The organism is Glycomyces halotolerans (assembly GCF_054779575.1).
The window spans coordinates 1-49,395 of the sequence record NZ_BAAGXZ010000026.1 but is presented as its reverse complement, the minus strand read 5'-3'; the positions used below and the strand labels follow the sequence as shown (position 1 = coordinate 49,395).

Annotated in this window: 43 protein-coding genes and 2 pseudogenes; 29 read left to right on the top strand and 16 right to left on the bottom strand. The window is 67.8% G+C overall.

Translation table 11 applies throughout. From position 1 onward, the window contains the following. Together ACYVL2_RS17820 and eccE are read right to left on the bottom strand one after the other, a co-directional pair. A pseudogene (locus ACYVL2_RS17820) lies at positions 1–384 on the bottom strand (hypothetical protein); the annotation flags it as partial. Continuing rightward, positions 381–1,634 carry a type VII secretion protein EccE gene (gene eccE, locus ACYVL2_RS17815; protein WP_460545817.1) on the bottom strand — a complete coding sequence of 418 codons (1,254 nt, stop codon included), beginning with the start codon at positions 1,632–1,634 and terminating at the stop codon, positions 381–383. The pseudogene ACYVL2_RS17820 and the gene eccE, both read right to left, overlap by 4 nt. A gap of 128 nt (positions 1,635–1,762) precedes the next feature. Between eccE and ACYVL2_RS17810 the strand changes: the two genes are divergently transcribed. Further along, positions 1,763–3,100, top strand: a complete 1,338-nt coding sequence (locus ACYVL2_RS17810; protein ID WP_460545815.1) for a S8 family peptidase — start codon at positions 1,763–1,765, stop codon at positions 3,098–3,100. Positions 3,101–3,191: 91 nt separating this feature from the next. Here ACYVL2_RS17810 and ACYVL2_RS17805 read toward each other — a convergent pair whose 3' ends face one another. Both ACYVL2_RS17805 and ACYVL2_RS17800 read right to left on the bottom strand, forming a co-directional pair. Then, the gene (locus ACYVL2_RS17805; RefSeq protein ID WP_460545813.1) at positions 3,192–3,473 is read right to left on the bottom strand and encodes a WXG100 family type VII secretion target; all 282 of its coding nucleotides are present in this window, start codon (positions 3,471–3,473) and stop codon (positions 3,192–3,194) included. A gap of 36 nt (positions 3,474–3,509) precedes the next feature. Next, positions 3,510–3,815: a WXG100 family type VII secretion target gene (locus ACYVL2_RS17800; RefSeq protein WP_460545811.1), complete on the bottom strand. Its 306-nt coding sequence runs from the start codon at positions 3,813–3,815 to the stop codon at positions 3,510–3,512. 388 nt (positions 3,816–4,203) lie between these two features. Between ACYVL2_RS17800 and ACYVL2_RS17795 the strand changes: the two genes are divergently transcribed. The 5 genes and pseudogenes from ACYVL2_RS17795 (at position 4,204) to ACYVL2_RS17775 (ending at position 7,785) form a co-directional block, all read left to right on the top strand. Continuing rightward, positions 4,204–4,677, top strand: coding sequence for a hypothetical protein (locus tag ACYVL2_RS17795; protein WP_460545809.1), 474 nt, complete (start codon positions 4,204–4,206; stop codon positions 4,675–4,677). Between the two features lie 486 nt (positions 4,678–5,163). Next, the gene (locus ACYVL2_RS17790) at positions 5,164–5,745 is read left to right on the top strand and encodes a hypothetical protein (RefSeq protein WP_460545808.1); all 582 of its coding nucleotides are present in this window, start codon (positions 5,164–5,166) and stop codon (positions 5,743–5,745) included. A 42-nt stretch (positions 5,746–5,787) separates the two neighbouring features. Next, positions 5,788–7,026 (top strand): WXG100 family type VII secretion target, encoded by a 1,239-nt coding sequence (locus ACYVL2_RS17785; RefSeq protein ID WP_460545806.1) that lies wholly within the window; start codon positions 5,788–5,790, stop codon positions 7,024–7,026. A gap of 241 nt (positions 7,027–7,267) precedes the next feature. After that, positions 7,268–7,381: pseudogene (locus ACYVL2_RS17780) on the top strand (maleylpyruvate isomerase N-terminal domain-containing protein); the annotation flags it as partial. A gap of 167 nt (positions 7,382–7,548) precedes the next feature. Beyond that, entirely contained in the window at positions 7,549–7,785 is a 237-nt protein-coding gene (locus ACYVL2_RS17775) for a maleylpyruvate isomerase mycothiol-dependent enzyme family protein (protein WP_460545821.1), read from the top strand. A 104-nt stretch (positions 7,786–7,889) separates the two neighbouring features. Here ACYVL2_RS17775 and ACYVL2_RS17770 read toward each other — a convergent pair whose 3' ends face one another. Beyond that, positions 7,890–9,431 carry a S8 family serine peptidase gene (locus tag ACYVL2_RS17770; RefSeq protein WP_460545804.1) on the bottom strand — a complete coding sequence of 514 codons (1,542 nt, stop codon included), beginning with the start codon at positions 9,429–9,431 and terminating at the stop codon, positions 7,890–7,892. Between the two features lie 288 nt (positions 9,432–9,719). Further along, positions 9,720–11,195: an NF041680 family putative transposase gene (locus ACYVL2_RS17765; protein ID WP_460545802.1), complete on the bottom strand. Its 1,476-nt coding sequence runs from the start codon at positions 11,193–11,195 to the stop codon at positions 9,720–9,722. Positions 11,196–11,552: 357 nt separating this feature from the next. On the opposite strand from ACYVL2_RS17765, the gene ACYVL2_RS17760 reads away from it, so the two are divergent. From ACYVL2_RS17760 to ACYVL2_RS17745, 4 genes are read left to right on the top strand one after another with little or no spacing between them, the layout of a single operon-like run. After that, the gene (locus ACYVL2_RS17760) at positions 11,553–11,984 is read left to right on the top strand and encodes a hypothetical protein (protein ID WP_460545799.1); all 432 of its coding nucleotides are present in this window, start codon (positions 11,553–11,555) and stop codon (positions 11,982–11,984) included. 5 nt (positions 11,985–11,989) lie between these two features. After that, complete coding sequence (locus ACYVL2_RS17755) at positions 11,990–12,775, top strand: hypothetical protein (protein WP_460545796.1); 786 nt, start codon at positions 11,990–11,992, stop codon at positions 12,773–12,775. Further along, positions 12,765–13,124, top strand: a complete 360-nt coding sequence (locus ACYVL2_RS17750) for a hypothetical protein (protein WP_460545793.1) — start codon at positions 12,765–12,767, stop codon at positions 13,122–13,124. Before ACYVL2_RS17755 ends, ACYVL2_RS17750 begins: the two co-directional genes overlap by 11 nt. Before the next feature lie 10 nt (positions 13,125–13,134). Further along, complete coding sequence (locus ACYVL2_RS17745) at positions 13,135–13,890, top strand: hypothetical protein (RefSeq protein WP_460545790.1); 756 nt, start codon at positions 13,135–13,137, stop codon at positions 13,888–13,890. Between the two features lie 283 nt (positions 13,891–14,173). On the opposite strand, the gene ACYVL2_RS17740 is transcribed toward ACYVL2_RS17745, so the two are convergent. Continuing rightward, positions 14,174–15,625, bottom strand: coding sequence for an alpha/beta fold hydrolase (locus tag ACYVL2_RS17740; RefSeq protein ID WP_460545788.1), 1,452 nt, complete (start codon positions 15,623–15,625; stop codon positions 14,174–14,176). 111 nt (positions 15,626–15,736) lie between these two features. Between ACYVL2_RS17740 and ACYVL2_RS17735 the strand changes: the two genes are divergently transcribed. The 5 genes from ACYVL2_RS17735 (at position 15,737) to ACYVL2_RS17715 (ending at position 20,468) form a co-directional block, all read left to right on the top strand. After that, the gene (locus ACYVL2_RS17735; protein ID WP_460545785.1) at positions 15,737–16,387 is read left to right on the top strand and encodes a TetR family transcriptional regulator; all 651 of its coding nucleotides are present in this window, start codon (positions 15,737–15,739) and stop codon (positions 16,385–16,387) included. Positions 16,388–16,633: 246 nt separating this feature from the next. Continuing rightward, positions 16,634–17,008: a hypothetical protein gene (locus ACYVL2_RS17730; RefSeq protein WP_460545782.1), complete on the top strand. Its 375-nt coding sequence runs from the start codon at positions 16,634–16,636 to the stop codon at positions 17,006–17,008. A 12-nt stretch (positions 17,009–17,020) separates the two neighbouring features. Further along, positions 17,021–18,949: an alpha/beta hydrolase gene (locus tag ACYVL2_RS17725; RefSeq protein WP_460545779.1), complete on the top strand. Its 1,929-nt coding sequence runs from the start codon at positions 17,021–17,023 to the stop codon at positions 18,947–18,949. Positions 18,950–19,044: 95 nt separating this feature from the next. Continuing rightward, positions 19,045–19,623 (top strand): hypothetical protein, encoded by a 579-nt coding sequence (locus ACYVL2_RS17720; protein ID WP_460545776.1) that lies wholly within the window; start codon positions 19,045–19,047, stop codon positions 19,621–19,623. 161 nt (positions 19,624–19,784) lie between these two features. After that, a complete protein-coding gene (locus ACYVL2_RS17715; protein ID WP_460545773.1) occupies positions 19,785–20,468 on the top strand; it encodes a hypothetical protein in 684 nt (227 codons plus the stop codon). Between the two features lie 5 nt (positions 20,469–20,473). On the opposite strand, the gene ACYVL2_RS17710 is transcribed toward ACYVL2_RS17715, so the two are convergent. From ACYVL2_RS17710 to eccCa, 3 genes are all read right to left on the bottom strand, one after another. Further along, a complete protein-coding gene (locus ACYVL2_RS17710) occupies positions 20,474–21,322 on the bottom strand; it encodes a hypothetical protein (RefSeq protein ID WP_460545770.1) in 849 nt (282 codons plus the stop codon). 55 nt (positions 21,323–21,377) lie between these two features. After that, complete coding sequence (locus ACYVL2_RS17705) at positions 21,378–22,403, bottom strand: hypothetical protein (RefSeq protein WP_460545768.1); 1,026 nt, start codon at positions 22,401–22,403, stop codon at positions 21,378–21,380. A 61-nt stretch (positions 22,404–22,464) separates the two neighbouring features. After that, positions 22,465–26,499: a type VII secretion protein EccC gene (gene eccCa / locus ACYVL2_RS17700; protein WP_460545765.1), complete on the bottom strand. Its 4,035-nt coding sequence runs from the start codon at positions 26,497–26,499 to the stop codon at positions 22,465–22,467. Between the two features lie 182 nt (positions 26,500–26,681). On the opposite strand from eccCa, the gene eccD reads away from it, so the two are divergent. The 3 genes from eccD (at position 26,682) to ACYVL2_RS17685 (ending at position 30,575) form a co-directional block, all read left to right on the top strand. After that, positions 26,682–28,097, top strand: coding sequence for a ubiquitin family protein (gene eccD, locus ACYVL2_RS17695; RefSeq protein WP_460545762.1), 1,416 nt, complete (start codon positions 26,682–26,684; stop codon positions 28,095–28,097). Between the two features lie 40 nt (positions 28,098–28,137). Further along, the gene (gene eccB / locus ACYVL2_RS17690; RefSeq protein ID WP_460545759.1) at positions 28,138–29,685 is read left to right on the top strand and encodes a type VII secretion protein EccB; all 1,548 of its coding nucleotides are present in this window, start codon (positions 28,138–28,140) and stop codon (positions 29,683–29,685) included. An 80-nt stretch (positions 29,686–29,765) separates the two neighbouring features. Next, entirely contained in the window at positions 29,766–30,575 is an 810-nt protein-coding gene (locus ACYVL2_RS17685) for a nuclear transport factor 2 family protein (protein WP_460545756.1), read from the top strand. 135 nt (positions 30,576–30,710) lie between these two features. Here ACYVL2_RS17685 and ACYVL2_RS17680 read toward each other — a convergent pair whose 3' ends face one another. Then, positions 30,711–31,481 (bottom strand): GntR family transcriptional regulator, encoded by a 771-nt coding sequence (locus ACYVL2_RS17680; protein WP_460545753.1) that lies wholly within the window; start codon positions 31,479–31,481, stop codon positions 30,711–30,713. A gap of 235 nt (positions 31,482–31,716) precedes the next feature. On the opposite strand from ACYVL2_RS17680, the gene ACYVL2_RS17675 reads away from it, so the two are divergent. The 10 genes from ACYVL2_RS17675 to ACYVL2_RS17630 all read left to right on the top strand — a co-directional run bounded on the left by ACYVL2_RS17675 (position 31,717) and on the right by ACYVL2_RS17630 (position 42,573). Then, positions 31,717–32,640, top strand: coding sequence for a type 2 periplasmic-binding domain-containing protein (locus tag ACYVL2_RS17675; protein WP_460545750.1), 924 nt, complete (start codon positions 31,717–31,719; stop codon positions 32,638–32,640). A 14-nt stretch (positions 32,641–32,654) separates the two neighbouring features. Then, positions 32,655–33,419: an amino acid ABC transporter permease gene (gene ehuC / locus ACYVL2_RS17670; RefSeq protein WP_460545748.1), complete on the top strand. Its 765-nt coding sequence runs from the start codon at positions 32,655–32,657 to the stop codon at positions 33,417–33,419. Next, entirely contained in the window at positions 33,416–34,084 is a 669-nt protein-coding gene (locus ACYVL2_RS17665; RefSeq protein WP_460545747.1) for an amino acid ABC transporter permease, read from the top strand. The genes ehuC and ACYVL2_RS17665 overlap by 4 nt, the downstream gene beginning before the upstream one ends. Beyond that, positions 34,065–34,877 (top strand): amino acid ABC transporter ATP-binding protein, encoded by an 813-nt coding sequence (locus ACYVL2_RS17660; protein ID WP_460545745.1) that lies wholly within the window; start codon positions 34,065–34,067, stop codon positions 34,875–34,877. Before ACYVL2_RS17665 ends, ACYVL2_RS17660 begins: the two co-directional genes overlap by 20 nt. Positions 34,878–35,068: 191 nt before the next feature. Further along, positions 35,069–35,749 (top strand): potassium channel family protein, encoded by a 681-nt coding sequence (locus tag ACYVL2_RS17655; RefSeq protein ID WP_460545743.1) that lies wholly within the window; start codon positions 35,069–35,071, stop codon positions 35,747–35,749. Between the two features lie 2 nt (positions 35,750–35,751). Further along, on the top strand, positions 35,752–37,101 hold the full coding sequence (locus tag ACYVL2_RS17650) for a TrkH family potassium uptake protein (RefSeq protein ID WP_460545741.1): 1,350 nt from the start codon (positions 35,752–35,754) through the stop codon (positions 37,099–37,101). A 90-nt stretch (positions 37,102–37,191) separates the two neighbouring features. Beyond that, a complete protein-coding gene (locus ACYVL2_RS17645) occupies positions 37,192–39,594 on the top strand; it encodes an ATP-binding protein (RefSeq protein WP_460545739.1) in 2,403 nt (800 codons plus the stop codon). Positions 39,595–39,612: 18 nt separating this feature from the next. Beyond that, entirely contained in the window at positions 39,613–40,011 is a 399-nt protein-coding gene (locus tag ACYVL2_RS17640; RefSeq protein ID WP_460545737.1) for a roadblock/LC7 domain-containing protein, read from the top strand. A gap of 238 nt (positions 40,012–40,249) precedes the next feature. Further along, positions 40,250–41,926 carry an aa3-type cytochrome oxidase subunit I gene (gene ctaD, locus ACYVL2_RS17635; RefSeq protein WP_460545735.1) on the top strand — a complete coding sequence of 559 codons (1,677 nt, stop codon included), beginning with the start codon at positions 40,250–40,252 and terminating at the stop codon, positions 41,924–41,926. A gap of 92 nt (positions 41,927–42,018) precedes the next feature. After that, positions 42,019–42,573 (top strand): cysteine hydrolase family protein, encoded by a 555-nt coding sequence (locus ACYVL2_RS17630; RefSeq protein ID WP_460545733.1) that lies wholly within the window; start codon positions 42,019–42,021, stop codon positions 42,571–42,573. A 10-nt stretch (positions 42,574–42,583) separates the two neighbouring features. Here the strand turns inward: ACYVL2_RS17630 and ACYVL2_RS17625 are convergent, their stop codons facing one another. Further along, positions 42,584–43,351 carry an undecaprenyl diphosphate synthase family protein gene (locus ACYVL2_RS17625; protein ID WP_460545731.1) on the bottom strand — a complete coding sequence of 256 codons (768 nt, stop codon included), beginning with the start codon at positions 43,349–43,351 and terminating at the stop codon, positions 42,584–42,586. Between the two features lie 59 nt (positions 43,352–43,410). Next, positions 43,411–45,231: a phosphoenolpyruvate carboxykinase (GTP) gene (locus tag ACYVL2_RS17620; RefSeq protein ID WP_460545819.1), complete on the bottom strand. Its 1,821-nt coding sequence runs from the start codon at positions 45,229–45,231 to the stop codon at positions 43,411–43,413. Positions 45,232–45,662: 431 nt separating this feature from the next. On the opposite strand from ACYVL2_RS17620, the gene ACYVL2_RS17615 reads away from it, so the two are divergent. Beyond that, complete coding sequence (locus ACYVL2_RS17615; protein ID WP_460545730.1) at positions 45,663–45,788, top strand: hypothetical protein; 126 nt, start codon at positions 45,663–45,665, stop codon at positions 45,786–45,788. 14 nt (positions 45,789–45,802) lie between these two features. On the opposite strand, the gene ACYVL2_RS17610 is transcribed toward ACYVL2_RS17615, so the two are convergent. From ACYVL2_RS17610 to ACYVL2_RS17600, 3 genes are all read right to left on the bottom strand, one after another. Next, positions 45,803–46,357 (bottom strand): hypothetical protein, encoded by a 555-nt coding sequence (locus ACYVL2_RS17610; protein WP_460545728.1) that lies wholly within the window; start codon positions 46,355–46,357, stop codon positions 45,803–45,805. A gap of 70 nt (positions 46,358–46,427) precedes the next feature. Further along, positions 46,428–47,090, bottom strand: a complete 663-nt coding sequence (locus ACYVL2_RS17605) for a hypothetical protein (protein WP_460545726.1) — start codon at positions 47,088–47,090, stop codon at positions 46,428–46,430. 8 nt (positions 47,091–47,098) lie between these two features. Continuing rightward, the coding region (locus ACYVL2_RS17600; RefSeq protein ID WP_460545724.1) for an FtsK/SpoIIIE domain-containing protein at positions 47,099–49,395 on the bottom strand (2,297 nt) is incomplete at its 5' end.

The window sequence follows — 49,395 nt, the reverse complement described above, 5'->3', positions numbered from 1 at the left end:
GTGCTGCGGCTGCCTCGGCTGCGCCGCCTGCGTGGGCGGGGCCCCGCCGCGCGCCGGCGATTCCGGTGGCGGGGTCTGGCCCGCGCGCGCAGGTGAGGCCGCGCCGCCGTAGACGCCGGGAGTCGTGGGCTGAGAGGGCGGCTGCTGCGGTCCGGTCCGGGGGCCCTCGGACGGGCGGGGCGGCGAGGCCGGCGCGCCCGCGCTGGGGCGGGTGACCTTGACGGTGCCCTCGTCGTCTTCGACCGAGGGGCGCTCGGGCCGCTCGCTCTGCGGCTCTTCCTCGTCGTCGCTGTGGTGGCGGCCGCCGCGGTAGGCGCCGCCTTGATAGGTGCCGCCCTGGTAGTTGCCGCCGCCGTAGACGTTGCCGTTGCGCTGGTCGCTCATCGGGGACCTCCTCCGGTCGGGGCGGAAGCGTATGCGGCGGGCCCGTGTTCGCCGTCGAGTCGCTGCAGCCGGACGCCGAGCTGGTCGGCGACGTTGAGCATCTGGTTCTGGGCCGACTCCCATGAGGCCTGGTCGAGCGCCAGTCGCACGACCGCGTCGACCGCGAGCTGGCGGCCGGTGACGCGGCCGTCGGGGTTGACCTTGCCCGAAGCCCCAGCAGTGACCACAATGGAGACGGTCACGAACGCCGCCGGGACGCCCGACAGGGCGTCGACCGTGCGGTGCAGCGCGTTGGCGTCGCTGGGCCACTTGGTGACCCGGTAGGCGACATGCCGAAGGCCGTCGGCGTACCAATGGCTCCAGTCCTCGGCGGTGCGCTCACCGGGAACCGGCGCGAACGCCACACCGAGCGACTGCTGCACCGCCTCGCGGACGCCTTCGCCGTCGAGGATGCGGTTGGGGACGCCGACGTTGCCGAGCAGCTTGCTGACGCGCTGGGACGTCGAGGCCAGCGCCTTGTAGACGCCGTCGACCTCGCCGCCGCGCTCGGCCGTGGCCTCGCGGGCGTCGCGGGCGCCGAGCCTGACGGCCAGCCACGCCTTGTGGTGCACCACCGCCGGGTAGTCGCCGAGCAGTTCGCGGTACGAGCGGGCCGCGGCGCTGTCGTCGTAGGCCGCCAGACCGACCGGGGTGGTGTGGCCGACCAGCTGCACGGCCGTCACCGGCACCGACGTCTCGTCGAACAGCCGCTCCAGGCGCTCAAGGGGAATGGCCTTCGTGCCGTCGTCGGTCGAACCGATCTCGATGACCGAGAACCAGCCGCCGTTGTCGTGGCCGATGCCGACGTTCTCGTCGCGGTTCTCCACACCGGTGATGCCGAGGTCGGGAGCGATGCGGTGCAGAACCTCGGTGAGCTGCTCGGGATCGAGCGAACGCACCCGCCGACGCAGCCGCGAACGCAGCGGCACGGTCTGGTACCACCAGTAGTCGCCCTTGCGCCAGAACGCCAGCACCAGGATCAGGAGCGCCACCGCGCCGCCGGCCACCTGGACCGGAAGCGAGAACGCCAGGCAGGCCAAGGCGATCGTCAGCGCCACTTCGACGGCGATCAGTTGCGCGACGGTGAGCGGCCCCAGCCTCCCCGAGGAGCGCGTCGTGAACACGACGCTCTCGTCCGGGACCGGGCCGCCCTGCTGGTCCTGCACGGACGCGGTGCCGCGAGCTTGCTCTTGCCCCTGCAGCATCGTCATTGGCGACGTCTCCATCATGAAGGTGAGTGGTCGTACCTATCGTAAGCGGACAAGTCCACTGCACGGTGGCCACCCGAGCCGCGGTGCACGGGCCATTCGGCCTGGCGCCCCGACGTTAGACTGACCTTGTGCGATTCCTCCCGCGTTCTCCTCTCTATACAGCGGCCGCCGCGGTCGCCACCGCCGGCATACTGCTGCTGACGGCGACCCCCGCGTCGGCGCAGGCCGACCTGCGCGACTGGGCCACGGGAGCCGGCTCCGGACTCGACCAGATCCCATGCGAGCCGCCGGACACGCCCGGTGAGCCGATGCACGGGGCCCCATGGCACGTCGACGCCAGCGGACTCGAACTCGCGCACCAGTACAACCAAGGCCTCGACGGCGAAGGACAACCGGTGAAGGTCGCGGTCATCGACTCCGGAACCAACGCCGACCACCCGACGTTCAACGGCAACGTCCTCCCCGGAGGCGACCCCTACGACCCCGACTCCGACGCCCAATGCGACCTGGCCGGACACGGCACCCAGGTCGCCGCGATCATCGCCGGCGGCCACGACGACGTGGGCTTCATGGGAGTCGCCCCGAAAGCGCAGATCATCCCGTTCCGGGTCTACCCCATCGGCGATGAAGGCGGCAACGACCCCGAACGCAGCAGGCACATCGCCTCCACCATCAACGCCGCGGTCGCCGCCGGCGCGCAGGTCATCAACATCTCCATCGCGGTCATGCACACCGCGGAGCTCGAGGCCGCGGTCGACAACGCTTGGGAGAACAACGTCCTCATCGTCGCAGCGACCGGCAACGAATCACTGTGGATGGACAATGAGAACAACCGCCTCGAACCGAAGGACGAGGTGTACTACCCGGCCAACTACGAGAAGACCATCGCGGTCGGCGCCTACAACCGGATCGGCAACCTGTTCGGCCAGGAGAACTTCGGACCCAACCTCGACCTGATCGCCCCGGGAGTGGAGATCACCGTCCCCTCGCCCAGCGGCGAAGGCTACGTCCCCTCAGTCCAAGGCACCAGCTTCGCCGCACCCCACGTGGCAGGCGCGGCCGCACTGCTCATCGGCGAATTCGGGTCCACCGTGGCCACTCCCCAATGGATCACCGACCGGCTCATCGCCACCGCCACACCGCCGCCGGACAAGTGGAACCAATACCAAGGCCACGGGCTGCTCAACATCCCCAAAGCGCTGACGGCCTCATACGACCTCGGCGACGAGAAAACGGCCGCGCCGGTCGACGTCGAACCGCGCCAGCTCGAACCGCTGGCGATCAACCAGGACCCGCTGGCGACCGAGAAGACCATCGCCTGGTCGAGCCTCGGCGGCGCCATCGCACTGATCATCCTCGTCCTGGTGCTCAAAAAGGTCATCCCCCAGGGCCGCCGCCGGCGCTGGCGTCCCGGCACGCGCGACGCCGACCGGCTGCCGGTGAAAGCCGAAGGGGAATCGATCTAGCACTCCTGCCGACAGCAAGAAACCCGGGTGATCCGCGATCGACCCGGGTTTCTCTTTCTCGATGTGGAGAGGAAGTCTCGGTAGGTGGTGGTTACCCGAAACGCGCCGCGTTGGCCGCCTCGGTCTCCGCGTAGCGCTGCTTGGCGTTGTTCACCGCGTTGCCGACGCCCTGGAGGATCTCGTTGATCTTCTCGAACGCCTGGTCCCACTGCAGCTTGGACTCCTCGTAGGCCGCCTTGTCGGAGCCTTCCCAGTCCATGGCGTCGAGTTGGCTGCGGAGGTCGGCCAGCGTGCTCTCCATCTCTCCGGACTGGGAGAGGATCTGCGAGTGCGCCGCTTCGAGCTCCTCGTAGCTCATTGCGATACGAGTCATTATGGATTCACCTCTTTCCTAGAGAGTAGGGATGTCCTAGAGTTCACCGTCGTAGGCGCCGAAGTCCGCGCTGGACTCGGCGTCCTGCTCGGCGGTCGCAGCGGCGCTGGAGTCGAGCTGGTCGGCGATGTCCTGCAGGGCGTCGAGCAGCTTGGCCGCGTTGACGTCCCACTGCTCCATAACGCGCTGGAAAGCGGCCGCGCCAGAACCCGTCCAGGAAGCGGCGAGGTCATCGCAGAGCGCCTTCAAGGTGTCGAGGTTCCCGTCGACGGAAAGCTTCGCGTTAACAGTGTCGATGGCTGCCTGGCGGACTGTTTCTTCGTCCATTGCGACACCGGCCATCGTTCACCTCCTAGTGATTGAACCGGGGCTGAGGCGCTAGGGAATCTAGGCCGTCAGGGGTATCCCAGTGAGTTTTTTCGATCGATTCCGCAGTCACCATAACCCGTCCGTGCAAACTCACCGGGCTGGCGGTGCGCCTCTCAGTTTACAAGCGGTGACCCATCGGCTGTATCCCCGGATCGTGCCAAGCCACCGCACCTCGTGACAGACACACCCCATGCGCCCGTAGCGGTCCGTCTCCGACGAACCACCGCCCGTCGGCATCGGGCACGAGATCGACGGCGAGAAGGTCCTTGAGAATGTGCCGGACCCATGAGGCTTCCGATTCACGGGACAATCAGGCCATGCCCCCTCGGTTCGCCTGCGCTTTTCGCCCGCCCGGATCGCCATGAACGTCTGCTTCGGTCTCGTGGGAGCCGTCCTCGGGATCATCGTGACGGCCGGCGCACCGCCATTATTCCTGGCCGCGGTCGCGCTGCTCTTCGCCGCCGTCATAGTCGTGACGGCGTTACTCTTCCACACCGGAGCCCTCGCCTACGCCCGCGTGACACCGCAGAGGGCGACCTACCGCCTGGTCGCCGGTTTCATCCCGATCAACCTCTCGTTCGCGGTGCTTCTCCGACATGGCGACACCATCGTCGTCACCAACGACGGCCTGTTCATCTGGCGCTACCGGGGCGGCGGCTTGGAGCGGGTCGCCATCGACCCCGGTACAGCCGACCCCGATGACTGGGCGGAACTCCGAGCCCGGGTCGCCTCGATCTGGCCCCAGCCGCCCGCCCACTCCCCCCTCGGCGCCGACACCGCGCCCCGGGCCCGCGCCGATCTGGCATTCCCCTCGTTCAAGTTCTGGGGGCCCTGAATCCGGCACATCCAGGAGATATGACGTCGGCCACCTGCCACGCTCCTACTCGCTGGAGGCGGTGATCAGGTCGAGGGACGCTTGAACGGGAATCCGACGGACAGCGGTCCGGACTCGTCGGACCGCCGTCGACTTCCAGTCGGCGGCCGGCAGTTGGGATTGTGGTGCGCGCCTTGCGCACACCCAAAAGCGTCACACACCCTTCTGACGAAGATCAGGCATTGACGCGCCGGTCGCGCACGAACGTCTAGACCCAGGCTGAGCCTCTTGGCTCGCAGATGGATCACGACGTCCCAGCGCTCTCCACATCGGCCACGGCGCAATCTCCCCGATCCGTGCCAAACCGAGTAATCCCGTACTGACCGGCTTGCACCGGATCGCTATGCTGGACTCAGTACAAGGTGAGTGGCCGTGCCCATCGACTGCGAAGCTTCGGCCCGCACCCCCATCCCCTGACCGAACTTCCGTTCACCGAGGTGGTTACACATGGTCCAGTACCTCGCCGATGGCACGCAGTACGTGCAGAACAACGATGGCACCGTCACCGTCGGCACCGGCAGCGAATCCGTCACGATGACCACGGAAGCCTTCGACGAGTTCATCTCCAAGATGGAGAGCACGATCACCGATCTGGGCTACACCAAGAGCATGGTGACGAACCATGAAGTCGTGCGAATTCGAGGTGAACTCGACTTCATTCCCGATCCGGCCATGTTCCAGCGGGTCGACGCGCTCAACCTCAAACTCGGCACCTTCGACGACGCCAAGGAGCTCGCGGAGGTCTACCGCGAGAACTTCTACAAGGGCAAGGCGGACCAGATCGAGCGGATCTACCACGGCTACGACACGGGCAAGGTCGTGAGCGAGGAGATCGCCACCAGCTATGTCGACGAGGACGGCAACGTCGCAGCCGACATCACGACTGTGGACAGTGGCTTCGATACGAACGAGGGCATCGACGACAGTGATGTCCACGAAGCCGAAGAGGTAGCCGAGCAAGAGGCGGAAGAGTCGACGGACGATCCGGCCGACGAGCAGCCCGGCACCGACCCTTCCGAGAACGCATAAGCCCGGCTTACCTGGTCCAAGCCCCGAGGAGAAAGTCGCACGATGGCACAAGGCAAAGGCTTCGACTACTACCGCAACACTTATACGCACGAACAACTCTGGGACATGCTCTTCACCGACGCGGATCCCTGGAGCGTCGAGCAAGCCGGCTCGCTGTGGAGCACCGCCAAGGGCGGTCTCGAGCGCGCCCGCGAAGAGCTGGAGACTAACGTGCTCGACCTACGGAACGAGTGGACCGGAACGGCAGCTGCAGAATTCCAAGGCCGTATGTCGAAGGTGATCGAATACAGTATCGCGACTGAGGATGCGCTGGGAAACGCCGCTGATCGCCGTATCCCAAGTATCGCAACGGCACTGGAGACTGCACAGTCCAGCGCACGAGACGAAGACCTCTACCCGCGGCCCGAACACGAGGACTACCAGGTTTGGCTTGAAGAGGTCAAAGGAATGGAGTACGGCACTCCAGAGGAGGAGAAGGACCGCACCAAGCTGAAGCGGGAGCACGGACAGTATCTGTCCGACCGGCACGACTCGATGGCTCGTGTTATTGCGACACTGGGTGATGAGTACGCGGCGCAGCGAGAGGATCTCGAAGATCCTCCTCTGCCTCCGCCGAGTGGCATGCCTGGCAATAACTCCTACCAGCCGCCTACCGGCGGGGTCTTCGGCAACGACGGCCTTAATTCCGGCGGCAGCGCTCCGGGTGCTCCCGGCGGCGTCGCGGGTGGCGTTGCCGGGGGCGGTGCCATGAGCTATACCAGTGACGGCCTCAACGGAGCGGATCCGGACGACCTTGAACCGGTCGACGGCTGGACACCCGGCTCATACGACGATGTCGACTCCCCGATCCACGGCGGTCTGGCCGGCAGTACTGGATTGGTCACTACTCCATCGGGGAGCCTCGGCGGCTCGATGACGACCAGCGGTGTCGGCGGCTCCAGCCTTGCTAGTACCGGTGGTGGTCTGTTCGGGCCGGGCAAGACCGGCGGTGGTACAGGCTCGACGGCAGGCAGGGGCACTGGAACCGGAAACAACAGCCCCGCTCGAAGCGGTGCGAAGTCGGGCAGCAGCAGTACGCGGGGCAGCGGCTCGAATTCGTCCGGCCGCGGTGGAAATTCGGGCCGTGGCATGAGCAACCGGGGCACCGGACCGCGAGGCGGGACTCGCTCCGGTTACTACGACGATGACGAGGACGAAGAGACCACGCGCGAGACCTGGCTGAGGGAAGACGACGTCGACTGGGGTCGCAGCCGCGTCTCTGAGGACGAGATCGACGACTGACAGCCAGTCCCTTCAGCGAAAAACACGCGGGGCCGGGCGGCTAAGCCGCCCGGCCCCGCGTGTTTTTCGCTGAAGGGAGCATAACGGCCAGTTCTGGTGACCCTCTCTTCGTACCGATGAATCTGTGGTTCCTGTCCAGTCATAACTTTCAACGAACGAGACTGGAGGCCACAGCCCATGCCCTATCGCAGTACCACCAGACCGCGGCCGAATCGCCGTGCGCCGCTGTGGCGAATGATCCATGACGAGGGGGGCAGCGCTGGAGTCTGACCTGGCCAGACTCAGCGACAAGGAGTGGTCGACGCCGTCCCTGTGCGCCGGGTTGTCAGTTCGCGAGGTGCTGGCGCATCTTACTGCCGGCGCGAGTCTTGGCTGGGCACGGTGGATGGCCGGCGTGATCAAATGCCGGTTTGATTTCGATAAACAGGTGACGATGCGGCTGTCCGAGCAACTCGGGCATTCGGGTTCGGGAACGCTCGGCCGGTCTCGGCGAGCACGACCAAGGCAATTCCACCCAGGGCCATGCTCGGCGAGACGATCGTCCATGGTGAGGACATCCGCCGCCCTCTGGGGCTCGGGCACGCCTACCCCATCGAAATGCTCACCGAACTGGCCGAATACTACCGAAGCACCGACTTCGTCATCGTTGCGAAGAAACGCGTGGTCGATCTAAGACTGGTCGCCGAGGATGGGCCGTTCACTGTGACGAACTCGAAGGCGACGGCGTCCCAACGCTCCGCGAACGCTGCGACACCATGAGACACCGCAGAGCCAGCCGTTCCCGGGAATCAGGGCATGACTCGCTGACTGAGACCTAGCCGCTGCTGCAGACGGTCATCCTGCTCGGGCCCCGTTGCACAAGGCTAGCCTCGCGAATTCGGATCACTCGGCCCCGAAGGCGGGCTCGGCTCGTGCCCACTCGGAGGCGAACCATAGCTCTGCCGTCCTCCCGTGGGAGGTGGGCTGTAGGCCTCAGGGTTCAGCGAGGTGAACTGCTGCTGTGCCACCGGTGCTTGCTGGAAACCGTTCTGGGAAGGTCCTGGCTCTGGCACGAACGGACTCGCTGGTCCGGAGCCGCCAGGAGTCGCAAGTCTGCGTCCCCGGCCCCGAAGTACCAGCCAAACTGCGATGGCCGCCCCGACCAAGACTATTGCGGCAGTGACGACAATAATCGTGGATAGCCCCGAATCCGACTCTCCAGCAGCTGTACCCCCTGCTTCAGTTACCTCGGGTTCGTCGACAGCCCCGTCCGTGTCCCCACCTTCGGAGGAGGCTTCATCATCAGTGCCAGCACCGCTGGCACCGGCCTCTCCCATCGGGTAGCCAAGCGGATTCTCTTCGACGCTTTCTATCCCTTCCGCATGGACGGCCGCGTCGGCGTTGACCAAGCCGTACCCGACCGCACCTGATCGTGTGCCGTTGCCGTCACCGGCAGTCATGATGAGTCGCTGAATGATGTTGCTGGCGTCAAGATCCGGATGAGCCGATGCGATAAGAGCTGCCACCCCTCCAGTGATCCCGGACCCGAGCGACGTACCCCCACCGTTCTCCTCATACAAGTCAGGGTTCGCATCCAACCCGTTGCCATTGTCGGGGACTGGGTGCAGCATTTGGTCTGCTGGCGCGGCCACTACTACCTCTGGACCTTTAGTGCTGGTCGCGAGAAATCCGCCTTCTCGATTGGTTCCAGTTACAGCCACAACTCCCGGGATCGATGCGGGATACGCGACGTTGGCACCAGCTTCGTTGCCCGCAGCGGCCACTACCACCACGTCCTTATCGATCGCGTACTGAACCGCCTCAAGTATTTCGGCATCTGGCTCGACATCATGTACGCCCCACGCCGTCACGATGATATCGGCGCCATTGTCCGCAGCCCAACGAATTGCGTCATGATCCTGAACGGTATCTCCGCCGCCGAATTCGCCAATGTCCATGCCATTACTGCTGCGAACCGGAAGGACAGTCGCCTCGGGAGCTACGTACAGAACTCCAGCTGCGACGTGAGTCCCGTGCCCCTGCCTGTCATGCCAAGCATCTTCTTCGTCTGAGTTCAGCGTCGAATGCCCGCGCAGGACATCTTTGTCCTCAAAGAAAGGGTGCTCACCGATACCCGAGTCGACCACCGCGACGGTTGCGCCTTCACCCTTGGTGGTCTCCCACGCGCCTCGAGCCTGCACTTGGTCGATTGCCCAGGCGTTGGCCGATGTCAGTTCATCATCCTGAGCCAGAGCGACACTGGGGGCGGCGACTACGGCGCCGACCAGCGCCAGCGAACTGAGGCTCGTGACCAGCGCGGCGCGGAAGCGGCCGAGTTTCGTTCGGCTGCTTCGCCTCACACGGCTGAGGCGTTCACAACAGCAGGGACCGCCTATTCGAAGTACCTGGTAGAGAGGTGTTGCCATGCGTATGGCCCCTTCCGTACGTTCATAGCCGCGGAGCTGTCCGCTCTGTCCCACAAGATACCGGACCAGCCCCATCCCGGCGAGCCCCACATCAGCGCACGCCTTCAGTCTCTCAGTGCCCATCGAAGCGGTTCTTGCGGGCAGCGGCTACGACTCGGCTTCCTTCCGAGACTGCCTGCGCTCCAAGTCGCTCGAACCGGAACATCCCGCAGCGGGGCGGCAAGAAGATCATCGGCCTGGGCACGATCCGGTGGATGGTAGTGCAGTCGATTGCCTATCTCCACCAGTTCAAAGGCCAAGACCTCCGATCGCTAACTTGATTTTTAAGCTTTGCTTGCGGTTCAAGCGGTTTCGACGTTGTGCGAGGGTCTTGTCGCGTTTGGCTTTCTTGCCGGGGTCGCGGATCGGTGCCTTGTGGCTGTTGGGTCGGCCCGGAGGGCGTCCGGGTCCGGGCTTGCCGGCTTTCGGGACGCTGGTCAGGCGGGTCAGGTGCGCGTGGAGGTCCGGGAAAGCCCGGCGGACGCGGGCGGGGGTGAGCCGACCCGGTTTCGCCGGGGCTTCCCAGGGCAGGCGCAAGTCGGCGGCGAGTGACCTCGCGGCGGCCAGCTGGGTGAAGGCGGCGATCATCAGCCAGGTCCAGCGGTCGGCGGCTTCTGGATCGCGGACCTGGGGCACGGTCCAGCCCAGGGTCTGCTTGAGAAACCGGAAGGTGTGCTCGACGTCGAAGCGGCGCAGCCAGGCCGACCAGAGGCTGTCGAGGAGTTCGTCGTCGATGCTGCGGGCGTTCGTCCAGAGCCAGACCGGCTCGGGTGTGCCGGTGTGGGGCAGGCGTTCGGACTCGATGCGGATCACGGCCCCCTCGATGATCGGCAGCGTGTCGTCGTGCTCGATCCAGGCCGATCGCTGTTTCAGCCAGGGATGCAGGCCCTCCCACGCTTGCGCTTCGAACTTCCCGTAGCGGTCGGTGTCAGTGACGGTCTGGGCCTCGGGTGTTTCCCAGGTGGACGGGTCGGTCAGGCGGAACGCCGATCCGTGCCGCTGGGGCCGGCCGATGCCGGCATAGGGCGGTGCGGCCCGGTAGAGCACCCGGTCCGCACGCAACCTGCCGATCACGACCACCGGCAGGTTGCGCAGTTGATGAGCCAGGCGCGGGACGTCGTAGCCGGCGTCGACTACGATCGCGATCGGCGCATCGCCTGGGCGGTGCTGCCCGGCCGAGGCAAGTCGCTTCACGCATTCGCGCACTTGGACGGCCGTGATCTCAGCGGCGTCATCGTCAGGGTCGAGCCGCTGGGCGTCGAGGATTTGCGTCCATGAGGTCGAGCCTGGTTCGACGGCGGCGATGAACGAGTAGGCCCACCCGGGCACCATCTGGTCTTGTCCGCGGCCGTGTCCGGTCACATGGCAGTACAAGCGCCCTGGCGAGCAGTTCGCGTCCGGGCGCAGCCACGCGGTGACATCGACCGCGAGCACGATCCGCCCGCGCACCCGCTTGATCGGCCGCTCCGCCAGCAGGCACCGCAGTCGATCAGCGTCAACGCCTCCGCAGTTGAGGGCGTCATAAAGTCCGCCATGGCCGCGTCGGAACACTCCGGCCAGCGACAACACCGGCAGCGAGACCACCGGGCCGCCCGAGCACAGTAGGGCGTCGCCCAGTTCGAACAGCGCGTCGGCCCGAGCGGTCAGGCACCCGTAGAAGCCGACGCGGAACGCCGCCAGCGACCCCACGCCATCGGCGGGACCATCATCAGGAAGAATAGACAACCGAAGCCCTTGCTATTTGAGACTCTTTGTGTAGCAACAAGAATCATCAAGCAAGGGCTTCACTCGTGTCCACTCGGGGTCGCCTCACCAGCACACAAGCTTAAAAATCAAGTTAGCCCCGAGTTCTGACCAGACCCGGCCGGAACAAAATGTCCCGATCGGCTGCCTACGGGCTGGAAGAGCCACTGCGCGCCGTAGCTAGGCCAGAGCACGTGCGTCCGATATGCCTGCCTGCCAGGCGTTCACGTACTGCACCAGTTGCGCAATTACGATACGCTGCGTCATGACCAAGTCGCAGCGCCGCGTTCCGGTCATCCCCCACCAGCAGAACACCCCCGCCCGGAGAGGCATCCCTCTGTGAGCCCCCAGTACGACCCTGACGCCATACGAGATGTAGGCAAGTGGACTATCCCCACCCTGGCCACCGCATACGAGCGTTTCGAATCGCTCGTGGTCCAAGCCGGAGCCGAGCTCGACACCGGTGGCGTCTCCGAGGCCATGTCCAGAATCTTCACCAACTATCACCTGCTCTTGCGCAACGCGATCGCGGAGACCCAGGAGAACTACGCCGGACTGGGGCCGAAGCTGGTCGCGATCGCCGACGATGACGAGGTCAGCGACGACGAAGTGACCCGAGAACTCGAGAACCTCGGACAGGACGTGTCGTCGGACTGGTCCGAGCAAGGCTATGAACCGATGGGCCCGGGCGACGATACGGAGTCGCTGGAGGCGGCGCCGAGCGCCTATGACGCCGAGCTCGACGGCGAGCAGAAGAACGAGGAGGACTGACTCCCGTGGGATTCTGGAACGACCTCATCGAGGCCATCGACGACATACGTGGGCCTTATGACATCCATAGGGTCCCCACTCGCACTGAAATCGAAGCCTTCATCGACACGTTCGAACCTGCGGTCCGCCACGCGATGCTCAGGGAGGCCGCCAAGGAGCGGTACCCGGACTACGGGGACTTCATCGACATGTCGGCCGACGAGTGGGAGCGCGCGAAGGACTCAACCGGCGAGTACCGGGAATTGCCGAATGCCGATGGAGGGTTCGACCACGTGCGCATCGCGAAGTGGCACGATCAGTTGGAGCTCGTACTTCCTACAGCCGAGGGCTTGAACTACTTCGAGTTCTACAGCTGGAAGCGTCGCGGGCCTGATCCCGAGCTGGTTGTGGACGGCATCCTCGCAGACGGCGAGACGCAGACCGTCAACTTGATGAGCGACCTGCGGGACGCATGCGCTGAAGCCCTCGGTTCGGCAGACCTGAACCGCTTGCGCCACACCGCCGAACAGCATGCCGACCTTTACGTCGCGCTGGATGCCGCCGTCGACGAGCTCGCGGGAGCGATCGCAAAGGTCGAGGCGATGGCCGCCGACTGGGAAGGCGAAGACGCGGACCGGTTCAAGGAGCAGTACGCGAACGCGATCGGTCCGGCTCTCGACCGACACTCGGCGATCGCCTTGAACCTGCGCAGGGCCGCCGATTCGGATCTTGGCATCCAGGTGGGCCTGACACCTCGCGATCGCCGAGTCGCTCAACCGGGGCAAGGAACGGATCAAGCAGTTGTCCATTAAGAAGGTCTTCGACGGCGACGGAGTCGATGTGCTCACCGTGGCCGGCCTTACGGTCGGCGCCGTGAGCCTGGTCTACGGTGGCACGGGCGTCGCGATCACCGGCCTTCTCGTCGGCGCGGCGGCGGCCGCAGGTGCAGATTTGACGATTAACCCGGAATATGAACGCATCGCCAACAGCGAAGAGATCCGCGTGGCGGCGGAACTTATGGTGAGTGGATTCGAGAAGGCGCTCCAGGATGCGGAGGTCATGCGAGAGGAATGCGCAGGGGGGCTCGATAGTCTGAGCAGAGATCATTTCCGTAAGTATGGAAAGGTCGAGACTGTGCCAGGCTGTGACTATTATGAATGAGGAATGGCATATGTCCACGGCAAGGGCAACGTGTACAGTCCTGATCACCGTAATGTCCATTATCGCCGTAGGGTGTTCAAGGGCAGATGAGAGCCCGAAGCCCGATCGCACGGAACCGACCGAAGTCGAGTCAACGGCACCGGTCCGCCCGGGGCCGATTGACTTCTCTTCAGAAGCCGAGCAGATGTCAACCTGGGACGATACCTGCCAGATCACTGACCCGACCCCGATTATCGAGCGGTTCGACAACGTCCGTTCCGTGGAGTTGAGCGATCGGGTCGTGTCTGTGAATCCAAATGATGACTACAACGAACATGTCTGTACCGCAGATTTGGATCTCGAGACAGGATTCGATCCAGAAACCTATTTGACAATTGCGATCTTCGACTCGAATGTCGAGGCGTTCGACAGGTACTACGGTCTGAGCATCCGCTACCCCTATATCTTCAGTGATGCGGAGGTCGACAAGCAGTACGTTCTCGATGAGGAGTCGTCTTGGAACGCCCTTCAGATCACCGCCCAGGAGACGCCGACCGTTCCGTCCGAGCAGAGGGTGGTGGTGGCGGCGGTGATGCTGGGAGACTTCTACACAGTCGAGCTTCTGGTGCGCTTCGACCCGGACGTACATCAACGCGCCGATTGTGACGCCACTTCCTCGGCAGACTGTACGATCACCGCCACCCATGTCGCCGACTTCCTGGCCACGGATCCATACCTCGAGGACCTCCACGCGAACATCGAGGCGACGTTCGAGCGAGCGCCGTGACCGGCTTCCCTCAGCGCTACACAACCCGGTCGCTCCGCCAAGTTCTGCAATGGGAGCACCTCATTCCAGAGCTCGGCCTTTCAAGCGTGCACGAAGCTATCGAAGATCGACTAGGCGGATCAGCTCGAGATAGTTCAACGGATTCCCCACAGCGGCTGGACGGCCCCCGTCGAGGACTACCTGGCCCACGACGTCGCCGAGGTGTGTCCGGGGACCCGGCCGGTTGGCGCGACTCATCCAGAACTGGAGGCGATGAGCGGGCGGGCGAATCGGTCTGCTTCGGTCACTTGCCTTCGAGGATGTCGCGCAGCGCCGACGACCAGGCATGTGGCTGGTCGAAGTAGGTGATGTGGTGGCCCGGGAAGACGGCGGTCTCTTGTCCGAGTTCGGCAGCCAGGATTGGGGCAGTGCGGCCGTAGTAGTCGCCGGTGTCGAGGGTGAGGCGTCCGGCGGCCATGATCAGATCCACCCCGTTGGACTCGATCTTGGTGGTGTCGGGGCGGTAGTTGACGAACGGCAGCATCTCGTTCTTGATGAAGTGCGAGTCGTTGCTGCCGGTGCGTTCGGTGAAGCCGGCGGGCGTGTGCTCGTAGGCGCTGAGCGGCACGGCCTTGAGCGACATCGAGAACTGGAGGTTCGCCGCCTGTGGTCCCAGCGCGAAGGACGTGCGGTAGACGCTGGCGAACATCCCGAGCCACTTGTCACCGTCGGGCAGCACATGCAGAGTCGGCGGCTCGTGGGCCACGACCGTGCGCAGGACGTCCGGGTGGTCGGCCGCGAGTTCGAGGGCGATGATCGCTCCGCCGCTGTTGCCGAAGACGTGCGCCGAGTCGTGACCGGCCGCCCGGATCACGGCCTCGGCGTCGCGCGCCTGCTGGGCGATGTCGAAGCTGTCCGGGAAGTTGCGGGTGCTCCGTGAGTTCCCGCGCCGGTCGTAGGTGATGACCTGGTAGTCGTCGGCGAGGATGTCGGCAACGTAGGAGTAGAACCCCGCGTCGCCGCCTCCGCCGGAGATCATCAACAGCGGCGGCCCTTGGCCGCGGACCTCGAAGTACAGGTCGTCGCCCTCGGTGGCCACTGAGCCGGTGGTCACCGGATGCGTCGCCTCGGTTGCGGCCCGATCGGGGCCCGAGCCGATCGCTGCGGCAGTCGTCGCCCAAGCGACGAAGAACGCGATCGTCATGCCCGCGCTCACCGCGAGCCGGGTCCCCCTAGTGCGTATACGAACGGTGGTATCGGGTTCGGCCTGCCTCCGAGAGTGGCGGTAGATCGAGACGACGGTCCACATGATCAGGAGCGCGGTCGGGACGGCGACGTCCGAGGCGTTCAAGTCCGGTTGCGGGACGAAGAGGAAGTACAGGTTCACTCCGGCCGCCAGGGCCGCCGCCTGCGGGGGCACGACGAGGAGCGGGCTACGGGTCTTTTCGGCCGACCGGCGGAGAGCGACGATCCGGGGCAGGCTCACGGCACCGACGGCCGCGGCCGGGACGGCCGTGAACGCCAGGTGCAGCCACACGAGGTCCGGAGTCATGAACCAGCTTTGGTCGGTGAGCACGGCGAGGCCGTATCCCGCGGCCGTCGCCATGGCCGCCGCGAAGGTCCCCAGCAGGTTGCGGACTCGGCGCCGACGGCGCTGCGGCGAGGTCGGGGCGGCGAGTCGGCCGGACTGGATTCCCGCGGCCAGCCACAGCGCGAGCGTGAGCAGCGCCAACGGGGCGTCAATGCCATACAGCAATGGCTTGCTTCCTGTTCCGTAGAATCTGCGTCCTTAGCAGTGCTAAGGACTTAGTGGTGCTAACGTATCCGAGCGGAAACGAGCCGTCAACTCGGGGAAGGCGGGCGGCAAATGAATCGGCGCACTATCGCCGCCGCAGGGCTGGATCTGCTGGATGAGACCGGTCTGGACGGGCTCACCGTTCGCAAGCTCGCTGCGCGCCTGGACGTGAAGTCGCCGGCGCTCTACTGGCACTTCAAGAGCAAGCACGAACTGCTCGACGAGATGGCCCAGCTTCTCGAATCGGAACAGGATCGCGAGCTTCCAGGCGAGCACGAAGCATGGGACGCCTGGATGACCCGCCAGGCCCGAGCGCGACGCCGGATACTGCTGTCGCGACGCGACGGCGCCCGGCTGATCGCCGGCAGTCGCGGGGGCGAAGCGGTGCTGTCCCATCTGGACGCCGCGATCGCGGCGTTGCGCACGAAGGGGTTCACCGCCGTCCAGGCCCTGCGTGCGCTGACGACGATCAACTCCTACGTCACCGGATTCGTCCTGGAGGAGCAGGCCGACCGGCAGCGGCACGAGGACACCGGCGAGACGCCGCCTGAAGACATGACCGCCGAGCAGCAAGAACAGCTCCTCCACGCCACACCGGCCTTGGCCGCATCCATCAGAGACGGCGGCGACCCCGGCGGGCCCGCGGCATTCGAAGACGGGCTGCGGATGATCGTGGCCGGAATCGGCCAATCCGTGCCTTCCCCGCCTCGTCACCTCGACTGACGTGCAGCGCCGGCAGCCAGTGCTGAGGACGTCCCCGGGCTTCGCCCGCAATTCATCCTGATCACGCCACAGACGACATAGTCGGCCAAGCAGGCTTCCACTGGCCAAACCAGACCTGCTACTTTGAGTCGCAGTGCGAACACGACACTGTTAGGAAGCAAGTGATCACTCCACCAGTCACCACTGCTCCTCCTCCGCCCCAATGGCACGGCACCACCGGGGCCCCGACGAATGAGGAGTGCGCGCATGTCCGGCGCTGATGTTTTCGTGATGGAGCCAGAGCAGGTCCACCAGGCGGTGGAGGCACTGTTCGCGGTCGAAGCCGAAGTCGACCGAGCCGGCACCACGCTCGCCGAGGCCTGCGACACCGCCGCAGGACCGCTGACGAGTGGAAAGGCCGCGATCGGACCGGCGCTCTCCGCCGCTTCTGCATGGTGGCGCGACTATCGCGTCCGAGGATTCGCCGACCGGGTCGGCAATCTCGGCGAGTATCTCGCCGTCTGCGCCGAGAAGGCCGTCGAGATCGACGAGTTCAACGCCGGCGACTTCGCGCAGTACGCGAACCTGGACCGCTATCCCGGCCGCGAGGCGGCGAACGCTTCGGCTCGTCCCGACTGGTAGGCGGGGTTCGTGATGAGCAGCATGCGTTGGAAGGACCTGCGCGACACCGACTTCGGTGTCTTGGAGTCGCTCGCGGTGACGTGGGGCTCGTACATCACGGCGATGGTCGAACAGTCGGAGGTCCTGACCGAAGACGTGTCCAAGAAGTACCTCGGCGTCGACCACTACGATTCGGCGACGGCCGACGAGGTCCGGAACCACGTCGGGCTGCTCACGGAGAGTTTCGAGGACGACCTCCATGAGTACGCCGCCGTCAAGATCAAAGCCACGCTCGAAGACGCCCACGCGGAACTGACGGCCGCTCAGGCCGAGCTCGAGGAGCTGCTGGAGTCGATCGAGGCCGGCAAGTACAAGGTCACCGGCCCGGCTCACGACCACGACCTGACGCCCACGGAGGAACTCCATGCCGACATCGCCGACCTGACGGTGTCCTCAGCGCTGATGAAGCGGGCCGGCGTGACCGAGTCCGACTTCGCCACCGTTTTCGGCGAGAACCGCGCCAAGCGGCGCCTCCTCGAAGCCGCCGAAGCCGAAGCAGCCGAGCTCGCGGAGGTATTGCGGGCCATCATGTCCCGCGCGCACGTGGCCGATGACCGCGCGGCCGAGACTCTCAGTTCGCTCGACGAGGACCCCGCCGCGCTTCCGCCGCTGCTCGCCGCCACCTACGACGACCTCCTCGGCGACTACGCGAAGGAGAGCGCCGCCCGCGAGGCCGAATTCCTGAGCAAACTGCTAGGAACCGACCCGCCGGCGACACCCGCGGCCATCAACTCCTGGTGGGACGGTCTCAGCGACGAAGAACGCGCCCGGCTCATCGAGGACCGCCCCAACCTGGTCGGCACCACCGACGGCATCCCCGCCGAAGCCCGCGACACCGCCAACCGCGACCTCCTGCAGACCGAGATCACCGGCCTCGATATCGACATCGAAAGGCTCGAACAGCAGCTCGCGCAAATGGAGGCCGACGGCACCGACACCGTCGGCCACGGCCGCGACGAGACCACCGCTTCGGCCTACCGAGCACTGCAGGAGCGTCTCGCCGAGCTCGAAGGCAAGCGCGACAGCCTGGCGAACCTCCAGAACGAGATCAGCACGCCGTTCAAGACCGAAGACGGCCCGAGCCTCGACCACTACCTGCTCTCCTACAGCTCAAAGGCCGACGGCCGAGCGGTCGTCGCAGTCGGGAACCCCGATACCGCCGACAATGTCAACGTCTACGTCCCCGGAACGGGATCCGAACTCTCGAAGCTCGACGGCGACCTCGGCCGAGCCGAGACCATGGCGTCCGACGCATACAGGTACGCCCCGGGCTCCGACACCGCCTCCATCATGTGGCTCGGATACGACGCACCCGACGACGTCGTACCCGACGCCATGGACACCGAATACGCCGAGAACGCGGCCTCCGGCCTGAGCGCGTTCACCGACGGCCTCCGAGCGACGGCCGAAGACGAGCCTTCGAACCTGACGATGACGGGCCATTCCTACGGCTCGACCACCGTCGGCATCGCCGCTCGCGACGCCGGCCTGGCGGCGGACAACATGATCTTCGTCGGCTCCCCCGGCGTCGGCGTCGACGAGGCCGCCGAACTCGGCATCGATCCCGACCGTGTCTGGGCCGGCCGCAACGACGAGGACATCATCGACCTGGCCCGCGACGAGAACGTCAACGCCACCATCGCCGCCGCGGCGGTAGGCGGACCGCTCAATCCGCCCGGCGCTGCCGCTGCGGCCGCAGCGGCACATCTGCTGACCCCGGACGACCAGATGGTGCACGGCACCGACCCCGTCTCCGACAGCTTCGGCGGCAACACCTTCCACAGCGAGGCCACCAGAGACGGCGCAAGAGAGAACCACAGCGCCTACTGGGACAAGGAGAACAATGTCGGCCGAAAGAACATGGCGTACATCATCACCGGCCAGACAAACGGCGTCACATGAAAACACACCCTTCGAGATGCCACCACCGCTCCTGGCCGCGAACCGCCGCGACCTGCGGAACCGCTATGGCCCTAGCGCTGGCAACAGGATGCAACATGTCGAGACCACCTGAGTCCGATTACACCCAGGCAGAGGCCTATGCCCCGATGGAGCGGGCGGTCGGCGACACCATAGCCTCGCTGCCCGACTTCCCTGGATTCACCTTCCGGAGATGGCATGAGCTGCCCTGCAGCCACAACGGCGTCGACGACCCCGACTACACCAGCATCGAGATCACCTACGCCTTCAGCGAAGAGACCTCGAGCGAACCCATGGTGCGAGAAACCTACACGGATCTCCTCCGGGAACACTGGACCAAACTCGGCTACAAGATCATCTGGGACGATCGCACCGAGCTCGACAACGGCCGCGTCGACCGTGAGCTCCAGGCAGAACGAGACGACGACATCGACCTCTGGTACAGCGTGGCCGGCATCGTGACGCTGAAGGTCCAGTCCGGTTGCGTCCCCAAGAGCGGTCCGGGCGAGATCGAGTACATCCCCCCGGCCGGAGGCGTCGAGCCCGGCGGAGACGGCGACGCCGTCGACGAGTACTTCCCCGACGGCATCCCCGAGGCTCAGCGCACCTCCAACGTCACCGACCGCTCTCGAACAGCGAGCCCGCCCGATGGCTGACACGCAGGCGGCGCCACCCGACCGGCGGCCATAACGCCCCGCAGCCTTGCCTCCACTTTCCTCTAGCGAAGGGACTTCCCGTGTCGAACTACCCTCCGGACTCCCGCGGACCCGGCTCGCGCTGGCAGGCGCCTCACCTTGCGGGGCGCTCTCGACCGGGAATGAGCCTCGAGCCTGCGGGCGATGCGGATCCCGCTTCGCACGACGGGCACTCCTACCCGCCGCCTCCCGTGCCGCCGAAGCAGTCGTCCGGGGTGAAGGTGCTCGCCATCGTCGGCGCGCTCGTGCTCTTGCTGGTGGTCGCGGCCGCCGGGACGTGGTGGTGGTCGACGCATGATCGTGCCGGCACCGCTCCGGGGGAAGCGACGGAAGCGGCCGGTGAGGCGCGGTTCGAAGACCACGACGCGGGCGTCTCGTTCGTCCGGCCCGACGGGTGGGAGCCCACGGACTCGGCCGCGCTGATCGACGCGTTCACCTCGTACGTCGGCATCGCGGACGGCTCGGCGTGGGTCGCCACGTTCCACGGCGAGGCGATGACCGATGAGGAGATGTCGTATTCGACGTCGGTGATCGCCGAGGAGAACTCGGAGTACTTCTATCCGCTGGCCGAAGAGCGCGAGGTCCTCCACTCCGAGTCGGCGCGCATCGACGGCCTCGAGGCCCACGATTTCGCCTGGCTGGTCGACAAGGCCGACGACGAACCGATGTACGGGCGCGCCATCCACATCCTGACCGATGACGGCCGTTCGGTGTTCGTCATGGGTTTCGTCCACCCGGATGACGCCGCGCTGCGCGCCGAGGTCGACGCCGTGCTGGCTTCGGTGTCGATGATCGAGGCCGGCTGACCTCTTCAGCGGTAGCGCTCGGGGACGTGGGCGCCGTGGGGCGGGGGCTGGCCGGTGAGGCCGGTTTCGGTGAGCCGCCGGGTCAGGAGGATCAGGCGGGTCGGGAGGAGGTCGGCTTCCAGGTCGCCTTCGGGGGGCTCTTCGGTTTCGTCGGACCAGTGGTCGAGGGTGGTGGTGATCGCTCCGTCGAGGAAGTAGCGGGCTTCGTCGTCGCTGAGGTCTTCGTATTCGGTGGGGATCTCGTCGAGGAGGCGGCCGGTGTCGACTTTTTGGAGGAATGTCGACACCTGGTCGGGGGGTATGGGGTCGAGTTGGGTGATGGCGCCGCAGTCGCCGTAGTCGACGCCGACGAGGAAGCCGTGGTCTTCGTCGGCGCGTCTGAACACGGCCAGGAGCCAGGCCTCTTTGGGTTCGCCCGGCACGGTGATCCTGGTGAATTTGACCGGTTCGACTGGTTGGAAGAGGTCGCCGGCCCAGACGGGGTCGGTGACGCCGGCGGCGTCGAGGAGGGAGTCGGCTCCGCGGGCGAGGTCGGCCAGGTCGGGATCGGGGCCCAGGCTCATGAAGACCAGGAGCGCGCGGGCGCTCGTGTCGCCTTGGAGGGCGACCTCTTCGACCAGGCGCAGCATGGCCTGGTCGGAGTCGAGTTCTTCGAACCCGGCGAGGACGCCGAAGACGGCGCCGCCGGCGAGTTCGGCTTCGAACGGGTCGGTGACGCCGGCGAGGTCGTCGCCGATGGCGGCCAGGTGCGGCCGGACGACGGTGAGGAGTTCCTCGATGTCGGCACTGCGGCACCGCGCGGCCGTTCGCTCGCGGATCCGCTCTCGCCGCCGCCGCTCCCGTCGCCTGCTCATGACTCCATGCTTTCACTTCGATGCCGTACACGGAAGGCCTGGGGCGGATCGGCGGCTATCGCTCGGCGTCGCAGGGCAGGCCTTCGATCCTGTCGCGGGAGGCGGGCACGTCGCCTTGCGGGTCGATGCAGGGCACGGCTTCGGCGACCCGCTCGAGGCAGCCGCTCTGGATTTCGAGGATCGGCCGCTCGCGCAGGGCCAGCAGGAGTGTCAGGTCGTCTTGGCGGTGCGCGGTGATGGTGGGGTCGCCTTCGTAGGTGACGCCTTCGTAGAGGATCTCGTAGTCGTCGCTGCTCCACCGGTCCCTGACGGCGGTCGTATAGGCCTGTTCGGACGCGCCTGTCGGGAACGGGGCCATCTCGTAGGTGATGCGGTACCGGTAGGTCCGCAGTCCGCTTTCGGTCCGGTAGCCGCACGCGGTGACCTCGACCAGGCGGCTTTCGAAGCCGGGGAATTCCGCTTGGCTGACCGCGGCGTTGGTGACCGCCTCTTCCATGCGCGGCCACAGGTCGGATTCGTCGAACTCGCCCACCGGCGGGCCGGTCTGGGAGGCGGCGCCCACCCAGCGGTGGACGTCGGCGGCGACGCCTACGGCGAGGATCGCCGCCATGGTCCACACGGCCGTCTCCAGGCCGATGACGCGGCCGCGTCGGGGTTCGCGTTCCCCGCCGAGCCAGGCCTTGGCCTCGCCGGTCACGGCGATGGCCAGGCCGGCGAACGCGACGGGGCCGACGGTCAGGGCGAAGACCGCTCCTGCGGCCATGGACCGGCCGGGGTCGACGGGGATGAGCAGGAGGATCTGCTGGACGGCGGTGAGGGCTCCGGCCGCGGCGAGGTAGAGCCGGGCTCTGCGGCCGCCGGCGCCGAGCCACCAGGCGGCCAGCAGGTTCACCGGGACGGCCGGTGCGAGCACCATGAGGTACGACAGTCCCCGTTCGAGGAGGTCGGTCTCGACGCCGCCGCCGACCCAGGCGTGCGCCTGCACGGCCCGCCAGGCCCACGTCCACAGCCAGACCACGATCGCGGTCTGGGCGAGCAGCAGCAGGCGCAGGGCCTGCACGCGCATCGGCGGGCTGGTCATTCGGGCACTTCAATCTCGTCGGGGCCGCCGGCCGTGGGTCGGTCGGCGGCCCGCTCGCATGTCAGGCCGTGCCGTTGGGCGGCAGCAGCGTGGTCTGGATGAGCTGTTCGCCGTCTTTGCGGCGCACGAGGGTGCCGCGGCCCGGCGGCTGCGGGCTGGGGCGGAGCTTACCGAAGATCGCGCCCTCCTCCTTGCGGCCGCTCATGAGCAGGCCGGGGTTCTCGAGCTGCTTGATCTGACCCATCACCGGATCCATCATGGACCGGCCGGCGCCGGTGGCGCGGCGGGCGATGATGACGTGGAAGCCGATGTCGCGTCCCTGCGGGATGAGCTCGGCGAGCACGTTCATCGGGTTGTTCCGCTGCGCGACCATCTCGTAGTCGTCGACGATCAGGTACAGGTCCGGGCCGGTCCACCACGACCGGTCCCGCAGCTGCGCCGCGGACACGTCGTCGCCGGGCAGGCGCCGCTCGATCGGGCCCTTGAGGTTCTTGCAGGCGGCCTCGAACTGCTTGGCGCTCATCGTGTAGTCCAGCAGCGTCGGCTTCGAGATCTCCTCGAGCATCCCGCGCCGGTAGTCGGCCATGATGACCTTGGCCTCCTGCGGCGTGTACGTCTCCTGGATCTGCCTGGCGATGTGCCGCAGCAGGTTCGTCTTGCCGCATTCGGAGTCGCCGAGGACCAGCAGATGCGACTCGGCCTGGAAGTCCAGGTAGACGGGCTTGAGGCCGGCCTCGTTGAGACCGATCGGGATGCCCGGCTTGGACCGGTCGACCGCCTGCAGGAACTCGGCCACGTGCAGCTCGCGCGGCAGCAGCCGCACCGGCGGGCACGGGGCGGCCCTCCAGGCCTGCTTGACCTTCTTGACGAAGTCCTCCACGCCCGGCGACAGGTCGTCGCCGTCGCGGATCCCGTCGATGCGCGGCACTCCTGAGAGGAAGTGCAGCTTCTGCAGCGACAGGCCCCGGCCGGGCCGGTTCTTCGGGACGTTGACCTGCGCCTTGCGGTCGATCTCGGACTCCATGTTGTCCGAGAGCTTCAGCTCGAGCTTGAGGCCGAACATGTCGCGCATGTTCATGCGGATGTCGCCCCAGCGGGTGCAGGTGACGATCACGTGGACCCCGTAGGCCAGGCCGCGGTTGCCGATCGCGCGGATCTTGTCGACGAACGGCTCGAAGTCCTCGCGCATGGTCATCCAGTTGTCGATGACCAGGAAGATGTCGCCGTACGGGTCGTCGGCGAACCGGCCCTCGGCCTTCATGCGCCGGTAGGAGCCCATGCCGTCGATCTTGTTGGCGGTGAAGAACGCCTCGCGCTCGTCCAGGATCGTCGAGACCTCCTGGATGGTCCGGCGCACGCCCTCCTCTTCCTGCCGGCCGAACACGCCGGCCACGTGCGGGAGGTCCTCGATGCCGCGCAGCGTGCCGCCACCGAAGTCGAGGCAGTAGAACTGCACCTCGCGCGGCGTGTGCGTCAACGCCATCGAACCGATCATGGTCCGCAGCATCGTCGACTTGCCGGACACGGCCCCGCCGGCGATCGCGACGGTGCCCTGGGCTCCGGACAGGTCCACGATGAACGGGCTGCGCTTCTGCTCGAACGGGCGGTCCTCCTCGCCGAGCACGGCGTGGAGCTTCCCGTTGAGCCCGAACCCGGCCGGAGTCAGGCCCCGCACCGGGTCGACCTCCAGCGGCGGCAGCAGCTGGTCGAGCGTCGGCGGCTCGTGCAGCGGCGGCAGCCACACCTGGTGGGCCGGGCGGCCCATGCCCAGGCAGTTGTTGACCATGACCTCCAGCTCGGAGAGCTTCTCGTTCTCCTCGTCGGCCGCGGTCTGCGGAAGGACCTCCTCGGGCTCTTCCTCCTCCTGCTCCGGCTCCGGCGGCAGCTCCACGTGCCCGGGCAGGAACCGCTGCACCTTGTGCTGCACCGCGGCGATCCGCTCGGCCCGCGAGGCCACCCGCTTCGGCGGCTTGTACGCCCCGCCGACATAGGCGGCGCGGAACCGCACCAGGTCCTCGGTGCCGACCTGCAGGTAGCCGTGCCCCGGCTGCTGCGGCAGCTCATAGGCCGCGCCGGTGCCGATCACGGTCCTCGACTCCTGCGCCGAGAACGTCCGCAGCGCCACCCGATAGGACAGGAAGGTGTCCAGGCCCTTCAGCTTGCCCTCCTCGAGCCGCTGCGAGGCCAACAGCATGTGCACCCCGATCGAACGGCCGATACGGCCGATCTGCAGGAACAGGTTGATGAACTCCGGCTTGGCCACGAGCATCTCGGAGAACTCGTCGGCGATGATCATCAACGTCGGCATCGGGTCGAGCGGCTGACCGGCCGCGCGGGCCTTCTCGTACTCCCACCGGTTGGTGAAGTTCCCGGCCCGCCGCAGCTCCTCCTGCCGCCGCACCAGCTCACCCTCCAGGGCGTCCTGCATGCGGTCGACCAGCTCGATCTCGTCGGCCAGGTTCGTGATGACCGCCGACACGTGCGGCAGCTCATCGAGCGAAGCGAACGTCGCACCGCCCTTGAAGTCCACGAGGATGAAGTTCAACTCCTCGGACGAATGCGTCGCGATCAGCGACCCGACGATGGTGCGCAGCACCTCCGACTTACCCGAACCGGTCGCACCGATCAACAGCCCGTGCGGACCCATGCCGCCGACCGCGGCCTCCTTGAAGTCGATGTCCACGATCGACCCGTCCGGACCCGGCCCTATCGGCACCCGCAGGTAGTCCTTGATCGGCTTCTCCCGCCAATGCACCGCCGGATCCAGCGCCGCGGCGTCATTGAAGCCCAGCATCTCCGGCAGGCTCGACGGATTCGCCATCGGCGAGGCGTCCTCGTCGCCCGACTCGGTCCCCCCGCCGGCGCCCTTGAGCGTCAACCGCCACGGCGACAGCGAACGAGCGATCCCCTCGGCCTGATTGTGCGACAGACGGTCCGGCCGGCCCAGCACCCGACGGCGCCCGGCCTGATCGGTCCGGATCTCCTCCTCGGACACGTCGACCAGCTTGATGTGCGGACCGGGCTTGCGCGGCAGATACCCCGAGAAGTCGAACACCGTCACCCCGGCCATGCCGTCGGCCGCCACTATCCCGGTCGGATCGACCTCACCGCCGTCCAGAATGATCACCAGGTGGCTCTCGCCCTCACCCGAGACCGAACCCGGCGACCACGCCGCACGCCCGTTCAACTGATCGCGCAACGCCGCCTCGAGCTGACCGGTCGAGTTGTAGAACATCCGCACCGGCCCCGCACCATCCTCATCAGACGGATGCTGCAGATGCGGCAGCCACTTCATCCAATGCCACTCCGGCATCCGCTCGTTGTCCGCCACCACCGCGATCAACACGTCGTCAGGCGAATGCAGCACCGCCAACTGACACAACTGCGCCCGCAGATTGTCCATCACCAGCGGCCGATCGCCCCGCAACACCAGCCGGCCCGCCTCGGTGTACTTCATCGACCGCGGAATATTGATGACATTCGAATGCGCGGCCACGAACCGACGCAACGCCATCGACGTCATCGGCTCCAAATCCTCCACCGGCTTCGTCTCCGGCGGCACCAACTTCATCGTCATCCGCTGCTTGCCGACGCCCACCCGCACATCCAGCGCGTCATCGTCCTTCGGACGCCGCTCCCACATCCGCCGCGAACCCACCAGCGACCACAGCGCCTGCGGATCCGGATGACGCCAACGCGCCGCCCGCCACTGCCGCTCAGCGCCCTTGCGGGCACGACGCCGCACCTGGTTCAAATACCGCATGTAATCGCGCCGGTCGGCGTTGAACTCCGCCTTCTTCTGCCCCCGGTTCGACGAGATGTTCGTCGCCATCATGCCGATCATCGAAATACCGAACATCGCACCGACGGCCATCATCAGCGGATCCACCCCGCCGCCACCGCCGGCACCGCCACGACGCATCATCATCAGCGCCATCGCGGCCGCACCCGCCAGCATCGGCAGCACCATCAAGTACTGGCCGATCGACTTCGGCTGAGGATCGGGCATGTCCGGCGGCGACTCGAGCAAGATGTCGCCGCGCGGCGCCTGCGGCCCGCGCTTACGCGGCGGCCTGCGGAAGAGTTTGGTCGTCACACTGGGTCCTTGTACTCACCGGGGGATGCGCCTTGCCGTATAAAAGATATAAGTGCGCTCTGTCGAGTATCGCACTGACAGGGTAGGACCGCATCGCCACCAGTGCGCCCCATCGATGGTTGCGTGAGGGATTTATCCTGTGACAGTCCCCCGACTCTCGACCGACCCGGAGGTATCGTGCGGTGAGCACCAAGTCGGCCACCCTCAGCAGGGTGACGATCGTCAGTCCTCGCACCAGGATCGACCTCGCACTGCCCTCAGACGTACCACTGTCGGACCTGCTGCCGACCATCCTGCACCAGGCGGGCGAGTACTACATCGACGAAGCCGGCGACAACGGCGGCTGGATCCTGTCCCGGCTCGGCGAAGAACCCCTCGACACCGGCCACTCCTGTTCCCAGCTGTCGATCACCGACGGCGAGATGCTCTACCTCAACCCCGCCGACGCCGCCAAGCCCGAAGTCGTCTTCGACGACATCATCGACGCCGTCGCCACCGCCACCGACCAACGCGGCAACCGCTGGGACCACACCGCCACCAAACGCTTCGCCCTCGGCGTCGGCACCACCGCCCTCGCCGCCGGCGCACTGGCCGTCCTCTTCACCGGCCCACCGCACCTGGCCGGCGCCATCGTCGCCCTCAGCGTCGCCGCCGCACTCGTCGGCGCCTCCGCCCTCCTCAGCCGCGCCGTCGGGGACTCACGCGCGGCCACCTACTTCGGCGTCACCGCCGTCCTCTACGCCGGCGTCGGCGGCCTCCTCATCGCCGCCGGCGACAAGACCATCGCCGACCTCGCCGGACCCCACGTCATGATCGCCGCCAGCGCGATCCTCCTGTTCAGCGTCCTCGGCATGGTCGCCGTCGGCGACATGGCCTCGGCCCCGGTCTTCATCACCACGATCCTCGGCGCCATCGTCCTGGCCATCGCCGTCGCGTTCATGATGCTCATCGACAGCCCCAACTACGAGAGCACCGCCGCCACCGGCGCCGCCCTCGCCGCGCCCTTGGCCCTGGCACTGCTGCCCTCGGCCCCGCGCCTGTCGCTGGCCATGGCCATGGTCCCGACCCCGCAGCTGCCCTCGACCACCGAGGAGCTCAAAGAGGGCGACGCCGAAGCGGTCGACGGCAAGCGGATCCTCAAGCTCTCCGAGCACGCCGGCAACTACCTGGAGGCCCTGTACGCCTTCGTCGCCATCGTGGGGCTGCTCTCGACGATCGCGCTGGCGTTCTCGGGCACGGTTCCGGGGCTGATCCTGGCGACGGTGATTCCGCTGATCCTGCTGAGCCGTTCGCGTTCGATCGAGGACCGTCCGGCCCGCATCGTGATGCTCGCCTGCGGGATGGGCGGTCTGGCGGCGGTGCTGTGGGCGATCTTCCTGGACGGCGGGACGGTGGTCCGCCTGGTGGCGATCCTGGGCGCGCTGACGCTGCTGACGGTGATCGCGATGGTCTACGGCCTGGCGGTGGCGGGCAAGAAGATCGCTCCGACCTGGGGGCGGCTGCTCGACATCTGCGAGGCGCTGTTGATCGTGTCGATCCTGCCGCTGGGCGGCTGGATCTGCAACCTGTACTCGTTCGCGCTGACGTTGCGCGGCTAGACACCCCTGACTCCCCCGATTCCGAGAGAGGCGTACTTCGATGCCGCAGATGCGTTCCCGCCGGGAGCAGGTGGACGCCCACCGTTTCATCACCGCGCGGATGAACCAGGCACTGGTGCTCGCCAATCCCGACTCGGTCGAGCGTCCGCTGCGGCGCATCGGCGTCTCGGTGTTCGCGTCGGTGATGATCATGGTGCTGATCTTCGGCGGTTTCGCGATCGCCGCCTTGATCGGCAAGGGCAACGACCGGCCGATGCTCAACCACATCATCACCGAGAAGGGCACCGGCGCGATCTTCGTGTACCGGACGCAGTCGGGCGGGGATCCGACCGAGGAGGACCCGGCGAAGCTGTGGCCGGTCAGCAATTACACTTCGGCGCTGCTGCTGCTCCAGCCCTATGGGGACCAGGAGGTGCCGCGCCAGGATTTGAAGCCGACGTCGCTGGTGGGCTTCCCGAAGGGCTACACCGTCGGGATCGAGGGCGCGCCGCCGTCGCCGCCGGATCCGGAGAGTCTGCTGCAGGACGAGTTGTGGCACGTGTGCTCTTCGCCGCCGGAGGACTCCTCGAGCCTGCGGCTGGCGCAGGTGATGGTCGCCGAGGACGCCGACTTGGCCGATCCGGTGCCGCTGGACGACGAGTGGCTGTTCGCGGCCGACCCGGTCGACGGGGTCCCGTACCTGCTCACGAACGACCGGCGGTTCAAGATCACCGATGAGGACTTCTTCGACAAGCTGCAGCTCGACCAGGACGACGTGATGACGGTGAAGAAGGAGGTCATCGAGGCCATCACTCCGGGACCGGACCTGCGAGCGGAGGAGCTGGAGTACTTCGACGAGCCCTCGGGGGTCGTCGTCGACGGCAGTGAGCTGCTGTACGGGAAGACGGTCGTGGAGGGTTCGGCCTACTACATCCTGGTGAAGAACGACGCCGGCGAGCCGGAGTTCGCGAAGATCGGCGAGGTGATGCAGCGGCTGCTGCAGGACCAGCCGACCGAGATCGACTCGGCGACGTTGACGCAGTACGGCGGTCAGGCCGACTACGAGCCGGACCAGTTCCCGCAGCGGCGCGTTGAGGACCCGCGGACGCTGACCGGTCCGCGTCCGGCGGTGTGCGGCGTGTACGACCCGGGCGACCAGGGCGATCTGACGATCGGCTACTACGAGTCGGCTCCGAAGCTGCTCACCGACGCGGCCGAGTCGATCAGCTTGGACAGCGCCGGCCGGATCCAGGCTCCGGGGAGCCCGGTGGCGCAGGTGGTGCTGCCCGCGGGGAACGCGGCGCTGGTGACGGCGCAGCAGCTGCCGGGCCGGAACATCGGCAGCATCGTCTACCTGGTCGACAGCTTGGGCTACAAGTACGGGCTGGTCGACGCGGACACGGAAGCGGGGACGACGCAGGGCCTGCTCGGTTACGGCAGTGTGGACCCGGTGGGCGTGCCGGAGTCGATTCTGGCGCTCATTCAGGACGGCGTGCCGCTGAATCCGGAGGAGGCCCGCAAGCAGCTGGATCCGAGCGGTGAGTCGCAGCCGCCGTTCGATTCCGGTGAGGACGAGACCTCGCCCGAGGCCGAGGACGGCGGCGAGTAGCCGGCGTTCTCGGGGCACGTCGGGACACCGCTCGCGTGCTAGCCTGACGCGACGAAACACCACAGACCTGAGGAACCATCATGGCTTACCCGCCGCAGCAGCCGGGTTTCGACCCGAATCAGCAACCGCCCCAAGGTGGGCAGCCCGGGGGCTATTCGCCGCAGCAGCCCGGGTACGGGCAGCAACCCGGTTACGGCCAGCAGCCCGGCTATGGACAGCAACCGGGCTATGGGCAACAGCCGGGTTACGGGCAGCAGCCGGGCTACGGGCAGCAGCCCGGCTATGGGCAGCAGCCGGGTTACGGCCAGCAGCCCGGCTACGGGCAGCAGCCGGGCTACGGCGGTCCCGGGGGACTGCCTCCGGCGCCGCAGAAGTCGAAGGCCGGTCTCATCATCGGCGTCGCGGCCGGCGCGGTGGTCCTGGTGGCCGCGATCGGCCTGCTGGTCTGGCAGATGGGCGGCGGCGGCAGCGGTGCTCCTTCGGCGTCGGACTCGCCGGAGGACGTGGTGGAGAAGTACATGGAGGTCTCCGCCTCCGCCTTGGAGTCGGGCGGCATGTCCGACCTCGAGTCGATCGCCGACGATGTGCGCCCGTTCTTCTGTGAGGAGGCGCAGTCGGAGATCGACACCGCTTTGGAGGGCTACAGCTCCGCGGACCTCGGCGAGGAGTACGCCGCCGCCATGGAGGAGATGGAGGTGACCATGGACTACACGATCACCGGATCGTCCGAGGAGGGCGACACCGCGGTGGTCGATGTGGAGGTCACCGGTGAGATGAACATGGGCGAGCTCGGCAGTTTCCCCCTGGATTCGACCATGAGCCTCGACATGGTCAAAGAGGACGGCAAGTGGCTGATCTGCGACAGTGAGGCCGGCGGCTTCATCGAGTGACGCCGCCGCACGGGCTTGCGGGCTCCGCCGGGCGACCGGCGGGGCCCGTCTCGCGTGCCGCTCGGTCCGACCGGGCGAAGTAGGCGCTCTGTCGGCCACCGATGCGGTCGAGAGGCGACTGGACGCTCAGCGGCCTCAGACGCTGTCGGGCAGGTCGAGGCGGTCCAGCGGCTGCGGCACGTCGGGCGTCTCGGCCAGCAGGCGCTCGGTCTCATCCTCTTTGGACTCGGTGGGTTCGGCCAGGAGCCGCCGCACCTCCGCCTGGAGGTGCGCGGCAAGCAGATCGCAGTAGCCGTCGGTGTCGCCGTCGGAGAGGGCGGTGAGGATCGCGACGTGCTCGGCGACCAGGTCGCGGTGCACCTCGAAGTGCTCGTACATCGAGAAGGTGCACAGTCGCGTCTCGATCAGGAGCGTGCGCACCATCCGCTCGAGCCGCTCCGAACCGGAGCCGGAGGCGAGCACGCGGTGGAAGTCCAGGTAGGCGTCGCCGAGACCGCGCGCGTCGTCGGCCCTGAGCGCCTTCTGCATCCGCTTGAGCTCGGACGAGAGCGCCTTGAAGACCGGTTTGCGCTCGGCCGCAGGCAGGGCCGCCACCCGCCTGCCCAGTTCGGACTCGATGCGGGTGCGCAGCCAGTGGATGTCGCGGACGTCGTCGGCGGTCATCGTGCGCACCGCCAGGCCCCGCCGTCTCGGAATCACCAGGAGTCCCTCGGCGCACAGCCGCTGCATCGCCTCGCGCAGCGGTCCCCGGCTGACGCCGAGCTGATAGGCCAGCTCGGCCTCGCCCAGAGGCGCGCCCGGCGGCAGCGCTCCGTCGACGATCGCGCTGCGGATGGTGTCGGCGATGAGGTCCACCGTCGAGGTCCGCCGCACCGGCGCCAGCCGCCCCACCTGACGCGTGCTCAAGGACCCGCTCCTGCGATCCGACACTGCCGTCTCTCTCCTTCTATGAGTACTGCTCAGCATCTTAGCGCCACGTCCGAAGCGCTCTCGGTTCAAAGCCGCACTTTCGGGGAACCCTGCAATAACGTGGTACTCCGACGATTTCGTTACCGAACGTCAATCATCGGATTGTCGACAAACTTACAGTAGACCGCTAGGGTCGGCAATGAACACGAGAAAGTTTCTGGAGGAGACCACCGTGTCTGACAATTTGAAACTGAACCGCCGCCACCTCATGCTCGGCGCATCGAGCGGCGCCGCCGCACTGGCCCTGGGAGCCTGCTCCCAGACCGGCGGGGGCGGCAACGGCGACGGCGAAGGCGGCGGGCTGCTGGAGCAGGCCCAAGAGGGCGGCACCATCCGCGTCGCCTACGCCAACGAGAACCCCTACGCCTACACCGCCGAAGACGGCTCGGTCACCGGACAGTCCGTGGCCACCCACACCTACCTGCTCGAACAGCTGGGCATCGGCGCCGACCAGATCGAATGGAAGCAGACCGAGTGGGGCAGCCTCATCCCCGGACTCGGCACCAACCACGACATGGTCATCGCCGGCATGTTCATCAACCCCGAACGCTGCGAGCAAGTGGCCTTCGCCGAACCCGACTACGTCATGCCCGACACCCTCCTGGTGCTCGCCGGCAACCCCCTCGGCCTCACCGACATCAACTCGGTCGCCGAACACGACAGCGCCGTCATCGGCGTCATGAACGGCACCACCGAGCACTCCAATGTCGAAGCCATCGGCATGCCCTCCGACCGCATCAACGTCCAAGAGGACCTCTCGGCCCTGATCCTCGAACTCAAGGCCGGCCGCGCCGACGCGATCGCCCTCACCCAGATGAACCTCCAGCTCGAAGCCGAAGCCGACGACGAACTGGAGACCACCGAGGGCTTCTACCCCGTCGACGAGAACGGCGAGGAGATCATCGGCGCCGGCGCCGCCGTCTTCCGCCCCGCCGACACCGCCTTCCGCGACGCGCTCAACGAGGAACTCGCCAAGCTCCTCGACGACCCCGCGCAGTGGGAGAGCCTCGTCAGCGAGTTCGGTTTCACCCAGGAGCTCCACTTCCCGCCGGAGGACCTCACCGCCGAGGAACTCTGCGGCGGCAATTACCAGTAAGCGGAGCCGACCACATGGACTGGTCGAGAGTCATAGACTCCCTCCCCGGCTACGCCGACCCGCTACTGGTGACCATCCAGGTCACCGTGGCGGCGTCGGCGCTGGCGCTGGTGGTCGCCTTCACGCTGGGGCTGGCGACCAGCTCCAAGCACCTGGTGGTGCGCACCCCGGCACGGGCCTTCGTCGAACTGATCCGCGGATCTTCGGTGGTCGTCCAGCTGTTCTGGTTCGCCTACGCGATGCCGGTCATCCTCGGCATCCAGTTCGACTACGCGATCCTCGTCGGCATCGTCGCCCTCGGCCTCAACTACGGCGCCTACTCGTCCGAAGTCGTGCGCGGCGCCATCGGAGCGGTCCCCAAAGGTCAACTCGAGGCGTGCACCGCACTCGGATTCACCAATTTCCAGAAGATGCGCCTGGTCGTCATCCCCCAGGCCTGGCCGGAGATGATCCCGTCGCTGAGCTCATTCGCGATCATGCTGCTCAAAGCCAGCGCACTGGTCTCCATGGTGGGCATCGCCGACATCACCTTCCGCGCCGACATCCTCGGCGGCCAGCCCGGCCAGAGCCCGCTGCCGCACTTCACGGTCATCCTCGTGATCTACTTCGTGCTCGCCTGGCTCATCTGGACCGGCATGCGAGCCCTCGAACGCCGCGCCAAACGCGGACTCGGCCAAGGCAAACCCAGCAAGCGCGACGTCGAACCGTCCGCCGAAGCCCTCGGCGGCGTCATCGAAGAACCCACCGCCGGAACGAAGCGAGGAGGTGACGAGCAGTGAACGGCTGGAACAACGAAATCGCCGCCGAGATCTTCCCGATAGTCCTGCAGGGCTTCTGGACGGTCCTGAAGGTCACCGCCGTCGCCGGCATCATCGCGGTGGCGCTCGGCCTGCTGATCGCGATCGTCGAGCAGGTCGCACCGGTCTGGGTCCGGCGCCCGGTCAGCTGGGTCATGCAGTTCGTCCGCAACACGCCGCTGCTGGTGCAGGTCCTGTTCGTCTGGTACGCGACCAGCCTCTACATCAACCCCGACTGGAGCGCGTTCGCGGTCGGCTCCGCGGTGCTGGGAATCCACTACGCCTCCTACACCTCCGAGTCCTACCGCGCCGGCATCGAAGCGATCCCGGCCGGCCAGTGGGAGGCCGCGACGGCGCTGAGCCTGCCGACCCACCGAACCTGGTTCGCGGTGATCCTGCCGCAGATGATGCGGCGCTCGACCGCGGCGGTCGCGAACTGGATCATCGCCATGTTCAAGGAAGTGCCGGTCCTGTTCGCGATCGGCGTCCTCGAGATGATCGCCCAGGTCCAGAAGTACCAGGGCCTGAACTACGCCGGCGCCCTCGAGGGTTACACCATCGCGGGCCTGCTGTTCCTCGCAGCCTCCTACCCGGTGGCGGTCGCGATGAGGAGATTGGAGATTCGCCTTGCCAAGTCCCACTATTAACGAGCCCATCATCCGCTTCGACAGGGTCAACAAGTCCTTCGGCGACCTCGAAGTGCTGAAGCAGCTGAGCTTCGACATCGACCCCGGCGAGCGCGTGACGCTCATCGGACCCTCCGGTTCGGGGAAGACCACGATCCTGCGGCTGCTCATGACACTCGAGCACGTCACTCCGGTCAAGCACCCCGAGAAGAACGGCGGCGTCATCTGGGTCGAGGGCGAGCCCTACTCCCACATGAAGCGGGGCGACAAGCTCCACGTCGCCTCCGAGCGCTACCTCAGGCACCGCCGCCGCAAGGTCGGCATGGTGTTCCAGCAGTTCAACCTCTTCCCGAACATGAAGGTGCTGCGCAACATCACCGAAGCGCAGGTCCACACCCTCAAACGGTCCAAGGACGAGGCCGAGGCCAAGGCCAAGGACCTGCTGGAACTGGTCGGCCTGTCCGACAAGATCGACGGCTACCCCAGCCAGCTCTCCGGCGGGCAGCAGCAGCGCGTGGCCATCGCCCGCGCGCTGGCGATGGACCCCGACATCCTGCTGCTGGACGAGGTCACCTCGGCGCTCGACCCCGAGCTGGTGAACGACGTGCTCGGCGTCCTGCGCGACATCGCCGACTCCACCAGCATCACCATGCTCATCGTCACCCACGAGATGGGCTTCGCGCGCGACGTGTCCAACCGGGTGATGATGTTCGACCAGGGCGTCATCGTCGAAGAGGACTCCCCCGAGAAGATGTTCTCCGATCCGAAAGAAGTGCGCACACAAGACTTCCTTCGGGCAGTGCTGTCGGAGTAGAATTTGAATCTCCTCCATCCTTGGAGAGTGTTAGGGGTGTTCGAGGGGGGCGGTCATGAGGGGTTTAGGGCCGCCCCCCTCTTTTCATGCCCGCACCCGGCCGGTCCCCAGCGTGGTATGACGTGCCGTCACCGACCGTCAGTGGCAGAATCAATCAGCGTGTCAACACCATTTCGCTGGGAGGACCCGCGATGAACCTCTTCGGCAGGGACGAGGTCGCGCCCGGAGAGGCCGTGGCCGTCATCGGCCTGGGCCGCTTCGGCTCGGCCGTCGCCCACTCCCTCACCCGCATGGGCCACGAAGTCCTCGCGATCGACGAGCGCGCCGACATCGTGCAGCGCTACTCCGAGACCCTCACCCACGTCGTCCAGGCCGACTCCACCGACACCGGCGTGCTGAACCAGCTCGGCGTCGGCGAATTCGACCACGTCGTCGTCGCCATCGGCACCGACATCGAAGCGAGCGTCCTGACCGTCCTGGCCTGCGAGGAATCCGGAGTCCGCGAGATCTGGGCCAAGGCCATCAACGCCAAGCACGGCCAGATCCTCCACCGCACCGGCGCCCACCACGTCGTCTACCCCGAAGCGGCCATGGGCGAACGCGTGGCCCACCTCGTCAGCGGCAAGATGATGGACTTCATCGAATTCGACGACGGCTTCGCGATCGTCAAGACCCGCGCCCCCGCCGAAGCGATCGACCGGGCCCTGGGCGAATCCCGGCTGCGCTCCAAATACGGCGTCACCGTCGTCGGCATCAAAAAAACCGGAGAAGACTTCACCTACGCCACCCCCGAGACCGTCATCGCCGAAGGCGACACCCTCATCGTCTCCGGCAGCACCAAAAAGGTCGAGGCGTTCGCCGCCACCACCTGACGATGAGCAACTTCTTCAACTGGTTCACCCGCCACCCGGTCCGCCTCGTCCCGGCCGGATTCGCCATCGCCATCGCCATCACCACCGCCCTGCTCCTCCTCCCCATCTCCCTGGCCGACCCCGGCGAGACCGGCTTCATCGACGCCCTCTACATCGGCACCTCCGCCATCACCGTCACCGGACTGGTCACCCTCGACACCGGCACCCACTGGACCGTCTTCGGCGAAGGCGTCCTCATGATCGCCATGCAGATCGGCGGCCTCGGCATCATGGCCAGCGCCGCATTCCTCGGCCTCATCGTCAGCAAACGCCTCGGCCTGCGCTCCCGACTCATGGCCCAAGCCGAAACCAACCGCGCCATCAACATGGGCGACGTCAAAGGCGTCCTCCTCAGAGCCGTCCTCGTCATGGCCACCGTCGAACTCATCACCGCGACCCTGCTCGCCCTGCGGTTCTACTTCGGCTACGGCTACGGCCGCTTCAGCGCCATCTGGCAAGGCCTCTTCCACGGCATCAGCGCCTTCAACTCCGGCGGATTCAGCCTCTTCTCCAACTCCATGGAGAACTTCGTCCACGACCCCCTCATCATCGGACCGATCACCATCGCCGCCATCATCGGCGGCCTCGGCATGCCGGTGCTCTTCGAACTCGCCCGCCGCAACTGGGGCCACCGCAAATGGACCCTGCACACCAAAATGACCCTCACCGGCACCACCATCCTCTTCGCCGCCGGATTCTTCCTCTTCCTGCTCTTCGAATGGTCCAACCCCGCCACCCTCGGCCCCTTCGCCTGGCACGACAAACTCCTCCCCGCCACCTTCCAAGCCGTCATGCCCCGCTCCACCGGCTTCAACTCCATCGAAGTCGGCCAACTCCAATCCCACTCCATGCTCGTCGCCATCGTCCTCATGTTCATCGGCGGCGGCTCGGCCTCCACCGCCGGCGGCATCAAAGTCACGACCTTCTTCGTCCTGCTATGGGTCATCTGGTCCGAAGTACGCGGCGAACCCGACGCCTCAGCCTTCCGCACCCGCCTCAGCGAAGCGGTCATCCGCCAAGCCCTCAGCGTCGCACTCGTCTACGTCGCCTTCATCGCCACCGGCGTGTTCCTACTCCAAATGTTCGAACCCCACATCGACCTGGTGCACATCATGTTCGAGGCCACCAGCGCCGGCGCGACCGTAGGACAATCGACCGGCATCACCGCCGACCTCTCCGGCCCGTCCAAAGCCGTGTCCATTGTCCTCATGTACGGTGGCCGGATCGGCCCGGTGCTGTTCGCGACCTCCCTGGCGATCCGCACCCGGCAGCGGCTGTACCGTTATCCCGAAGGTCGCCCGCTGGTCGGATGAGGCCCCATGCCCGAGCCCACCCCCACTACAAGCGCAGATAGTGTGAGCCTTACCGCAGCGCGGTTCGTCGCCCGAGAAAGGACTCCCCCGATGTCCCGTAAAGCCCGGCAGCGCACCAGTCGTCTCCCGATCCGGATGCAGCTCATGCTGCCGATCGCCGCCGCGCTCATGGGCATGCTCGTCCTGGGCCTCTTCCACGCCGTCCACGTATGGGGCGGCTACCAGAACGCCACCGACGCCGAAGTACTCGCCGACCTCGCCGACGACCTCGCCCAAGTCCTCGACGGCCACCAGAACGAAGGCAGCCCCCTCCTCGAAGCGGCCCTGACCGGCCAGAGCGAGAACCTCGACGTCGAACAAGCGCGCGACACCACCGACGAAGCCATCGCCGACCTCGAAGTCTCGGCCGAAGCCGCCCGCGACCGCTTCCCCCAACTGGTCGGACGCATCGACAAGCTCCTGGTGCTCATCGACCAGTTCGCACCCGCCCGCCGAGGACTCGACCTCCTCGCCTCCGGCGAGGCCGGCTTCGGCGACCAGGCGGTCGAGGCATCCCTGTCGATCTACCCCGCCATCGCCGACGAACTGGTCGGCCTGGCCTCGCTGCTGCCGAACCTCGTCAACGACGCCGGCATCTCCGCCCAGATGGACGCGCTGGCCTCGTCGATGCAGGCCGGACGCCTCGCCGCCGAGATCCGCTTCCGAGTCACCGCCGACCTGGCCGTCCAGACCGCGTCCGAGCAGATCCAAGTCGATCGGTCGGCGCTCTACAGCGCCGCCTACCTGTCCGGCAACTTCGACCGCCAGATCATCGACTTCCAGGCCAGCGCCTCCTCGGAGGTCGCCGACGTCTACGCCGAGGGCGCACGCTCCCCCGAGGCGACCACCGCCCGCCAGGCGCTGACGGTCTACCTCTCCGGCGACATCCCCGACATCACCCCCGCGGAGTTCTCGGCCGCCCAGGGCGCGGTCGTCGGCAGCCTCCACCAGACCCAGTCCCGGGCCCTGGAGATCATGAACGCCGACGTCGCCAACCTGCGCGACTCCTCGACGCGGACGCTGCTGACCACGTTCGCGCTCATCATCATCCTGGCGATGACGGCGATCATCTCGGCGGCCATGCTCGCCCGCCGCATCAGCCTCCGCGTCGACGGCGTCCGCGAGGCGACGCTGACGGCCGCCTACGACACCCTGCCCAAGACCGTCGCGGCCGTCTCCCAGGCCTCCAACGCCGACGAGGTCGACCGGCTGCTGCAGAACGCCAAGAAGCAGACGGTCATCGCCACCGACGCCCGCTACTCCGACGAGCTCGACAGCCTCGCCGAGGCCTTCAGCGCCGCCCACCACCAGGCGCTGCGGCAGACGGCGAACCAGGCGCTGCTGCGCATCGACGTCGAGGCGATGATGAAGACCCTCGCCCGCCGCGGGCAGAGCCTCATCCGCCGCCAGCAGCAGGTCATGGAGTCGCTGGTCGACGACTCGGGCTCGACCGAGCACATCCCCGAGGAATGGCGCAGCGTCTACCACCTGCTGTCCCGCATGCGCCGCAACGAGGAGAACCTGCTGCTGCTCGCCGGCGGCGACCCGCAGCGGCGCTACGACCGGCCCACCGACATCGCCACGATCATCCGCGACGCGGTCGGCGAGATCGAGGGCGCCGGCCGGGTCATGGTCGACAACCAGGTCTCGGCGCTGCTGGAGACCAAACCGGCCGGCGACGTGGTCCGGATCCTGTCCGAACTGCTCGACAACGCCGCCTCCTACTCGCCGCCGACCCAGCAGGTCAGGGTCACCTCCCGGCGTTCGGGCTCGGAGATCGTCCTGTCGGTCGCCGACGACGGCATCGGCCTCAACCCCGACCAGATGTCGGCGATCAACCGCCGCCTGGCCGAGCCGACGCAGCTGAACTCCGAGCTGACCGCCACCATGGGCCTGCTCGTGGTCGGCCGGCTCGCCGCCGAGCACTCGGTGAGCGTCCAACTGCACTCGACGATGGGCAAGGGCACGCTCGCGCTGGTCCGGCTGCCGGCGTCGGTGCAGGCCGAGGCGCACACCGACATGGGGCCGCTGGGAGGCGGCGGCACGTCGGCGCGGCTGGCGCTGTCGGCCCACGCGGCCAACCTCCCGATGACCGGCACCGGAGCCGACGCGGCCGCCGAGGGCGCGGCCGAACCGATCGTCCCCAAGCCGCGCAAGGCCGGGGTGACGCCTGAACCACGGCCTGTAGCTGGGACGGAGCCCGCCACTGCGGGACCTTCCGGCGAGTCAGTGGATGTTACCTTCAGGAAGGTGAACAGAGCACTCGAAACCGCCGGAGGTCCGAACGGCACGGAACTACCGCGGCGAGCTCCGGGGACCCGGCTGCTGCCGGGTTCGGTCCCCGGCGCGAAGCCCGGCTCCGGTGGCATCGACCTCGACCCTGCCGAGATCCGCGACCGTCTGACCGGCTTCGCCTCGGGTATCGCGGCGGCCTCGGAACAAGAACACCGTTGATAACTAGAAAGCAGCGAGATGGATACCAAGGACAACAACGTCGGTGAACTCGACTGGCTCCTCACCTCCTTCGTGGAGAAGGTCCCGGACGTGTCCGAAGCCCTGACCGTCTCCGTCGACGGGCTGGCGATCGCCGCCTCCCAGGGCTTGACGACCGACCGCGCCGACCAGCTCGCCGCCATCACCTCCGGGCTCGCCAGCCTGACCACCGGAGCGGCCAAGGTCCTCGACGCCGGCCGCATCCGCCAGTCGGTCATCGACATGGACGAGGGCGTCCTGCTGCTCATGGCCGTCGGCGACCGGGCGCAGGTGGCCGTGCTGGCCAACGCCGGCTGCGACCTCGGCCAGGTCGGCTACGAGACCGCGCTGCTGGTCAAGCGCGTCTACGCCGCGCTCGAACCCGACGCTCGGAACTGACGCGTCCTCGCACGGGACGTAGGAGATTGCTCACGAGTCGGCGGCCACCGCCCCCGGCGACCACCGCGACGCCCTCGACCCTCCTTGGACAACGCCCGTACTACCTGCGACGATGACCGAACGTGTCGCCGCCGCTCACGCTGGGCCACGCCCCATGGCGCTCGCCCCTCCGCGAATGCGAGTGAGTGAGGGACTATTCTGCGATCGCTACCTGGAAAGAGAATCTGGAGGCCCACAGGTGACCACGGTTGAGCCTAAGGTCGAACCAACGCCTATCGTCGCGCGTCCCTGGCCGGTGCGCCGCGAGCCGAAGGGTTCCTGGCTCGCCCGGACCCTGCGCACGACCGACGCCAAGCAGATCGGGTTGCTGTACTTCGTGACCTCGATGGCGTTCTTCGGCATCGGCGGGATCCTCGCCCTCCTGATCCGCGCCGAGCTGTTCCAGCCCGGCCTCCAGATCGTCTCGTCGGAGCAGTTCAACCAGCTGTTCACGATGCACGGCACCATCATGCTGCTCATGTTCGCCACGCCGATCGTGTTCGCCTTCGGCAATTACCTGGTGCCGCTGCAGATCGGCGCCCCGGACGTGGCGTTCCCCAGACTCAACGCCTACGCCTACTGGCTCTACCTGTTCGGCTCGTCGCTGGCCGTGGCCGGCTTCATCACCCCCGGCGGGGCCGCGGCGTTCGGCTGGTTCGCCTACCAGCCGCTGTCGAACGCGGTCCACTCGCCGGGGATCGGCGCCGACATGTGGTTCGTCGGCCTGGCGATCTCGGGTCTGGGCACCATCCTCGGCGCGGTCAACATGATCACCACGATCGTGACCATGCGCGCCCCGGGCATGCTCATGTTCCGCATGCCGATCTTCACCTGGAACATCCTCATCACCAGCCTGCTGATGATCCTGGTGTTCCCGATCCTGGCCGCGGCCCTGTTCGCCGTCGTCGCCGACCGGCAGATGGGCGCCCAGGTGTTCGACCCCGACACCGGCGGGGCGATCCTGTGGCAGCACCTGTTCTGGTTCTTCGGCCACCCCGAGGTCTACATCGTGGCGCTGCCGTTCTTCGGCATCGTCTCCGAGATCTTCCCGGTCTTCAGCCGCAAACCGATCTTCGGCTACAAGACCCTGGTGGCCGCGACGCTGGCGATCGCCGGCCTGTCGATGGCGGTGTGGGCCCACCACATGTACGCCACCGGCTCGGTCATGCTGCCGTTCTTCTCGCTGATGACGTTCCTGATCGCGGTGCCGACCGGCGTGAAGTTCTTCAACTGGATCGGCACCATGTGGAAGGGCCAGCTCACGTTCGAGGCGCCGATGCTGTTCAGCCTCGGCTTCCTGGTGACGTTCCTGCTCGGCGGCCTGTCGGGCGTGCTGCTGGCGAGCCCGCCGATCGACTTCCACGTCTCGGACTCCTACTTCGTGGTCGCCCACTTCCACTACGTCCTGTTCGGCACGATCGTGTTCGCCGTGTTCGCCGGCGTGTACTTCTGGTTCCCGAAGGTCGCCGGCCGCATGTACGACGAGCGGCTCGCGAAGGTGCACTTCTGGTTGACGTTCATCGGCTTCCACACCACGTTCCTGGTGCAGCACTGGTTGGGCAACGAGGGCTTCCCGCGCCGCTACGCCGACTACCAGGTCGGTGACGGGTTCACGGCCCTGAACATGGTCTCGACGGTCGGGGCGTTCATCCTCGGCCTGTCGACGCTGCCGTTCGTCTGGAACCTGTTCAAGTCCTGGAAGGCCGGGCGGCTGGTCGAGACCAACGACCCGTGGGGTTACGGCGGCTCCCTGGAGTGGGCCACCAGCTGCCCGCCGCCGCTGCGCAACTTCGACCGGCTCCCGCGCATCCGCTCCGAGCGCCCGGTGTTCGACGAGAAGTGGGGCCACCTGGTCAAAGAGGTCAGAGGGCACTAAAGGTCGCGTCAGGGCCCGGGAGTCGCGACTCCCGGGCCCTTTTTCCATCCCACCCCTGTACGGGCTCGTTCCCCGTCGCTAGAGTTTGAAACATGACCCGGGCATTGATCGTCGTGGACGTGCAGAACGACTTCTGTGAGGGCGGATCCCTCGCGGTCGCCGGAGGGGCTGCCGTGGCCCGCAACGTCACGCAGCTCATCAACGCCTCCGAGGGGCGCTGGGACCACGTCGTGGCCACCCGCGACTGGCACATCGACCCCGGCGGCCACTTCTCGCCCGATCCGGACTTCAGCGAGTCGTGGCCGCCCCACTGCGTGGTCGGCACCGCCGGATCGCAGTTCCACCCCGACTTCGACCACACCCTCGCCGAGGCGATCTTCGACAAGGGCGCCTACGAGGCGGCCTATTCGGGGTTCGAGGGCTCGGCCGGCGAGACCAGCCTGGCCGACTGGCTGCGCGGCCGCGACGTCGACGAGGTCGAGATCGTCGGCATCGCGACCGACCACTGCGTGCGGGCGACGGCCCTGGACGCGGCCGCCGAGGGCTTCGCGACGACCGTGCTGCTCGACTACACCGCCGGGGTGGCCCCCGCGTCGACCGAGAAGGCCGTCGAGGAGCTCACCGACGCGGGCGTCACCGTCGGCTGACCTCGGGCCGCTAGCGGCCGTAGCGGCGGTTGCGGGTGGCGAAGGAGCGGACCGCGCGCAGGAAGTCGACACGGCGGAAGTCGGGCCAGTTCGAGTCGCAGAAGTAGAACTCCGAGTACGCCGACTGCCACAGCAGGAACCCCGAGAGGCGCTGCTCGCCGGAGGTGCGGATCATCAGGTCGGGGTCGGGCTGGCCGGTCATGTACAGGTGCCGGGCGATCGAGGCGGCGTCGACCGCTTCGGCGGCCTCCTCGATGCTCGCGCCGGACTGGGCCTGCTCGAGCATGAACGAGCGGACCGCGTCGGCGATCTCGCGCTGCCCGCCGTAGCAGACGGCCAGATTGACTCGGACCCCCGTTTTGTCGGTGGTGCGCTGCTGGGCGGCTTTGAGGGTCGCCTGGTGCTCCGGCGGCAGCAGGTCGAGGGCGCCGACGATGCGGACCTGCCAGGGCTGGGCGGGTTCGGCCAGCTCTCCGGCCAGTTCGCAGATGATGTCCAGCAGCGGGTCGAGCTGCTCGGCCGGCCGTGAGAGGTTCTCGGTCGACAGGAGGTAGATCGTCACGTGGTCGACGCCCAGTTCCTCGCACCAGGTGAGGAACCGTTCGATGTGCTTGGCGCCGGCGCGGTGGCCGTCGTTGGGGTCGGTGTAGCCCATGTCGCGCGCCCACCGGCGGTTCCCGTCGACCATGACGCCGATGTGGCGCGGCAGGACTCGCCCCGCCAGCTCGCGGGCGAGTCGCCGTTCGTAGAGGCGGTAGAGCAGATTCGAGATCGCCACAACAGGCAATTGTAGGCCGGGGCGTTCGGCGCCCCGGCCCCAGTTGCCCGCGGGGGCCGCTACCGCGCTTCGAGGCGGTTCTTCAACGCGTCCAGCTCGCTCCACAGCACGGTCGGCAGCTTGTCGCCGAAGCGCGCGAACCAGCCTTCGACCAGCGGGATCTCCTCTGACCACTCGTCGCGGTCGACTTCGAGCGCGGCCTTGAGGTCGGCCGGTTCGAGCTCGAGGCCGGCGGTGTCGAGCGACTCGGGGGTCGGGCAGTACCCGACCGGCGTGTCCACGGCGTCGGCGCGGCCTTCGAGCCGCTCGACGATCCACTTGAGGACCCGCGAGTTCTCGCCGAACCCGGGCCACAGGAACCGGCCGTCGCTCGAACGGCGGAACCAGTTGACGTAGAACACCTGCGGCAGGAGGGCCTCGTCGAGCGCGGACTTGCCCATCTCGATCCAGTGCCCGAAGTAGTCGGCGGCGTTGTAGCCGATGAACGGCAGCATCGCCATCGGGTCGCGGCGCACCACGCCGACCTGCCCGGCGGCGGCCGCGGTCGTCTCGCTGGAGAGCGTCGCGCCCATGTAGACCCCGTGCACCCAGTCGCGCGCCTGCGTGACCAGCGGGATCGTCGTCGCCCGGCGTCCGCCGAACAGGATCGCGTCGATCGGCACGCCGCGCGGGTCCTCGTAGGCCTCGGCCAGGACCGGGCACTGCTCGATCGGGGTGCAGAACCGGCTGTTGGGGTGGCTGGAGAGTTCGTCGCCGCCGGGGGTCCAGGGCCGGCCGAGCCAGTCGGTGGCGCGGTCGGGGGCCTCGCCGGCGCCCTCCCACCACACGTCGCCGTCATCGGTGAGCGCGACGTTGGTGAACAGGGTGTGGCCGCGCTCGATGGTGCGCATGGCGTTGGGGTTGGTGTCCCACCCGGTGCCGGGGGCGACGCCGAAGAAGCCCGACTCCGGGTTCGAGGCCCACAGCCGCCCGTCGGGACCGAAGCGGAGCCAGGCGATGTCGTCGCCGAGCGTCTCGACCTTCCAGCCGGGGATGGTCGGCTCGAGCATCGCCAGGTTCGTCTTCCCGCACGAGGACGGGAACGCCCCGGTCACGTGGTAGACCTTCCCTTCGGGGCTGGTCAGGCGGAGGATGAGCATGTGCTCGGCGAGCCAGCCCTCGTCGCGGCCGATGACCGAGGCGATGCGCAGCGCGTAGCACTTCTTGCCCAGCAGCGAGTTGCCGCCGTAGCCGGACCCGTACGACCAGATCTCGCGGTCGGCCGGGAAGTGGGAGATGTACTTGGTGTCGTTGCACGGCCAGGGCACGTCGCTCTCGCCGGGCTCGAGGGGCTTGCCGACCGAGTGCAGGCACGGCACGAACTCGGCGTCCTCGCCCATCGCCTCGAGCGCCTCGGTGCCCATGCGGGTCATGATGTGCATGCTGGCGGCCACGTAGGCCGAATCGGTCAGCTCGACGCCGAACATCGGCCGCTCGGCCTCGAGCGAGCCCATGCAGAACGGCACCACGTACATCGTGCGGCCCCGCATGCACCCGCGGTACAGCTCGGTCATCGTCTCGCGCATGTAGTCCGGCGCGGTCCAGTTGTTGGTCGGACCGGCGTCCTCGGGGTCCTCCGAGCAGATGAAGGTCCGCTCCTCGACGCGCGCCACATCGGACGGGTCGGTGCGCGCCAGGAACGAGTCCGGCTTGCCGTCGACCGGCACCAGCGTCCCGAACGCGACGAGTTCGGCGGTCAGCCGCTCCCATTCGGCGTCCGTGCCGTCGCACCACACGACCTGGTCCGGGCAGGTCAGGTCGGCGATGTCGGCGACCCACGCGAGCAGGCGCTCGTGGCGCGTCGGCGGATTCGTCAGCCCCGTGATCGGTGTTGAGGTCATTGAATCTGTGCTCACTGTCGCTCCTTCGGTTCAGGGCAGCGGTCGGTTCCGCGGGCACGCTCACCGGCCGGGGCCGGCACCTCGCACGCTACGTGACCCCACCACTGCGCGCAGCCGGTCATGCGCGAACGATCGCCGCTTGAGCAGTACTTCCGCCTGAGGATTCCTACAACGTGTTTGTAGTTGCTCGAACAGAGCAGATCTATCGACTGTTCGAGCTCAGTCGATCATAAACGATCACCATGGCGTGAGGGCGGCTCGCCATGGCAGCGCGACAGAGCCGTTTCGCGCATCGAACGAGCGCGTTATCGCGGCGTCACGGGGCGGTTACCCCGCCGGGCCGCCTCGTATTCGCGTGTTTCCCCGCCCCGCGCACGCGTCTGTATCAGGATCGGGCCATACCCACCGAGCAGCGAGCAACGGAGGCGGCCATGGCCCATCGCAGAGAACAAGAGGCGCCCAGGAGCCGGCGCATCAAGACGTGGGGCGTCGGTACGGCCGTCCTGGCCGCCGTCGCCCTCGCCGCCGTGCTCGCGGTCCTGACGCTGTGGCCGTGAACGGCGGCGACCGCTCAGACCGCCGGGCCTCTGCGACGCAGGTCGTCGACGCTCAGCATCGCCTCGCGCAGTTCCTTGAGCCAGTCCTCGGCGTGCTGTTCGACCAGCCGCACGCACCACGCCAGCGCGTCCGAGCGCGAGGAGGCCACCCCGGAACCGACGAGGGTGTCCAGCACCAGGCGCTCGGGCTGCCGCAGCCGTGTCGTCACCGGGATCGACTGGTGCGTGAACACCATCGTCGTCCCTCCGCACCGCGCCCCCCATGACGCCTGCCGGTGGTACCGGTACTGCAGCTGCTGCGCTATCTGGACCCGCATCTCCCGTGTCGCCTCCCGGAACCGGGAGATCCGGCCCTCCTCGGTCGCGGCCCGGTCGGATTCGGTGGCGTCCTGCGGGTGGTCGGGCGTCGCGAGCGGGCAGACGACGATCATCTCGTCGCGGTCGGCGGTCACCTCCGGGAGTCCGGCGATCCAGCCGTCCGGGAAGATCCCGTATATCCAGGCCGGCGCATCGTCCGTGGACGGCAGAGGCCCGTAATGCCACGAACTGGTGTCGTCGATGCCCGCCATTGCGTCTCCTCGGGTGCCCTCTCGCGTGCGAGTACGCATCAAGGTGTACCCCATGGCGGCAAACGCGCGCTCACACGCCCCGTAGGAACACTCCCGCCAGCGCGCAGGTGGCCGCCAGCGCTCCGCCCGCGCACGCGACCACGTGCCCGGGCCGGGGCCGGATCCGGTACTGCCACGGCAGCCACGCCCCCAGCACGAGGGGGCCGGCGCCGACGCCGCCGAACAGGACCAGGGCCGCCACCGCCTGCCGCCACCCCTCGGCCGCTCCGCGGCCGAGCAGCCACGCCGCCGAGGCGACCGCGAGCGCGCCGATCACCGCGCCGAGCAGGCACGCGGTGACGACCGTGTGGCGGGGCGCCTCGATCGGCAGTTCTCCGTCGCGGGCGAGGCGCAGCAGCCGGTCGGCGCGCGCCAGGCGCGAGCGGACCTCGGCCTGGTCGGGGTCGCCGGAGCCGGCCGGGCCGGTCGGGGCCGGGCCAGCGCGGCGGCGGCCGACGAATCCGGTCAGGGCGCTCCACAGTTCGGCGGTGGCCTTGTCGGTTTCGGCGACGAGTTCGGCGGCGGCGTCGGCGGCGCGGGCGGCGCGGTCGCGTTCGGCTCCGGCCTCGGCGACGGTGCGGTCGAGCGCGGCGGTCTCGTCGCGGTCGGCCTCGTGGGCGGCGCGCAGGTCGGCATCGGTGGCGGCCGCTGCGCGCAGGTGGGCTTCGACGGCGGCCCGGTAGTCGGTCTCCATGGCGGCTCTCAGGTGCGGGCGCGGTCGAGGACGGCGTCGGGGCGGGTGAGCAGGGCGTCCGACTTGTAGGGGATGACGACGGTCGGGCGGCGGTGGCGGGCGCGGTCGAAGTAGAGGCCGCGGCGGGCGCGCGGGTACCAGGCGGGGCCGCCGGGCTGCGGTGAGAGGGGCGCGAGTTCGGGTCCTTGGACGTCGAGGGCGAGCCAGGCGTCGATGGCGTCGAAGCGGGCGGCGTAGCCGCCGAGGTCGTCGCGCAGTCGCGGCACCGACCGCCACCATCCGATGGTGTGGAGGTGGCGTTCGGGGCCGTCGAGGAGCATCGACCGCAGCGCGGCCTGCTCGGCGGGGTCGCTGTGGGCCGAGCCGGCGTCGACGGCGTACAGCAGGTTGAGGCGGAAGGCGCCGTCGGCGCGGCCGGGCCAGTCCTTGCAGGCTTCGGCGAGGCCGCCGTGCCAGGTGACGTCGGCGCCGGCCGTTTCGAGGGCGGCGGCGAGGGCGAGCGCTCCGGCGGCGGCGTCGGGGTCGAGGCAGCACAGGTCGACGGCGATGTGCTGGGCGCGGGCGGCGCTGAGCGCGGCGGCGGCGAGGATGTCGGCGGCTTCGCCGGTCCGGGTGCCGACCACGGCGAGGTTGCGGCCGGGGGCGCGGTGGAGGGCGAGGTGGGCGCCGCGGGCGGCGACGTCGATGGTCTGGCCGACCAGGGCCGTCTCCGGCGGCGGGGCCGTCTCGGGCAGGGCTGGGACGTGGTCGCCGTCGAACAGGGCCGGGGCCGGGAGGTCGGCCGGGCGTCGTTCCCACAGTCGCCGTTGGAGGTGCGCCCAGGTGCCGGCGTGGCCGGCGGCGGGCACGGCGACGGTCCGGTTGGCGCGCTCGTGGCCGGATTCGTCGTTGACCACCGCGTGGTGGCGGTCGAGGGTGTCGGCGGCGGCGTTGTCGTCGGCCAGGACGCGGCGGGCCCCCGGCAGGGCGATGCGGAGGGTGAACTGGGCGACGAGGCTGGGGCGGCCCCAGAGCGCTTCGATGCCGGCGATGTCCTGGGAGGCGAGGACGAGGTGGATGCCTTGGCTGCGGCCGCGGCGGGCGAGGTCGTCGAGGAGGGCGACCGCTTCGTCGCTGACGGCGTCGCGTCCTTCGAGGAGGACTTGGAACTCGTCGACGACGGCGACGATCCGCGGCCAGTGCCCGGCCGGGTCGGCGTCGCGGAGTTCTTCGAGTTTGGTGGCCTCGCGGGCTTTGGCCGCTTCGGCGCGGCGGCGCAGCTCGGCTTTGAGGTGGCGCAGGAGCGCGAGCCCGAATTCGCGGTCGTCGTTGATGTTGACGCCGACGAGGCGGACGTGCGGCAGCCAGGTCGGGTCGCGCCGGCCGGCGGCGAAGCGGGCGAAGGAGACGCCCTCTTTGAAGTCGAGGAGGTGGAGCTCGAGCTGGTCGGGACCGTAGGCGGCGGTCAGGCCGGCGATCCAGGCGTAGAGGAGGTTGGTCTTGCCCGAACCGGAGGGCCCGCCGACCAGGGCGTGCGGCGGGTTGTCGCCGAGGGCGACGCGGACGGGCGCTCCGGCGGGGTCTTCGCCGAGGACCGCTTCGAGGCCGCGGGCCGAGTCGCCGGCCCAGAGGCGGTCGGGGAGGAGGTCGGTCAGGCGGGCGGGGGCGCGGCCGGCGGTGTGGGCGGCGGCGATGGTCTTGGCCGCGGCGGTGATCGCCCCGGCCGGCGGGGCGGGGTCGAGGACGAGGGGGGCGCCGGGCAGGCCGGTGTAGGCGCGGTCGGTCAGGACCGGGAGGTCACCGCCGCCGTCGCCGACGATGACGACGTGGACGCCGGCGCCGACGCCGGTGCGCAGCAGTCGCCCCAGTTGGGCCCGCTCGTGGGCCGGCCAGGAGTCCGCCTCGGCGCTCTGGAGGACCAGGACGCGCCACGGTTCGGGGCGGGCCCCGGATTCGCGCGCGAGGTCGGCCAGGGAGGCGTGCTCGCCGGCCAGGACTTCGGCGTTGACGCGTCGGACGTCGTCGACCAGGCCGTCGAGGGCCTCGCGCAGCCCCGAGGGGCCGATGAACGACAGCAGCCCGGCTTTGCCGAGCGGCGCGAACGCCGACAGCGACCGGCCGAGCTGCTCGGGATCGTAGACGTGGAGGCGCACCAGACCCGGCGCGGCCGAGCCGACCGCGCGCAGCAGCAGGCCCGGCAGCGCGCTCTCGGCGCCGGGGTCGATGCGCAGGTGCGCGCGGTCGAGGAGCGCGACCAGGGCCGGCAGGTCGGCCTCCTCGTCGAAGCGGCCGACGCGCAGCAGCGGCGCGAGGCCGCGCCCGGTCG

What these genes read in the sequence shown, in the direction of transcription:
- eccE (WP_460545817.1), bottom strand. Translation starts at nt 1,634, where the DNA reads ATGACGATGCTGCAGGGGCAAGAGCAAGCTCGCGGCACCGCGTCCGTG.
- ACYVL2_RS17805 (WP_460545813.1), bottom strand. Translation starts at nt 3,473, where the DNA reads ATGACTCGTATCGCAATGAGCTACGAGGAGCTCGAAGCGGCGCACTCG.
- ACYVL2_RS17800 (WP_460545811.1), bottom strand. Translation starts at nt 3,815, where the DNA reads ATGGCCGGTGTCGCAATGGACGAAGAAACAGTCCGCCAGGCAGCCATC.
- ACYVL2_RS17795 (WP_460545809.1), top strand. Translation starts at nt 4,204, where the DNA reads ATGAACGTCTGCTTCGGTCTCGTGGGAGCCGTCCTCGGGATCATCGTG.
- ACYVL2_RS17790 (WP_460545808.1), top strand. Translation starts at nt 5,164, where the DNA reads ATGGTCCAGTACCTCGCCGATGGCACGCAGTACGTGCAGAACAACGAT.
- ACYVL2_RS17785 (WP_460545806.1), top strand. Translation starts at nt 5,788, where the DNA reads ATGGCACAAGGCAAAGGCTTCGACTACTACCGCAACACTTATACGCAC.
- ACYVL2_RS17775 (WP_460545821.1), top strand. Translation starts at nt 7,549, where the DNA reads ATGCTCGGCGAGACGATCGTCCATGGTGAGGACATCCGCCGCCCTCTG.
- ACYVL2_RS17770 (WP_460545804.1), bottom strand. Translation starts at nt 9,431, where the DNA reads ATGGCAACACCTCTCTACCAGGTACTTCGAATAGGCGGTCCCTGCTGT.
- ACYVL2_RS17745 (WP_460545790.1), top strand. Translation starts at nt 13,135, where the DNA reads ATGTCCACGGCAAGGGCAACGTGTACAGTCCTGATCACCGTAATGTCC.
- ACYVL2_RS17735 (WP_460545785.1), top strand. Translation starts at nt 15,737, where the DNA reads ATGAATCGGCGCACTATCGCCGCCGCAGGGCTGGATCTGCTGGATGAG.
- ACYVL2_RS17730 (WP_460545782.1), top strand. Translation starts at nt 16,634, where the DNA reads ATGTCCGGCGCTGATGTTTTCGTGATGGAGCCAGAGCAGGTCCACCAG.
- ACYVL2_RS17725 (WP_460545779.1), top strand. Translation starts at nt 17,021, where the DNA reads ATGAGCAGCATGCGTTGGAAGGACCTGCGCGACACCGACTTCGGTGTC.
- ACYVL2_RS17720 (WP_460545776.1), top strand. Translation starts at nt 19,045, where the DNA reads ATGTCGAGACCACCTGAGTCCGATTACACCCAGGCAGAGGCCTATGCC.
- ACYVL2_RS17715 (WP_460545773.1), top strand. Translation starts at nt 19,785, where the DNA reads ATGAGCCTCGAGCCTGCGGGCGATGCGGATCCCGCTTCGCACGACGGG.
- ACYVL2_RS17710 (WP_460545770.1), bottom strand. Translation starts at nt 21,322, where the DNA reads ATGAGCAGGCGACGGGAGCGGCGGCGGCGAGAGCGGATCCGCGAGCGA.
- ACYVL2_RS17705 (WP_460545768.1), bottom strand. Translation starts at nt 22,403, where the DNA reads ATGACCAGCCCGCCGATGCGCGTGCAGGCCCTGCGCCTGCTGCTGCTC.
- eccB (WP_460545759.1), top strand. Translation starts at nt 28,138, where the DNA reads ATGCCGCAGATGCGTTCCCGCCGGGAGCAGGTGGACGCCCACCGTTTC.
- ACYVL2_RS17685 (WP_460545756.1), top strand. Translation starts at nt 29,766, where the DNA reads ATGGCTTACCCGCCGCAGCAGCCGGGTTTCGACCCGAATCAGCAACCG.
- ehuC (WP_460545748.1), top strand. Translation starts at nt 32,655, where the DNA reads ATGGACTGGTCGAGAGTCATAGACTCCCTCCCCGGCTACGCCGACCCG.
- ACYVL2_RS17655 (WP_460545743.1), top strand. Translation starts at nt 35,069, where the DNA reads ATGAACCTCTTCGGCAGGGACGAGGTCGCGCCCGGAGAGGCCGTGGCC.
- ACYVL2_RS17650 (WP_460545741.1), top strand. Translation starts at nt 35,752, where the DNA reads ATGAGCAACTTCTTCAACTGGTTCACCCGCCACCCGGTCCGCCTCGTC.
- ACYVL2_RS17645 (WP_460545739.1), top strand. Translation starts at nt 37,192, where the DNA reads ATGTCCCGTAAAGCCCGGCAGCGCACCAGTCGTCTCCCGATCCGGATG.
- ACYVL2_RS17640 (WP_460545737.1), top strand. Translation starts at nt 39,613, where the DNA reads ATGGATACCAAGGACAACAACGTCGGTGAACTCGACTGGCTCCTCACC.
- ACYVL2_RS17630 (WP_460545733.1), top strand. Translation starts at nt 42,019, where the DNA reads ATGACCCGGGCATTGATCGTCGTGGACGTGCAGAACGACTTCTGTGAG.
- ACYVL2_RS17620 (WP_460545819.1), bottom strand. Translation starts at nt 45,231, where the DNA reads ATGACCTCAACACCGATCACGGGGCTGACGAATCCGCCGACGCGCCAC.
- ACYVL2_RS17615 (WP_460545730.1), top strand. Translation starts at nt 45,663, where the DNA reads ATGGCCCATCGCAGAGAACAAGAGGCGCCCAGGAGCCGGCGCATCAAG.
- ACYVL2_RS17610 (WP_460545728.1), bottom strand. Translation starts at nt 46,357, where the DNA reads ATGGCGGGCATCGACGACACCAGTTCGTGGCATTACGGGCCTCTGCCG.
- ACYVL2_RS17605 (WP_460545726.1), bottom strand. Translation starts at nt 47,090, where the DNA reads ATGGAGACCGACTACCGGGCCGCCGTCGAAGCCCACCTGCGCGCAGCG.